The sequence below is a fragment of the Massilia sp. NP310 genome, assembly GCF_019443485.1.
Lineage (GTDB): Bacteria > Pseudomonadota > Gammaproteobacteria > Burkholderiales > Burkholderiaceae_D > Telluria > Telluria timonae.
In genome coordinates, this window is record NZ_CP080379.1 from 3,877,501 (window position 1) to 3,934,586 (window position 57,086).

The following is a 57,086-nucleotide window of genomic DNA, read 5'->3' on the forward strand; positions in this document are numbered from 1 at the left end:
TGATCGCCTTCACGATCGCATATGCGATGACGGGTTCGGTCGTGTTCAGCGGCCTGGCCATCATCATCGAGCCGGTGATCAACGTCCTGCTGCTCCCCTTCCATGAAAAGGCATGGGCCGCCGTCCGTGCCCGGGCAACGTCGGAACGCGACCGTTACATGAAGATCGCTGCGGAGAAGGTCAGCCAGACGCTGATGCACATGGGCGTCGCGTTCGCAGTCATCTACTGCGCCACCGGCTCGCTCGCCTTCGGCGGCCTGGCCGCCATCCTCGAGCCGGTCTGCAATGTGCTGCTGCTACCAATCCACGACCGTTTCTGGGACAAACTCGAGCTGCGCATCAACAGTGGAATGCACGCCGCCTGAACCGATCATCCAGTCGCCAAGCCCGCCAGTCACCAACCGGCGGGCTTTTTTACATGCGCGACGATTCAGGCAACTGGCCGCTCGGCGCCACGCTCGAGCTGGCGGAAGAGATGCCAGGCCATCGCACCCAATGCCAGCACGCCGCCAACCAGCCATGCCCACAACCGCACGCTGGTGCCCTGGTCATTGACCAGCCAGCTCAGCGCGGACTCGGCCAGCTCATGCCAGCTCATGCCAGTTTTGCAGGTCGTCGCTGACGTCGAGTGCCACCCATGCGCCATAGCTCCCCGTTCCCGGCGGCAGGTGCAAGATCAGCCTCCCACCGGCGCTGCGGCCTCGACCTGCGCTGCGCGGGCGGCCGGCCGCAGGTCGAGGACCAGGCCTACCAGCTCGTCGCTGACCGTGCGCGCCGGGGCCGTCACTGAAATGACCGCGCCGTCGTTCCCGGTGCAGATCTGCAGGCTGTCGTGTACACGCCCGGCATCGCGCGCGCGACCGTGCACGGGAAAGACGGCAACCGGCGTGGCCGACCTGCTCACGGTGGCTGGCGGCGCCAGGTCGGCCAATGCGACGGCATCGACATGCCGGAGGCATCGAATACCCGCACGTCGTCCAGCGTCGGCGAGCGCGCGTTGAGGTACACATCGCGCGGCACCTGCAATTGCACGACGGCCTGGCCGGCGTCGACGCTGAGCGGCAGGATGTGGGAATAATCGGCCTGCGCGTCGCCCGGACTGGCGACGGCGGCAAGGGACGTCATCACCAGCGCAGCGGCGATGGCGCGTCGATCGATGAGTGCGCACATGGGTGTCTCCAGTCAGCTCAAGCGGAAGCAGGCGATGGTTCGCCATGCGCCGTTTTCGGGTAGGGCGCAAAGTAGCCGACCAGCAGCAGCAGTCCGACGCCGACGCAGGACACGACGCGCGCGATGCCGCCGCCGCTGGCCAGGTCGACCAGGAACAGCTTCAGTACCTCGATGCCGAGCACGATCGCTCCGCCCCACCAACTGCGCCACATGGCCTGGCGTGCGCAGAAGCGCATGAGCACCAGCGCGCCCACGCTCCAGACCAGGGACAGCATGGCTTGCACGAACTGCGACGCCGCGAGCGCACCGAAACGGTAGTCGATGCCGACATAGCGCCGCGCTGCGCAACAGGATGAGGTTAAACCAGACATAAGCCGCGATTGCGGCGCCGGTCTTCAGCCGATGAAGCAGCGCGTGATGGAGCGCGGCCTGGCCGGCGAGCCGGCGCAGCGCACTGGCCCACAGCATCAACACGAAGCGGTGGTCAGCGCAGTCCGCCCCAGGCCGCGCCGATAATGAAAGTGAAGATGAATCCCAGCAGATTGAGCGGATGCCATGAACGCGTGAAGGCCAGGGCGAACACACCGGTATTGAGCAGCGCGTAATTGACGAAGAGTGCGACATGGCTGCCGCCTTCCCCGCTCGCCAGCAGCACGGGCGATGCGAAGCCACCCGTGATGCCGAATGCCGCGCGCCAGGGCGCTTCCTGCAGGACCGCCGGCAGGCAGGTGAATGTCGTGAGGGGCACCAGCAGTGCGAACGCAAGACCGGAAGGTATCAGCGCGTAGAGTTGGCAGGCACTGAAGATCACCAGCATCAGGATGGCGATCGCCGTGCCTGGATCGGTGGTGCGAGCTCCCTGCGCGTCAGGCGCAGGCGCCATCCCCAGGCCAGCAGCCCGAGATCGGCCAGGACCACGGCGGACAAGCGCAGCGCGATCGGAATGGTGAAGGTCGCGGCGGCATACTTGCAGGAAGCCGATGCCGATGAAGAGGATCACGAGACCGAGCTTGGCCATCAGGTTGCCAGCTGGAATCGGCGGCTCGGGCGCCGACGTGATGGCTGCGGGCAGCGGTGGCAAGGGTGCGATGCTGTTTTCGGCCGAGGGGGCGCGGGGACTGACCTTGACGAGATCCGGCAGTGGCATCGCGACCGGAACCGCGTTGGCGGGACGCCACGCGGGCGCGACGGGCGATGGTGGCGTCGTGACCCGATGTAGCCGCTCGCTCAAGGCCGCGATCCGTTGCTCCAGCTTCTGGCGCCCAAAGCAAAAAACCCCGACCAGATCACTGGACGGGGTTTTTCTTATAACTAGCCTGACGATAACCTACTTTCACACTGGTTGCAGCACTATCATCGGCGCAAAGTCGTTTCACGGTCCTGTTCGGGATGGGAAGGGGTGGGACCGACTTGCTATGGTCATCAGGCTTTGACTTGTCTGGCTACGCTTGAGTTACGCGTGGGCGGCACAGCCGCCCACCCTACGCTTTGTTCAGCGTGGCCATGAATCTGGAAGAAGTAAGTTGGGTTGTAGCTTTTGTATCGAGCAGTTGTACTCGACCTTGGACTACCAAGGTTATAGGGACAAGCCGTACGGGCAATTAGTACTGGTTAGCTTAATGCATTACTGCACTTCCACACCCAGCCTATCAACGTCCTGGTCTCGAACGACCCTTCAAGGAGCTCAAGGCTCCGGGAAATCTCATCTCAAGGCAAGTTTCCCGCTTAGATGCTTTCAGCGGTTATCTCTTCCGAACTTAGCTACCCGGCAATGCCACTGGCGTGACAACCGGTACACCAGAGGTTCGTCCACTCCGGTCCTCTCGTACTAGGAGCAGCCCCCTTCAAATTTCCAACGCCCACGGCAGATAGGGACCAAACTGTCTCACGACGTTTTAAACCCAGCTCACGTACCACTTTAAATGGCGAACAGCCATACCCTTGGGACCGGCTACAGCCCCAGGATGTGATGAGCCGACATCGAGGTGCCAAACTCCCCCGTCGATATGAACTCTTGGGAGGAATCAGCCTGTTATCCCCAGAGTACCTTTTATCCGTTGAGCGATGGCCCTTCCATACAGAACCACCGGATCACTATGTCCTACTTTCGTACCTGCTCGACTTGTCGGTCTCGCAGTTAAGCACGCTTATGCCATTGCACTATTAGCACGATGTCCGACCGTACCTAGCGTACCTTCGAACTCCTCCGTTACACTTTAGGAGGAGACCGCCCCAGTCAAACTGCCTACCATGCACTGTCCCCGATCCGGATAACGGACCAAGGTTAGAACCTCAAATGAACCAGGGTGGTATTTCAAGGATGGCTCCACGAGAACTGGCGTCCCCGCTTCAAAGCCTCCCACCTATCCTACACAGATTGATTCAAAGTCCAATGCAAAGCTACAGTAAAGGTTCATGGGGTCTTTCCGTCTAGCCGCGGGTAGATTGCATCATCACAAACATTTCAACTTCGCTGAGTCTCGGGAGGAGACAGTGTGGCCATCGTTACGCCATTCGTGCAGGTCGGAACTTACCCGACAAGGAATTTCGCTACCTTAGGACCGTTATAGTTACGGCCGCCGTTTACTGGGACTTCAATCAAGAGCTTGCACCCCATCATTTAATCTTCCAGCACCGGGCAGGCGTCACACCCTATACGTCCACTTTCGTGTTTGCAGAGTGCTGTGTTTTTATTAAACAGTCGCAGCCACCATTTTATTGCAACCCGTTCGTCCTTCCACAGTAAAGTGGTCAAACTACTAGGGCGTACCTTATCCCGAAGTTACGGTACCAATTTGCCGAGTTCCTTCTCCCGAGTTCTCTCAAGCGCCTTAGAATACTCATCTCGCCCACCTGTGTCGGTTTGCGGTACGGTCTCGTATGACTGAAGCTTAGAGGCTTTTCTTGGAACCACTTCCGATTGCTTCGTCGCACATGGCGACTCGTCTCGACCCCTTGAATTACGTGCCCGGATTTGCCTAAGCACCTTCTATGAGTCAAAAACTGACTATTCCAACAGTCAGACAACCTTCCGCGATCCGTCCCCCCATCGCATCATACGACGGTGCAGGAATATTAACCTGCTTCCCATCAGCTACGCATCTCTGCCTCGCCTTAGGGGCCGACTCACCCTGCTCCGATGAACGTTGAACAGGAAACCTTGGGCTTACGGCGTGCGGGCTTTTCACCCGCATTATCGCTACTCATGTCAGCATTCGCACTTCTGATACCTCCAGCATCCTTTACAAGACACCTTCGCAGGCTTACAGAACGCTCTCCTACCATATGTGCAAGCACATATCCGCAGCTTCGGTGACTGGCTTAGCCCCGTTACATCTTCCGCGCAGGACGACTCGATCAGTGAGCTATTACGCTTTCTTTAAATGGTGGCTGCTTCTAAGCCAACATCCTGACTGTTTTAGCCTTCCCACTTCGTTTTCCACTTAGCCAATCTTTGGGACCTTAGCTGGCGGTCTGGGTTGTTTCCCTCTTGACACCGGACGTTAGCACCCGATGTCTGTCTCCCAAGCTCGCACTCACCGGTATTCGGAGTTTGCAATGGTTTGGTAAGTCGCAATGACCCCCTAGCCATAACAGTGCTCTACCCCCGGTGGTGATACTTGAGGCACTACCTAAATAGTTTTCGGAGAGAACCAGCTATTTCCAAGTTTGTTTAGCCTTTCACCCCTACCCACAGCTCATCCCCTAATTTTTCAACATTAGTGGGTTCGGACCTCCAGGGCGTGTTACCGCACCTTCATCCTGGCCATGGGTAGATCACTTGGTTTCGGGTCTACACCCAGCGACTGTCGCCCTGTTCGGACTCGATTTCTCTACGGCTCCCCTATTCGGTTAACCTCGCCACTGAATGTAAGTCGCTGACCCATTATACAAAAGGTACGCCGTCACCCCACGAAGAGGCTCCGACTGTTTGTATGCACACGGTTTCAGGATCTATTTCACTCCCCTCCCGGGGTTCTTTTCGCCTTTCCCTCACGGTACTGGTTCACTATCGGTCGATTACGAGTATTTAGCCTTGGAGGATGGTCCCCCCATGTTCAGACAGGATTTCTCGTGTCCCGCCCTACTTGTCGTATGCTTAGTACCACCGTTTGAATTTCGTGTACGGGGCTATCACCCACTATGGCGTCACTTTCCAGAGACTTCCACTATTCAATCGACTATCACATACAGGCTCATCCCATTTCGCTCGCCACTACTTTGGGAATCTCGGTTGATTTCTTTTCCTGCAGCTACTTAGATGTTTCAGTTCGCCGCGTTCGCTTTGCATGCCTATGTATTCAGCATGCAATGACCTAAAAGGCCGGGTTTCCCCATTCGGAAATCTGCGGATCAAAGCTCGTTTGCTAGCTCCCCGCAGCTTATCGCAAGCTACTACGTCCTTCATCGCCTGTAATCGCCAAGGCATCCACCATGTGCACTTATTCACTTGTCCCTATAACGTTGGCCTCTGCATGAGTGTCAGAGATCGTCATAGATCAAGAGTACAACTATGTTTGCTTGATACAAATTACTACTACCCTAAGTGTGCTCACTCATCATTTCTGATTCGCTTACACGCTTAAAAAAACTTTACTTCTTCCAGATTGTTAAAGAACGAAAAAACAGTGATCTCGAAAAGATCAAACCTAAATCTCATCAGCCATTTACTGACGACTTACGTTTGAACTTTATGGTGGAGGATGACGGGATCGAACCGACGACCCCCTGCTTGCAAAGCAGGTGCTCTCCCAGCTGAGCTAATCCCCCATTTGAGGTCATGCTGATATCTTGGTAGGGCTGGTTGGACTCGAACCAACGACCCCCGCGTTATCAACACGGTGCTCTAACCAGCTGAGCTACAGCCCCGATAAAACTGTTCTTTACTCATTCAACAGTCGATAAGCGTGGACGCTTGATGATGGAGCGTTAGCTCCTGGTGCTACTCTAGAAAGGAGGTGATCCAGCCGCACCTTCCGATACGGCTACCTTGTTACGACTTCACCCCAGTCACGAATCCTACCGTGGTAAGCGCCCTCCTTGCGGTTAAGCTACCTACTTCTGGTAAAACCCGCTCCCATGGTGTGACGGGCGGTGTGTACAAGACCCGGGAACGTATTCACCGCGGCATGCTGATCCGCGATTACTAGCGATTCCAACTTCACGTAGTCGAGTTGCAGACTACGATCCGGACTACGATACACTTTCTGGGATTAGCTCCCCCTCGCGGGTTGGCGGCCCTCTGTATGTACCATTGTATGACGTGTGAAGCCCTACCCATAAGGGCCATGAGGACTTGACGTCATCCCCACCTTCCTCCGGTTTGTCACCGGCAGTCTCATTAGAGTGCTCTTGCGTAGCAACTAATGACAAGGGTTGCGCTCGTTGCGGGACTTAACCCAACATCTCACGACACGAGCTGACGACAGCCATGCAGCACCTGTGTTCAGGTTCCCTTTCGGGCACAACCAGATCTCTTCGGTCTTCCTGACATGTCAAGGGTAGGTAAGGTTTTTCGCGTTGCATCGAATTAATCCACATCATCCACCGCTTGTGCGGGTCCCCGTCAATTCCTTTGAGTTTTAATCTTGCGACCGTACTCCCCAGGCGGTCTACTTCACGCGTTAGCTGCGTTACCAAGTTAATTAAAACCCGACAACTAGTAGACATCGTTTAGGGCGTGGACTACCAGGGTATCTAATCCTGTTTGCTCCCCACGCTTTCGTGCATGAGCGTCAATCTTGACCCAGGGGGCTGCCTTCGCCATCGGTGTTCCTCCACATCTCTACGCATTTCACTGCTACACGTGGAATTCTACCCCCCTCTGCCAGATTCTAGCCTTGCAGTCTCCATCGCAATTCCCAGGTTGAGCCCGGGGATTTCACGACAGACTTACAAAACCGCCTGCGCACGCTTTACGCCCAGTAATTCCGATTAACGCTTGCACCCTACGTATTACCGCGGCTGCTGGCACGTAGTTAGCCGGTGCTTATTCTTCAGGTACCGTCATTAGCCGTGGATATTAGCCACAGCCGTTTCTTCCCTGACAAAAGAGCTTTACAACCCGAAGGCCTTCTTCACTCACGCGGCATTGCTGGATCAGGCTTGCGCCCATTGTCCAAAATTCCCCACTGCTGCCTCCCGTAGGAGTCTGGACCGTGTCTCAGTTCCAGTGTGGCTGGTCGTCCTCTCAGACCAGCTACTGATCGTCGCCTTGGTGAGCCTTTACCTCACCAACTAGCTAATCAGATATCGGCCGCTCCAGGAGCACAAGGCCCGAAGGTCCCCTGCTTTCATCCTTGGATCGTATGCGGTATTAGCGTAACTTTCGCTACGTTATCCCCCACTCTTGGGTACGTTCCGATATATTACTCACCCGTTCGCCACTCGTCAGCGGAGCAAGCTCCCTGTTACCGTTCGACTTGCATGTGTAAAGCATGCCGCCAGCGTTCAATCTGAGCCAGGATCAAACTCTTCAGTTCAATCTCTGTTTGTTGACTCTTTCGAGTCACTCGCTATTGCTAGCGAGGTCGCTCACTCAAAATACTGACCGTCATCTCATTGCTGAGACAACGCTTAATACTTTGTGCGAACATTTGATATTTTAAGTATGCAGCTGAACAAGTCAGCTGGCACCTTCATCAAACGCCCACACTTATCGACTGTTAATTTTTAAAGAACTTTATTCGGTACTGCATCATCTGCTGTTTGCTTCGAATCGTTTTGTTCGTCAGCAGCAGAGGAATGAGATTATGCTCGTCCTGCTGAGCTTCGTCAACACCTAATTTTTCAGTTTTGTGACGAAACCGCTTCGTTGCGGATGAAGTCGACGAAGGCCCGCAGCGGCGCTGGCACCAGCCGGCGGCCCGAGTAGTACAGATAGGGACCGGAAAACTGCGGCCACCACGGCTCCAGCACAGGTTGCAGCTCCCCACGCTCGACATACGGCTTCAGCCAATCCTCGAACAGGTAGATCACACCCAGGCCCTGCACCGCCGAATCGATCGCCAGGTCCAGCGCCCCGCCCACCTGCACCAGCAACTGCCCGTTCGGCTCGAGGGTCACCGCCTCCCCGCCCCGCTCGAACGTCCAGTGGATCATCGCACCGCTGGCGAAGCGCGCCCTGATGCATGCGCCCGGCGGGAGTTCGCGCGGATGCCCGGGCATCCCATGCCGGGCTAGCCAGGCGGGAGAGGCCGCCGCCGCCATGCGCTGCGTGCGCGGGCCGATCGGCACGGCGATCATGTCCTGTTCCAGCCGTTCCTCATAGCGAATGCCGGCGTCGCAGCCAGCCGCGAGCACGTCGACGAAGCTCTCCTCGGCCACCACCTCCAGGCGGATCTCCGGATATCTGGCGAGAAACGCCGGCACGATAGACGGTAGCACCAGGCGCGCCGCACTCATCGAGACATTCAGGCGCAAGGTGCCGGTCGGCGTGTCGCGAAAGCCATTGACCACGTCCAGGGCGCTGTCGATCTCGCTCCATACCGGATCCAGGCGCGCCAGCAGGCTGCTGCCGGCCTCGGTGGGCACCACGCTGCGCGTCGTCCGGTTCAGCAGGCGTACGCCCAGGCGCGCTTCGAGGCGCCGGACCGCCTCGCTCAAGCCGGACGCGCTGCCATCGGTCGCGCGTGCCGCCTCCCGAAAGCCGCCGGCGCGTGCGACGGCGACGAAAGCCGACAAATCTCCCAGTTCAATCTTCATTGTTCGTTTTTTCGCACAGCTTGTGTGAATTTAAGCGGATTGTCACACAGATCGGCGCGACTTATCTTGATCGCACCAACTCACTAAGGAGCGACACCATGTCCACCACGATCGATCAAGCCGGCGCCTACACACTCGGCAACCGCACGGTACGGCGCCTCGGCTATGGCGCCATGCAACTGGCCGGCCCGAACGCCTTCGGCCCGCCCAAGGATGCGGTCGTCGCGCGTGCGGTGCTGCGTGAAGCGCTGGAACTCGGCGTCAATCACATCGACACCTCGGATTTCTACGGCCCCCACGACACTAACCAGTTGATTCGTGAAGCGCTTCACCCTTACCGCGACGAGCTGGTCATCGTTACCAAGGTCAGCGCGCGGCGCGGCGCGGATGGCAGCTGGCTGCCCGCCTTCTCGGCGCCCGAACTGGAGCAGGCCGTGCACGACAATCTACGCAACCTGGGGCTGGATACCCTGGAGGTCGTCAATCTGCGCGCCATGTTCGACCCCTACAAACCGGCCGAGGGCTCGCTCGAACCTCAACTCGCCACCCTCGCCGAGCTGCGCCAGCGCGGCCTGATCCGGCACATCGGCCTGAGCAATGTGACGCCGCGCCAGCTCGAGGAGGCGCAGCGCATCATGCCGATCGCGTGCGTCCAGAATATGTATAACCTGGTCCACCGCAATGACGACGCCATGATCGATGCGTTGGCGCGCCGGGGGATTCCGTATGTGCCGTTTTTCCCGCTCGGCGGCTTCTCGCCCTTGCAGTCGGACGCCCTGTCCGCCGTTGCCGCGCAACTCGGCGCGACACCCATGCAGGTGGCGATCGCCTGGCTGCTGCAGCGCTCGCCGAATATCCTGCTGATCCCGGGCACCTCGTCGCCCGTCCATTTGCGCGAAAACCTGGCCGCAGCCCAGCTCGTGCTACCGAAAGACGCCCTGGCGCAGCTGGACGCGATCGCTACTCCCGCAGCGTGACCGTCGTGTAATGCGGATCGGCCCGGATCTTCTCTGGCGTAAAGGGAAGGCTGGGCCACTCCTTGCGCGAATACACCATGGTCTGGTCGGCATACCAGGGCGACCTGGGATCGGTCGACTGGCCATAGGTCAGCATGGCCTGGGCCACCGGGCCCTGCTCGTCGAACGTCACGGTCTGGATATAGCTCTGTCCCCAGTGTGCACCGACATAGCCCTGCGCCGTCAATCCGCTGCGCATGGTCAGCGAGCCATAGGTTCCTTCCTGATTGCCGTTGCCGCCATGCAGAGGAATGCGCACGCCGTTACGCGGCTCGACCTGGTAGTCACCCAGCCGGCCATCGAACGGCACGCCGAGCGACTGCAGCTTGTCCGCCGCCCCTTTGAGCGCCGCCAGCATCGCCGGCAACAGTTCCGGCAACACGAGCTCGGCCGCATACACGCGGTTCGAGAACGCCAGCGCCTGCATGTCTCCCAGGCCCAGTTTGCTGCGCTGGGCCAGCACATCCTCGACCTGGCGGAAACCGATCCGCGTGCGCAAGCTCTGCTCGACATTGATCCGCCCATACAACGGCGAATAGCCCAGCGGCGCAGGTCCCGGCAGCAAAGCCTTGGGATTGGCCAGCCAATAACTGTCGTTTGAATTGCCGACATAGTCGGTGCGCATCATCCACGGCGCAGTGGCCGGAGAATAAATGCCGGGCGGCGCACCCGGGTCCTGCCCCCAGCCGCAACTGCTGCGCGACCCGTCGAACAGCAGCGCCGCCTGCAGCAACAGGCAGCCATTGACGAACTTGTCGGCGTTCATGTGCGGCACGACACTGGCGTCCGCGTACAGCGTATTGCCTTCACGGTCGGCCGCAACCGTATTCACCCACGGCAGGCCCACCACCTTGTCCAGCGAATCCTTGAGCGCGCGCACGCCGCCGGCGGTGCCGATGCCGAGCCACTGCTCGAGCAGGCGCGTATTGCTGCGGTTCGGGTCGGCCAGCACATAGGCGGCCTCCGCCGTCCACGTCATGCCCGCCGCCGGCCGGCTGACGACGGCGCCCTGGTGGCTGAAATAAAAGGTCTTGCTGCGCCGGCCAATCAATCCGTCCGGTAGCAGCGCATCGACGTGGACCGTCTTCGACGTCATCCTGCGCCGCTCGCCGTCATATAAATACGTGGTGCCGCTGGCGTCGGCGGGGTCCAGCGCCAGCCGGAAGGTGGTGAAGTGATAGGCAAACGTCACCGTGTGGCTCCACGCCACATCGCGATTGAAGCCGATCACGACGGCCGGGATGCCGCCGATGATCACGCCCATCGCGTCATAGCGCCCCGGCACGGTCAGGTGAGCCTGGTAGAAACGGTCGGTCGTGGTCCAGGGATAGTGCGGGTTACCCAGCAACAGCCCGCGCCCATTGGCGGACAAGTCCTTGCCCACCGCCAGCGCGTTGCTCCCGAAACCTTGCTTGTTGAGCTGGTCCAGCTGCGCCACCAGCGACGAAGCGTCGAGCTTGCGCGGCGCCTTCATGGCCAGGCGCACGCTGGCCCCGGGCACCCGCCCGGCCGCGACGAAATCCCTGGCGAAGGCCTGGCCCGAGGCATGCAGGGCCTTCTCCGCCACCACCAGAACCATATCGTCGAGCGTCATCGGCCGCACCCATTTGGCGTCGGCGCAGGCGGCCGGCAGCTTGCCGCCGGCATCCTTCAGGTAGCGGTTATAGCCCTCGACAAAGCCTTCGAGCAGATCGCGCGGCTCGCGCGGCCCCGCGGCATAGCCCGCGCGTAATTGACCGATATCGAGGTAGCCCTTGAAGAAGAAGTCGCTCTCTTCATTGTTCAAGTCCATGAAACCGCTGCCGCCGCCATACTCGTCGCCCGTGCGCTGGCGCGGACGCGCATCGGCGCCGAAGAACAGCGAGCGCTCGCCACGCACGGTCAGCAGGGAGTCGGCGAACATGCAGACATTGTCCTGGGCATAGGCATACGCCAGCCCATAGCCAAGGCTATGGAAATCATCGGCGCGCACGTGCGGCACGCCATGCGTCGTGCGTGCAAGCTCGACCTGGACGCGGGCGGCGGGTTCGGAAGGCGGCTGCGGTGGTGGTGGCGCGGGATCGTCGTCGCTGCTGCAACCGCCAAGCGCCAGCGCGAGCATCGAGACAAACAGAAACCGGACCGCAGGGACAGGAGGTTTCATCAGGGCGCTTTCCGCGGCGACGGCCGCATATTGGAAGATGGCGGAACGAAGGGCAAAAGGTGCAACAACTTTAGCTCTAAACTAGTGCCCACGCACCATCACTTATGCGCAAATATTCAAAATAAATAAGTTTTATGCAACACCGTCGTTTCAGTACCGCAGAAAGCAAAAAAGCCCACCAGACATCTGGTGGGCTTTCTCTCTATTGAATAGCCTGACGATAAACTACTTTCACACTGGTTGCAGCACTATCATCGTCGCAATGTCGTTTCACGGTCCTGTTCGGGATGGGAAGGGGTGGTACCGACTTGCTATGGTCATCAGGCATAACTTGCTGGAAAACTGTTCCGCTACGGGGCAACAGGCTTCCTGAATTCCGGCGTGCATTCTAACAAGCAATCCTGCCGAGCACCAGCGTTATTACCCACCAAGCCACAAAAACACACCCGAAAGACGCTTCCATATAAAGGCGAGGGCCGGCAATCACAGTAAAATACCGCCTTTCCCGCCGCCGCCCTCCTTTCCCCGCCATGACGATCCTGCTCTCGACCCTCAATGCCCGCTATACGCACGCCTCGCTCGGCCTGCGGTACCTGCTGGCCAATATGGGTCCGCTGCAAGAGCGGACGACGATCCAGGAATTCGTCATCGGCGCCAAGACCACCGACCTGGTCGAGCGCATCCTGGCGCATGGGCCGCGCATCGTCGGCTTCGGCGTCTATATCTGGAACGTGGAAGAGACCACCCGCCTGGTGGCCATGCTCAAGCGCGTGGCGCCGGATGTGACCATCGTGCTGGGCGGCCCGGAAGTCTCGCACGAGACAGGCGAGCAAGAGATCGTCAAACTGGCCGACTACGTCGTCACCGGCTGGGGCGACGTCACCTTCCCCAAGCTGTGCCGCGAGATCCTGGACGGACCGAAGCCGATCATGAAGGTGCATGCGGGCGTGCAGCCGCCGATGGGCGACATCGCCCTGCCCTACTCCTTATATAGTGAGGAGGACATCGCCCACCGCACCCTGTACGTGGAAGCCTCGCGCGGCTGCCCGTTCAAGTGCGAGTTCTGCCTGTCCTCGCTCGACAAGACGGCCTGGCCCTTCCCTCTTGATACCTTCCTGGCCGAGCTGGAGATGTTGTACGCCCGAGGCGCGCGCCTGTTCAAGTTCGTCGACCGCACCTTCAACCTGAACGTCAAGACCAGCCTGCGCATCATGCAGTTCTTCCTCGACAAGATCGAGGCGGCGCCGAACGACCCGGTCTACGCCCACTTCGAACTGGTGCCCGACCACCTGCCCGAGGCGCTGAAGGAGACCATCGCCAAATTCCCGGCCGGCGCGCTGCAGTTCGAGATCGGCATCCAGAGCTTCAACCCCGAGGTGCAATCCCTGGTCAGCCGGCGCCAGAACAATGAAAAAGCGGCCGAGAACATCCGCTGGCTGACCCGGCACTCCACCGCCCACCTGCACGTGGACCTGATCGCCGGCCTGCCGGGCGAAGACGTGGCCAGCTTCGCGCGCGGCTTCGACCACCTGGTGAGCCTGGGCGCCGAAGAGATCCAGTTCGGCATCCTCAAGCGCCTGCGCGGCACACCGATCATCCGCCATACCCAGGATTTCGGCATGGTCTACGATCCCTACCCGCCCTACACCGTGCTGGCGACGAACAGGATCGATTTCGCCACCATGCAGCGCCTGGTGCGCTTCGCCCGCTACTGGGACCTGGTGGCCAACTCGGGCCGCTTCGCCAACACCATTCCGGTGCTGCTGGGCGAGGCGCCGTTCGACAACTTCATGGCGTTCTCTGACTGGATCTATGCGCACACCGACGCCACCCACCGCATCGCGCTGGACCGCCTGGCCAAGCTGGTGGCCCAGTGGCTGCAGGTGCGCGGCATGGATGCCGGCGAGGCGGCGGCGCTGCTGGCCAGCGACTATGCCGGCAAGGTCGATGCCCCGACCCGCCTGGTAAAGCAGGCAGATGCGCCGAAAGCGGTCGCTCCGGCGCGCCAGGTCCGCCATCTGGCTGCCTGACCAGGCAAACACGCAAGAGGATCGTGGCTGGCAACAGTAACGATTCTCTTTTACACTGGCGCAATGCGGATTGAAAATGCGCCAACATTAACCATTCAACAGTCCGGCCAGGGGGCCGGCCAATCCGTCATTGCCGAGGGAGTCTGGCAAGTCCACGGCCTGTCGCAGCGCGGCGTCCTCAAGGGCATCACGCGCCAACTGGCCGGCCTGAAGGACAAGGGGACGTGCGAATGGGACCTGTCGGGCATCGAAAGCCTCGATCACATCGGCGCCCAGATGTTCTGGAATACCTGGAACAAGGAGCGCCCCAAGCGCCTCAAGCTCGACCCGCGCCAGGAAGACCTGTTCCGCCGCATCGAGGAAGCCAGCCACATCAAGCTGCCGCGCCACCGGACCAGCCCCTTCCACTGGGTGATCGTGCTCGGCGCCGGCATCCTGAACTTCTTCGAGCACCTGCGCAGCTTCATCGGCCTGATCGGAATCGTGATCCAGGACCTGGGCCGCTTCCTGCGCCGTCCCCAGACCGGGCCGTGGCGCGAAATCTCGGCCAATATCTATCACTCCGGCTTCCAGGCGCTGGGCATCACGGCCATGGTCGGCTTCCTGATCGGGATCGTGCTCTCTTACCTGTCGTCGCAGCAACTGCGCATGTTCGGGGGCGACGCCTATCTCGTCAACATCCTGGGCATGGCGGTGATCCGCGAACTGGGTCCGCTGCTGGCCGCGATCCTGGTCGCCGGCCGCTCCGGCTCCTCGATCACCGCCCAGCTGGGCGTGATGCGGGTGACCGAAGAACTCGACGCCATGCTGGTGATGGGCATCTCGCATGGCTACCGCCTGATCATGCCCAAGGTGGTCGCCCTGGCGATCTCGATGCCGCTGCTGGTGGTCTGGACCGACGCCATGGCCCTGTTGGGCGGCATGGTCTCGGCCAAGATCGAGATGGGCATGTCGTTCCGCTACTTTTTGCAAAAGCTGCCGGACGCGGTGCCGTTCGTGAACTACACCATTGGCCTCCTCAAAGGGGCGACCTTCGGCGTGCTGATCGCCCTGATCTCGTGCCACTTCGGCCTGCGCATCAAGCCCAACACCGAGAGCCTGGGCCGCGGCACCACCACCTCGGTGGTCACCGCGATCACGGTGGTGATCCTGGCCGACGCGGTGTACGCCATCATCTTCAGCGGGACGGGCTTCTGATGCCAGACACCAAACGACGCCGCCAGGAGCTGAACCTGCGCCCCGACGAGGAAGTCGGCGCGCCGGTGGTCCAGATCCGCAACCTGTGGACCCGTTTTGGACGCACGGTGGTGCACCAGGACCTGAACCTCGAGATCTACGGCGGCGAAATCCTCACCATCGTCGGTGGCTCGGGCACCGGCAAGACCGTGCTGCTGCGCCAGATGCTGGGCCTCGAGCGGCCGTCGCAGGGCAGCGTGCACGTGTTCGGCGAGGACATCAGCGCGGCCTCGCCCGAACAGCTGCAGCGCATGCGCAACCACTGGGGCATGCTGTTCCAGCAGGGCGCGCTGTACTCGGCGCTGAGCGTGTTCGACAACATCGCCCTGCCGATGCGCGAGCTGCGCTCGCTGCCCGAGGACGTGATCCGCGACGCCGTGCTGCTCAAGATGAATATGGTCGGCCTGGGCCCCGAGCACGCCAACAAGATGCCGGCCGACCTGTCGGGCGGGATGGTCAAGCGCGCCGCCCTGGCGCGCGCGCTGGCGCTCGAGCCGCAGCTGCTGTTCCTGGACGAACCGACCGCCGGACTGGATCCCGACCTGTCGGACGCCTTCGTCACCCTGATCCAGACCCTGCACCGCGAACTGAAGCTCACGGTGGTGATGGTCACGCACGACCTGGACACCCTGTTCGCGCTGTCTTCGCGCATCGCGGTGCTGGCCGAGAAGCACGTGCTGGCGGTGGGACCGTCGTGCGACGTGCTGCAGGTCGAGCATCCCTTCATCACACACTTTTTCCTGGGCCCGCGCGGCCAGCGGGCGCTGGAAGTGCTCGACGAGCGCCACGCCCAGCATGAATCGGAGAATCGATAGTTATGGAAAACAGGTCGCATGCCCTGATGACCGGCATCTTCACGATCGCGCTGCTGGTGGCGACCATCCTGGTCGGCCTCTGGTTCAACCGCGACAAGACCGAGCTGGTGCCTTACGAGATCGTCACCACCCAGTCGATTCCCGGCCTCAACCCGCAGGCCACGGTGCGCTACCGCGGCCTGGAGGTCGGCCGCGTCGACGAGATCGTGTTCGACCCGCGCGTCACCGGCCAGATCCTCATCAAGCTGTCGGTGGACGCCGCCTCGCCGATCACCAGCACCACCTACGCCACCCTCGGCTACCAGGGCGTCACCGGCATCGCCTTCATCCAGCTCGACGACGAGCGCACCGGTTCGCCGCGACTGGCGACGAATGGCGAACGCATTGCCCGCATCCCGCTGCGTCCGGGCCTGCTCGACCAGCTCGAAGACCGCGGCCTGGCGATCCTCGAAAAGGCAGAGAAAGTGACCGCCAGCCTCGACGAGCTGCTGAGCGAAGACAACCGCGCCAGGATGGTCGGCGCCTTCGAGAGCGTCGACCGCGCCGCCGACGCCTACGCCGCCATTCCCGAGCGCCTCGATCCGGTGCTCGACCAGTTGCCCGGCCTGGTGAAGAAGGTCGACCGCAGCATGGATTCGATCGACACCCTGGCCACCAGCGCCACTTCGATGACGCGCAACTACGACCAGCTGGCGACCCGCCTGCAGGCGCCGGACGGCCCGATCGAGCGCCTGAACACCACCATCGGCGCGCTCGGCGCCGCCACCAGCGAACTGGAACTGGAAACCCTGCCGCACGTGGTGCGGATGACCGACGAGGCGCGCGCCTCGCTGCGCGCGGTGCGGCGCACCGCCAACTCGTTCTCCGACCGCCCGCAGAGCATCCTGTTCGGCACCCCGGGCGACGCGCCCGGCCCCGGCGAGCCCGGCTTCGTGCCCCCGACCAAATGAGGACCACCGTGAACCGTCAATCCTTCCGCTTTCCCGCCGCCGTCGCCGCCGCCGTCACCTGTGCTCTGCTGCTGGCCGGCTGCGCCAGCCAGGAACGCGCGCAGAACACCGTCTACGACTTCGGCGCGCCGTCGCTGCGGCCGTTCACCCCGGCCACGCCGCCCGCCGCTCCGCTCGCGATCGTGGTGATGGACGTCACCGGCCCCAGTGGCCTCGACACCGAGCGCATGTTCTACCGCCTGAACTACGCCGATGCCCAGCAGGCGCGCACCTACGCCAGCAGCCGCTGGAGCGCCACCCCGGTCGCCCTGGTCACCACCCGCATCAAGACCCGCCTGTCGCAGGCGCACATGAAGGTGCTGTCGGCCACCGACGCCGCCAATGGCGTGCCGATCCTGCGCATCGAGATCGACGACTTCGTGCACGCGTTTTCTAGCGCGGACCGCAGCGAAGGCCGGATCATGCTGCGCGCCTCGGTGTTTACCGAACACCGCCTGATCGACCAGCGCAGCTTCGAACGCAGCACGCCGGCAGCGAGCCAGGATGCGGCCGGCGGCGCGGCGGCGCTGGCGGCCAGCACCGACGGGCTGGCGGACGACATCGGCGCCTGGCTGGCCACCCTGAACCTGCAAGGCAAATGACCGAAGCGGAAGTCCCGGCAGAGGTGGCGGCAGGCCGCTCGCGCGGCTCGCCCATCGTGCGCGCCGCGCTGCTGGCCTACCTGCTCCTGATCGTCTACGCCAGCTGGTTTCCGTTCACCGGCTGGCGCGACAGCGGCATCTCGCCGCTGGCCTTCCTGAACCTGGTCAAGCAGCGCTACTGGACCGGCTTCGACGCCGGCGTCAATATCGTCGGCTACATCCCGTTCGGCATGCTGCTGGTGCTGTCGATGTATCCGCGCGTGCGCGGCGTGTGGGCGGTGCTGCTGGCCACGCTCGCCGGGCTGCTCACCACCGGCACGATGGAGGCGGTGCAGACCTACCTGCCCAGCCGCGTGCCGTCGAACCTCGACTTCGTCACCAATGCCGGCGGCTGCTTCCTGGGCGCCATCCTCGGCGCGCTGTGGGCCCCCGGCCTGCTCGACCGCAGCCGCCTGTTCAAGCTGCGCCAGCGCTGGTTCGCGCCGCACGCCAGCCAGGGCCTGGTGCTGGTGGCCATGTGGCCGCTGGCCCAGATCTACCCGCAGAGCTACCTGTTCGGCCACGGCCAGGTGCTGCCGATCCTGTCCGGCTGGATGTCGTCCTGGCTCGACACCGAGATCGACCTGGTGGCCATGCTGCGCCCGGGCGACGACATCATGAGCGTGGAGCAGTACTGGCTGTCCGAAACCATCATCACCGCCTGCGGCATGACCGGCGCCGCCCTCACCCTGATGTGCCTGGTGCGCCGCGGCGCCCCGCGCTTCTGGCTCATGCTGGCCCTGCTGGCGGGCGCACTCGTGGTGAAGGCTTTCTCCAGCTCGCTGCTGTTCCGGCCCGATAACGCGCTGGTCTGGGTCACGCCGGGCGCCGAAGGCGGCTTTTTGATCGGCCTGATCATGCTGTCCGGCCTGGTGTTCGCGCCGCAGGTGGCGCAGCGCCGGCTGGCGGTAGTGACCCTGATCCTGGCGCTGGTGGTGGTCAATACGATCCCGGTGAACCCGTATTTCTCGTCCACCCTGCAGGGCTGGGTGCAGGGCAAGTTCCTCAACTTTAATGGCGCGGCCCAGTTCCTGTCGCTGGCCTGGCCCTTTGTTGCCTTATGGTTCTTGCTGCTGCCCTCGCATAAACTCAATCGGCAATAAGAGCGCGTATCATGGCGCTTTGGCGCGACGCCATGCCACTCTTTCCAATGAGAACGACATGAACGACCAAGTGAATGACGAGCAGTTTTACAAGCATCATGTATTTTTCTGCATGAACATCCGCGAGGGTAAGGATGCACGCCCGAGCTGCGGCAAGTGCGGCGCCGAGAAGGCGCAGAAGCATGCCAAGAAACGCATCAAGGAACTGGAACTGAGCGGCCAGGGCAAGGTGCGCATCAACCAGGCCGGCTGCCTCGACCGCTGCGAGGAAGGCCCGGTGCTGGTGGTCTATCCGGAAGGCACCTGGTACACCTACGTCGACAACGACGACATCGACGACATCATCGATACCCACCTGGTCGGCGGCAAGGTCGTCGACCGCCTCAAGATCTGATCCGACAAGACGCTTTATGAACATCCATTCGCACAAGTTCCAACTCGACGGCCCCGCCGGCAAGATGCAATGCCTGCTCGACCTGCCGGAAGGCGCGCCGCGCGGCGTCGCCCTGGTGGCGCACCCGCATCCGCTGTATGGCGGCACCATGGAAAACAAGGTGGCCCAGACCCTGGCGCGCACCTTCGTGACGCTCGGCTATGCGGCGGCGCGCTTCAATTTCCGCGGCGTGGGCGAATCCGAAGGCGTGCACGACGAGGGCCGGGGCGAGGTCGACGACATGGCCGTCATGTATGCCCACATGCGCGAACAATATCCGGACCTGCCGATCACGCTGACCGGCTTCTCGTTCGGCACCTTCGTCCAGGCGCAATTCGCGCTGCGCCTGGCGGCCGAAGGCCGGCCGGCCGAGCGCCTGGTGCTGGTGGGCACGGCGGCCGGCAAGTGGCCGATGCCGGAAGTGCCGCAAGACACGATCCTGATCCACGGCGAACTGGACGATACTATTACCCTGAAGGAAGTTTTCGACTGGGCGCGACCGCTCGACCTGCCTGTCACCGTCATTACAGGCGCCGACCACTTCTTCCATCGCAAGCTCGGCCACATTAAAAATCTCGTGATTCAACTGTGGCGACGTGACATTTAGTCGCAACAACCCCCTATAATAATTCCCTTCTCTTGAGGCAATGCTTCCTTCGGGGCATTGCCTTGCGCTCCACCACCGCTCTACTTTTAATGACGAAATACTCCCCATGAAAAAACTGTTAGCGGCCTTCGCCGCCAGCCTGGTGATGGTCTCGGCCAGTGCGCAAACCGTGCCCGCGCCCGCCATCGCCGCCAAATCGTGGTTGCTGCTCGACGCGACGAGCGGCCAGGTCATCGCCTCGCAAGAACAGAATATGCGCATCGAACCGGCATCGCTGACGAAGGTCATGACGGCCTACGTCGCCTTTGCCGCGATCCGCGACAAACGCATTTCCCTGGACCAGATGGTGAACGTGTCCGAGCGCGCCTGGAAAGTCGACGCCAGCAGCTCGAAGATGTTCATCGATCCACGCGTGCCGGTGTCGATCAACGACCTGCTGCATGGCCTGATGATCCAGTCCGGCAATGACGCCGCGGTCGCCATCGCCGAAGCGGTGGCGGGCGACGAAGCCACCTTCGTCACCCTGATGAACCGCGAAGCGCAGCGCATGGGCCTGAAGAGCACCCGCTTCGCCAACCCGCACGGCCTGCCGGACGCGAACAACTACTCGACCGCGGCCGACCTGGCGCAGCTGGCCGCCCACGTGATCCGCGATTTCCCCGACCTGTACAAGATCGACTCGATCAAGCAGTTCACCTATAACAAGATCACCCAGCAGAACCGCAACCGCCTGCTGTGGCTGGACCCGACCGTGGACGGCATGAAGACCGGCCACACCACCTCCTCGGGCTACAGCATGATCACCTCGGCGCGCCGTCCGAACGGCAGCACCGGCGAACGCCGCCTGATCTCGGTGGTGCTGGGCACCAGCTCGACCGACGTGCGCACGCAGGAAAGCCAGAAGCTCCTGAACTGGGGCTTCCAGAACTTCGACACCGTCAAGCTGTACTCGAAAGGCCAGGCAATCCAGACCCCGTCCATCTGGAAGGGCGCGCAATCGACCGTCAAGATCGGCTTCACGCGCGACATCCTGGTCACCGTGCCGAAGGGCGTGGCGGGCAAGCTCAAGCCGGTGCTGGAACGCCGCGACCCGCTGGTCGCGCCGCTGGCGCTGGGCGGCCAGGTCGGCACGCTCAAGATGACGGTCGACGGCAAGCCGTTGCTGGTGCTGCCGGTGGTGGCGCTGGAAGAAGTGCAGGAAGCGAGCATTTTTGGACGCGCCTGGGATTCGATGCGCCTCTGGATGCAATAAGCCGGATGCGGTAAGCATCCGCCTTCGATCGTCGAAAGCCCGTCCGCGCCTTATGCCGGACGGGCTTTTTTCATGCGCGGCGGCTGACGCGGCGCAGGCTTCCGGCCGCTATAATCATGCCATCCAGTCATCACGAAAGAACCCGATGCCGCAAGCGCCCGCCGAACTTCTCTCCCCCCGCATTCCGACGCGCGAAGGCGGTCTCGAACTGTCGCGCATCGTGGCCGGCATGTGGCGCATGGTCGAATGGGACATGCCGGTGGCGGCGCGCGTCGACTTCATCGAACAGTGCCTGGCGCTGGGCGTGACGTCCTTCGACCACGCCGACATCTACGGCAACTACGGCGTCGAGGAGCTGTTCGGCGAAGCCCTGCGCGCGCAACCGTCGCTGCGCGAGCGCATGGAGCTGGTCAGCAAGTGCGGCATCAAGCTGTTGTCGAACAAGCACCCGGGCCACACCATCCAGCACTACGACACCAGCGCCAGCCACATCATGCGCTCGGCCGAGGAATCGCTGCGCAAGCTGGGCACCGACCGCCTCGACCTGCTGTTGATCCACCGTCCCGATCCGCTGATGGAATTCGACGAGATCGCCGCGGCCTTCGCGCGCCTGAAGCAGGACGGCAAGGTGTTGCACTTCGGCGTGTCGAACTTCACGCGCCACCAGTTCGAGTCGCTCAACCGCCGCATACCGCTGGCCACCAACCAGGTCGAGTTCTCTCCCCTGCACACCGCGCCGATGTTCGACGCGACCTTCGACGGCCTGCAAGACCTGGGCATCGCGCCGATGATCTGGTCGCCGCTGGGCGGCGGGCGCCTGTTCGACACGAACGACGCGCGCGGCGCCGCGCTGCGCCAGGTCATCCAGGAGGTGGCCGAGCGCATCGGCAAGCCGTTCTGCAGCGTGGTGTTCGCGTGGATCATGCGCCTGCCCTGCCGTCCGATTCCGCTCACCGGCAGCGGTCGCATCGCGGCGATCCGCGAGGCGGTGCTGGGCGCCAGCTTCGAGCTCGAACGCGAGGACTGGTTCCGCATCCTGCGCGCCGCGCGCGGACACGAGGTGGCCTGAGATGGTCGAGGGCCCGCTCCGGATCGTCGAGGGCAAGGCCCTCAGCGCGCAGCAGAAGAAGGACTTGCTGAACCGGCTGGCCCGGATCGAGGGCCAGCTGCGCGGCGTGCAGAAACTGATCGCGCTGGCCGACTCGCCGTCGGATTGCGACGCCGTCGCGCAGCAGATGGCGGCGGCGCGCAAGGCGCTCGACCGCTCCTTCGTGCAACTGTTGACCTCATCGATCCTGACCCAGACCGGGGACGCCGAAGACCTCGACGACGCCCGCGCCCGCGCCGCCCACCTGGCGGCGATGCTCGACAAGTTCGCGTGACTTAATCGCGTGACTTAATCGCGTGACTTAATCTTCGAACACCTTGGGCGGCGCCACGCCGCGCCAGCCCAGCTTCCAGCCGATGTTCAGCAGCAGCGTCGCACACACGTAGAGCAGGAAGAACAGCACGAAGAAGCGCTCCTGCAGCAGCGCCAGCAGTACCAGGCACACGCCCAGCAGCGCCAGCATCACCTTGCCTTTCGGGTGCTTGGAGCTGGGGAAGCGGATGGTCGACACCATCAGCGCGCCGACGCAGACCATCAGCGCGCACACCAGGAAGGCCGGCGCCGTCGCGGTGACGGGATCGGGCCAGGCCACCACCACCGAGGCGACGCAGGCCGCGCCGGCGGTGATCGGCATGCCGACGAAGTAGCGCGGGTCGGTGCGGCCATGGCTGATATTGAAACGCGCCAGGCGCAACGCGCCGCAGGTGACGAACACGAAGCAGGCCAGGCCGCCCATGCGTTCGAGGGTCGGGTGCACGTCGCCCAGCTGGGTGAAGCCGTAGCAGTACAGCAGCAGGCCGGGCGCGCAGCCGAAGTTCATCACGTCGGCGATCGAGTCGAGCTGCACGCCAAAGCTGGACTGGGTATTCGTGGCGCGCGCCACGAAACCGTCGAGCGCGTCGAACACGCCGGCCAGCACCAGCAGGATCGCGGCCAGGCGGAAGTCGTCCGGGTCGCCGACGCGCGCGTTGTCGACCGAGATCACGATGCTGGCGAAGCCGCAGGCGATCGACAGCAGCGTCACGGAACTGGGCAGGGCGAACTTGGCGCGCGCGAGGCGTTGCTGGTTAGATAGCTTCAATGGTCGACTCGACATGGGAAATGTTGGCTTATTCTACAGGGTGCCCTGCAAGGGTGCTGCGCGATGGTTGCAGCGGCGGTCACGATCCCTGTTTTTGGCCTAGAATGATGCCCCACGCTTATGTATTGACAGGAGTTGCAAGATGAGCTATACGCCACGCTGGCAGTCGATTGCCGCGATCCTGGGCGCCGCCCTGGCCCTGAGTGCATGCGGCGGCGGTGGCGGCGGCAGTCCGACGGGCGAATCCGGTGGCGGCCTGGCGGTCACGCCAAGCCCCACCGCGCCCGCGCCCACGCCGGCCGCGGATGCCCCCACCCTGACCGGCAATATCGCCGTCGATGGCCGCAACTGGATCAACTACCGGCGCGCCCAGGCCGGCGTGCCGACGGTCAGCCAGAACGCGCAGATCGACAATGCCGCGCTCGGGCACTCCGAATACCTGCGCATCAACAACCTGATGAGCCACGACCAGAAGCCGGGCCTCCAGGGATTCACCGGCGCCAAGCTGGAAGATCGCCTGAACGCGGCCGGCTACACGCTGGATCGGACGCGCGGTTTCGCCTATGGCGAGGTGATTTCCGGCAGCAACAACGGCTCGGGCTTCTTCATGACCGAAGAACTGATCACGGCGATCTATCACCGTTTCGTGATCTTCGAGCCGATGTTCCGCGAGATCGGCACCGGCGCCGCCAGCGCCAGCCGCGGCTACCACTATTTCACCGCCGATTTCGCCAGCCGCAACGGCTACGGCCCCGGCATCGCGCGCGGCGCGATCGTCACCTGGCCCTTCAACGGCCAGACCGGGGTCGCGCCCAACTTCCTGAGCGACACCGAGGAACCGGACCCGGTCCCCGACCGCAACGAGGTGGGGTATCCGATCAGCGTGCACACCAATCTCGATTCGACGCTGGCGGTCGGCAGCTTCACGGTGCGCCCGCGCGGCGGCGCCGACCTGCAGGTGCTGCGCGTCGATCCGCTCGGGCAGCCGACCGCGGCCTCCATCATCCCCGTGCTCCCGCTGCGCGCGGCCACGACCTACGAGGTCAATTTCACCGGTACGGTCAATGGCGCGGCGGTGTCGCGCGCCTGGTCGTTCACGACGCGGTGAGCGGCGCAGCGGCGGCGCCCGGCGCGCCGGCCATCGACTTCGCGGCCGGACTGGAGCGGGTAATGGATGACCGCGCGCTGTTCCTGCGCGTACTGGGACGCTTCGCCGGCGACTACCGCGACCTCGCGGCGCGCCTGCACGCGGCGCTGGATGCCGGCGACGCCGTGCTGGCCCACCGCATCGCCCACACGCTCAAGGGCGCGGCGGGGATGATCGAAGCGAACCGGCTGCGCCGGCTGGCGCTGGACGTCGAACTGGCGCTGAAGGCCGGCGGCGCGGCGCCGCTGGCGCTGATCGCGGCGCTGGACGAGGAGCTGGCGCGGGCGCTGGCGGAAGTCGACGTGCTGCTGGCTGCGCCTGAAACGCCGGCGCAGGTGCAGGCAAACTCGCCGGCCGCGCGCGACGACCTGGCGCGCCTGCGCGACATGCTCGACATCGGCGACGGGCGCGCGCCGGACCTGGCCGCGCAACTGCGTCCGCGCCTGCTGGCGGGCATGGGAAGCGAGAAGGTGGCGGCGTTCGACGCGGCGCTCAGGCGCTTCGATTTCGAAAACGCGCTGGCGCTGCTGGAGCAGGCCGGCCCGCGCTGACCACGCTGACTGCGCAGCGCGCCATCAGCGCGTGAACTCGGCTTCTTCGTCGAATGAATCGGCGCAGGACTTGCCGCAAAAGCGCCGCACGCTGTCGAGCGGCTTTTCGCAGTACCAGCACGAACCCTTGGCCGGAAGACTGGCGCGGGTCGGCATGCTGCCTGTGGAGGCAATTGAGACGGCCACCGGCGGCTCGGCGGGCAGCCCACTGTCCGGAAGACTCTCGTGTGTCGTTTCCAAGATCCACCCCCTGATACGGCAGCCTTTAGTCAGAGAAAGATTACTTCAGCGGAACTCCGTGCGCATGAGAAAGCGCAAGCCGGACCGCGACAGGCGAACCCATCACGACTTTCGTTGCATATCAGTGTGCGCCCAATGCCAGGCGGGTGCAATCCCCTGTCCGGCTGCCGGGGAGCGATTTGACATGCGTGCAACGTTTGTCGCTGCATGAGCCACAATGCACCGCCAAAAATCGTAGTGTAAAGCCAACTGTCGGCGTGCACGCTTGTGTACGCCGGCTTATTTTGCCGGCTCGAGCGTCACGACCAGGCCGCTGCGCGTGGTCTGGATCCGCGTGGGAACGAATTGCACGCCCGCATAGCGCAAGTCTTTCTGCTCGAAGGTGTAGACCGGCATGTCGCGCGCGACGGTGTCGATCAGGCCGTTGGCGACGCGGGTCAGGTGACGCTCCGCCTCGGGGTTGCCGAGCTGCAGGCGATCGACGCGCGGCTCGGCCATCATGACGGCAGCGCGGCCCGGATCGATGTACAGGCGCCCGGAAAACGCGATGTTGCCGGTCCAGGCGCGCGCGAACGGCGGCGCGACCAAGGCCTCGACGGCCAGCGCGACGCGGTCATCCTCGGGCTGGATCGCCAGTTGCGGACGGGTGAGCTGGATGTCGAACAGTTCCAGCAGGCGCTCGTTGACGGGGAAGCGCTTGTCCAGTCCGGCCTGCAGCTTGTGCAGCGGGACCTCGACCTGGCGCGGGCCGATCAGGCTGGAGCAGGACGCCAGCAGGCTGGCGCCGACCGCGATGGCGGCCAGCCTGGCGACCGTGCGCCGCATCGGCGCGGCGGGATGGGGTGGCTTGTATTGATCCATATTCCAAGCCTACCACGAGCCGGCTGGACGCTTGTTGACCGTTACTTGCCGATACAGAAGCGGCTGAAGATCACGCCCAGCAGATCGTCCGGCGTGAATTGCCCGGTGATGCTCGACAGATGGTCTTGCGCCAACCTCAACTCCTCTGCGAACAGGTCGAGCGACTGGTCGTCCTGCATCGCATGCTGGCGCGCCAGCTCCAGGTGTTCGCGCGCGGCGCGCAGCGCGATCAGGTGACGCTCGCGCGCCAGGTACAGCGATTCGCCGGTCTGCTGCCAGCCGGCGATGCGCAGCAGTTCGGCGCGCAGCAGGTCGATGCCGAGCTTTTCGTGCGCCGACAGATACAGGTGAACGGCGTCCGCGCTCTCGTCCTTCGACGGCTTGTGCCCCGACAGGTCGATCTTGTTCCAGATGCGCACCACCGGCACGTTGGGAGGGAAGGCCGCGACGATCGCTTCGTCGGCCGCGCTCGGGCCGAGATTCGCGTCCAGCAGGTGCAGGATCACGTCGGCCTTGCCGACTTCTCCCCAGGTGCGCTCGATGCCGATGCGCTCGACCACGTCGATCTCTTCGCTCACTGCGCGGATGCCTGCGGTGTCGATGATGTTGAGCGGGATGCCCTCGATCTGGATCGTCTCGCTCACCTTGTCGCGCGTGGTGCCGGCGATCGGGGTGACGATCGCCACCTCGGCCCCGGCCAGCGCGTTCAGGAGTGAGGACTTGCCAACATTGGGCTGCCCGACCAGCACCACGTTCAGCCCTTCGCGCAGCAGCGCGCCCTGCGCCGCCTGGCGGAACACGTTCTCCAGCGCTTCGATTATGCCGGCCAGCTGGCCGCGCGCGTTCGACTTTTCGAGGAAGTCGATTTCTTCTTCCGGGAAGTCGAGCGTGGCCTCGACCAGCATGCGCAGATTGATCGTGCCGTCGACCAGCTTGTGCACCACTTGCGAGAAGGCGCCCGACAGCGATTGCGAGGCCGACTTGGCGGCGGCTTCGGTGGAGGCGTCGATCAGGTCGGCCACCGCCTCGGCCTGGGCCAGGTCGAGTTTATCGTTCAGAAAAGCGCGGCGCGTGAACTCGCCCGGCTCGGCCAGGCGCAGGCTTGAAGCCGCGCCGGCTTCCAGCACGCGCGCCAGCAGCATCTGCAGCACCACCGGGCCGCCGTGGCCCTGCAGTTCGAGCACGTCCTCGCCGGTATAGGAATGCGGTCCCTTGAAGTACAGGGCCAGACCCTCGTCGATGATGTCGCCGTTGGCGGCCTTGAACGGGATGTAGGTCGCGTGGCGCGGCGCCAGCGTCACGCCGGGGAACAGGGCGTCGACCAGGAAGGCGAGCGATTTGCCGGAGGCGCGCACGACGCCGATGCCGCCGCGGCCCGGAGCGGTGGCGATGGCGGCGATGGGTGATGTATCGAGTTTCATGGGGGCGATTGTAAGGGATACGGGATCTTCAAAAACAAAAAGCCCGCGCTTTCGAAGCGCGGGCTTTTCACGAGAAGGCTGCGAATTACTTGGCCGCGCCGCTCTCGAACTTGCGGGTGATGACCCATTGCTGGGCGATCGACAGGATGTTGTTGACCACCCAGTACAGCACCAGGCCGGACGGGAAGAAGAAGAACACCACCGAGAACGCGATCGGCATGAACAGCATCATCTTGGCCTGCACCGGATCGGTCGGCTGCGGGTTCAGCTTGGTCGTGATGTACATCGACACCGCGTAGATCACCGGCAGGATGAAGTACGGGTCGGGCTGGGTCAGATCCTGGATCCACAGGACCCATGGCGCGCCGCGCATCTCGACCGATGCCTGCAGCACCCAGTACAGGGCGAAGAACACCGGCATCTGCACCAGGATCGGCAGGCAGCCGCCCAGCGGGTTGATCTTCTCGGTCTTGTACAGCTCCATGGTGGCCTGCTGCATCTTGGCCGGATCGCTCTTGTAGCGTTCGCGGATCGCCTGCATCTTCGGCGTCACGACGCGCATTTTGGCCATGCTGCGGTAGCCGGCGGCCGACAGCGGGAAGAAGGCTAGCTTGATCAGGATGGTCAGGGCGACGATGGTCCAGCCCCAGTTGCCCAGCATCGAATGCAGCTGGGTCATCACCCAGAAGATCGGCTTGGCGATCACGGTCAGCATGCCGTAATCCTTCACCAGCTCCAGGCCCGGGGTGATGGTTTCCAGGATCTGCTCGTCCTGCGGACCCGAATACAGGCGGGTGTCGGTCGACACGGTCGCGCCGGGCGCCACGGTGCCCAGCGATTGCACGGTACCGATCGCGTACAGGTTGTTGGCGATCTTCTTGGTGAAGATGTCGCGCGGCGCCTTGTCGGCCGGGATGAAGGCCGAGACGAAGAAGTGCTGCGAGATCGCGACCCAGCCGTTATCCGCCTTGGTCGAGTGGTCGGCCTTGCCCTTTTCGATTTCCTCGAAGGTCAGCTTCTGGTACTTGTCGGCGTCGGTGTACAGGGTCGGGCCGGTGTAGCTCGGCATGAACCAGGAATCGGTGGCCGGCTTGTTGCCGTCGTGCTGCAGCTGCAGGTACAGCGAAGGCTGGACCGGCGCGGCGCTGATGTTGGTGACGTCATGACGCACGCCGACCAGGTAGTCGCCCTTGCGGAAGGTCAGCGTCTTGGTCAGACGCACGCCGCCCTGCTCGGCTTCCAGCACGACCTGCGCCTGGTTGTTGCCGCCCAGCGTGGTCTGCGCCGACTTGACGGTGAAAGGCGTGGTGTGGTTCGGCAGCACGCCGGCGGCGCTGGTGCCGATCAGGCCGGTCTGGCCCAGGTAGACGTTCGGGCCGTTCACATTGAACAGGACCTGATTCTTGGTCTTGTCGAAGTGATCCGGATAGTGCAGCAGCTCGAGGCGCTTGATGACACCGCCGACCGAGTCGATGTCGACCTTCACCACGTCGGTGGTGACGGTGACGATCTGGCTGACTGGCGCGGCCGGCGCGGCGGGAGCACCGGGCACGGCGGTGGCCGCGGCCGCTGGAGTACCCGGCACGGCGGCGCTGCCCGGCTGCGCGGCAGCCGGCACGTCCGACGGTTTATTCTGCTGAGCGACTTGCGCCGGCGGTTGCGCCGAGAACAGCGACTGCTTGCCGTTAGCCACCATCCAATTGTTCCAGAGAACAATCAGGGAGATGGCGAACACGATCCACAGGACAGTACGTTTATTGAATTCCATTGGAGTCTTCAGGAGTGGTTGCAACCGCAAGCGGCTGAATGGGATTCCTTGGGGCCGCCGTCTTTGGGCGGCACCGGGTCGACGCCACCCGCGTTCCACGGATGGCAGCGGCCCACGCGGCGCGCGGCCAGCCAGGAACCGCGTGCGGCGCCATGGACGCGCAGCGCTTCGATTGCGTAATTGGAACAGCTGGGATAGAACCGGCAACGCGGCCCGAGCATGGGGGACAGCAGCAGCTGGTAGCCGCGAAGCAACCAGACGAGCAGCGTCTTCATGGCGAGCTGGCCCGCGCAGGGCGCGGCTTCTGGGAAGCGAACAGGCGCGCGAGTTCTACCTTCAACTCGGCCTTCAGGGCGCGCGTGGTGGCCGGGCCATCCTTGGCGTTGACGGGACGCGACAGGCGGACGATGCAATCGACCGGCGCCAGGCTGCTCGTACGGAACAGCTCGCGCGTCATGCGCTTGATCGTATTGCGGGTCACCGCGCGCGGCGCGAAACGCTTGGCCGCAACGACGCCCAGCCGCGCATGCGGCAGGTCGTTCGGACGCGTGTAGAGCACGAAATGCGCCGTTCTTTGCGTCGGCCGCAAACGAAAAACGGATGAAAATTCATCCGTTTTAACGATGCGCCGAGCGCGCGCGAAGTCGTGCGAACCTTCGCCTGTCATCACCGACCGCAATCGATCTGCGGTGCGTGACTTAGACAGCCAGACGCTTGCGGCCCTTGGCGCGGCGAGCGTTCAGGACTTGACGGCCACCACGGGTAGCCATACGTGCGCGGAAGCCGTGCGTGCGCTTGCGACGGACGACGGAAGGTTGGTAAGTACGTTTCATGGTGGTCTCGCTTAAAGCAAAATAAGATGCAAAATCGGGTCTGACGTCGTGTCAGATTCGGCGCCGATGACAGTTTCGCTCGAGGTTAAACCAGCGTCACGCCACAGCAAGTCTTTCGTCGCCCAACCACCAGCCGCTGAAAAATCACAGCCTGGCATGGCGCACGGACGGGGAACCCTGAATTAGACTCTACTTCGCCCCCTCATGTCAAGGCAGGTGTTGTTTCGCCAAGCGCCATCGTGCGAGCTTTCCAGCTTGGCAAGAGGTCGCCCCGGCTTGCCGTTTCGGTGGAAAATATGTGCAGCGCCTGTGGATAACTTCGGCCGAGACAGGTAAAATAGCGTGTTACGTATCAAAAGCGAAGTATGGAAAATTTTTGGCAGTCAGCATCCGCGCAGCTTGAGCTCGAGCTCACGCCGCAGCAATTCAGCGCGTGGATCAAACCGCTGGTGGCCCTCGACTACGAAGACGGCAAGCTGCGCATCGCTGCGCCCAACCGCTTCAAGCTCGACTGGGTCAAGACGCAGTTCGCCACTCGCATCACCGAACTGGCGGCCCAGTACTGGGAAGCGCCGGTCGAGGTGCAGTTCGTGCTCGACCCAAAGAACAATCCTGCCCGCAAGGTGGCAGACACGAGCGCGTCCGGCAATTCGGCCACGGTCGATTTCAATGCGCCGCGCCCTGCGCCCGGCGCCGACAACCCGAGCCCGTCCGCCAGCCCGAGCCCGACCCAGAACCTGAACATCGCCAACTCGCCCAAGCGCGAGCAAAGCCGCATCAACACCGAGCTGACGTTCGACAGCTTCGTGACCGGTAAGGCCAACCAGCTGGCGCGCGCCGCCGCGATCCAGGTCGCCAACAATCCGGGCGTGTCGTACAACCCGCTGTTCTTCTACGGCGGCGTCGGCCTCGGCAAGACCCACCTGATCCATGCGATCGGCAACCAGGTCATGGCCGACCAGCCGAACGCGCGCATCCGCTACATCCACGCCGAGCAGTACGTGCGCGACGTCGTCACCGCCTATCAACGCAAGGGCTTCGACGATTTCAAGCACTATTACCACTCGCTCGACATGCTGCTCATCGACGATATTCAATTCTTCGGTGGCAAGAGCCGGACGCAGGAAGAGTTCTTCTATGCGTTCGAGGCGCTGATCGCGGCCAAGAAGCAGATCATCATCACCTCGGATACGTATCCAAAAGAGATCACGGGCATGGACGACCGCCTGATCTCGCGCTTCGATTCCGGCCTGACGGTGGCGATCGAGCCGCCCGAGCTCGAGATGCGGGTGGCGATCCTCTTGAAAAAGGCGCAGTCCGAGGACGTGACCTTGTCGGACGACGTCGCCTTCTTCGTGGCCAAGCACCTGCGCTCCAACGTCCGTGAGCTGGAAGGCGCGCTGCGCAAGATCCTGGCCTACTCGCGCTTCCACGGCAAGGACATCACCATCGACGTGGTCAAGGAAGCGCTCAAGGATCTGCTGTCGGTGCAGAACCGTCAAATTTCTGTGGAAAACATCCAGAAGACGGTGGCCGACTTCTTCAACATCAAGGTCGCGGACATGTATTCGAAGCGCCGGCCGGCGAACATCGCCCGTCCGCGCCAGATCGCAATGTACCTGGCAAAAGAACTCACGCAAAAGAGTCTGCCCGAAATCGGCGAACTGTTCGGCGGCCGCGACCACACGACCGTGTTGCACGCGGTGCGCAAGATTGCCGGCGACCGCCAGAAGAATCCAGAGTGCAACCACGAGCTGCACGTGCTGGAACAGACGCTCAAGGGTTGATTTTCTGCCCTTGAGCGGAATATTTGTGTTTGCCTCAGGCAATGGCACAATATCGCTTTAGTAACACACCACCTTTCAAACGTACTGAGGATAACTATGCAATTGGTCAAAACCACCCGAGATACGCTTCTCCGGCCACTGCAGATCGTGAGTGGTATTGTCGAGCGTCGGCACACTATGCCGATTCTGGCCAATATCCTCATTCGCAAGACCGGCGAGAGCGTGTCCTTCCTGTCGACCGACACCGAAGTGCAGATCACCACGCACGCCAATATCGGCTCGGGCGACGACGTGACCGGCACCACGGTGGCCGCACGTAAGCTGCTCGACATCCTGCGCGCGCTGCCGGAATCGGGCGACGTCACCATGACCCTGCAGAACAAGCGCCTGGCGGTCCAGAGCGGCAAGTCGCGCTTCGCGCTGCAGACCCTGGCGGCCGAGGAATTCCCGACCGTCTCGGTGGCCGACAGCTACAACGCCTCGGTGACCCTGCCGCAGAAAACGCTGAAGCACCTGTTCAATATGGTGTACTTCTCGATGGCCCAGCAAGACATCCGTTACTACCTGAACGGCCTGCTGCTGGTGCTGGACGGCAGCAATATCATTGCCGTGGCAACGGACGGCCACCGCCTCGCGTTCTGCCAGGTGGAGACCGAGCAGCAGTTCGAGCGCCAGGAAGTCATCATCCCGCGCAAGACCATCATCGAGCTGCAGCGCCTGCTGGAAGAAAGCGATGAAACCGTGCGCCTGGACATCGCGGCCTCGCAGGTGAAACTGACCTTCGCCGACATCGAGCTGGTCTCGAAACTGGTCGAGGGCAAGTTCCCTGACTACACCCGCGTGATCCCGAAGGGTTACAAGAACGACTTCACGATCAGCCGCGATGAACTGCTGCGTTCGCTGCAGCGCGCCGCGATCATGACCAGCGATAAATTCAAGGGCGTGCGCTGCATCATCGAGCCGGGCGTCATGAAGATCAGCTCGACCAATGCCGACCAGGAAGAAGCGGTCGAAGAACTCGAGATCGACTACGGCGGCGACGCGATCGACATCGGCTTCAACGTCACCTACCTGCTCGACGTGCTGAACAACCTGAAGTGCGACCAGGTGAACATCGCCCTGGGCGACTCGAATTCGTCGGCCCTGATCTCGATTCCCGACAATGGCGACTTCAAGTATGTCGTCATGCCGATGCGCATCTGACGCGTCGCGCGGGCCGCTCCGGCGGCCCGTATGCATTTGCCTGAACTAGATAGTCTTATAGAAAGCAGTCCATGTCCGAGAATATCCCAGCAGAAAAGCCCGTCGAAGTGGCGGATGAATACGGCGCAGCGTCGATCCAGATCCTGGAAGGCCTCGAAGCGGTGCGCAAGCGCCCGGGCATGTATATCGGCGACACCTCGGACGGCACCGGCCTGCACCATCTGGTGTTCGAAGTCCTCGATAACTCCATCGACGAAGCGCTGGCCGGTTATTGCACCGAAATCCACGTCACCATCCACTCCGACAACTCGATTTCGATCGCCGACAACGGCCGCGGCATCCCGACCGGCGTCAAGATGGACGACAAGCACGAGCCAAAACGCTCGGCCACCGAGATTGCCCTGACCGAGCTGCACGCCGGCGGCAAGTTCAACCAGAACTCCTATAAGGTATCGGGCGGCCTGCACGGCGTCGGCGTGTCTTGCGTGAACGCACTGTCGAAGCTGCTGCGCGTGACCGTGCGCCAGAACGGCAAGGTGCACCAGATGGAATTCACGCGCGGCGTACCGGTCGATCGCCTGATCGAGATGCGCGACGGCTTCGAGGTCTCGCCGATGAAGGTGATCGGCGAGACCGACAAGCGCGGCACCGAGGTGCATTTCTGGGCCGACGAAACGATCTTCACGCTGGTGGAGTTCCACTACGAGATCTTGTCCAAGCGTATCCGCGAACTGTCGTTCCTGAACAATGGCGTCAGCATCAAGCTCTCCGACCAGCGCACCGGCAAGGAAGAGCTGTTCGCCTTCGAGGGCGGCACCCGCGGCTTCGTCGAGTACATCAACAAGGCCAAGACCGTGCTGCACCCGACCGTGTTCCAGGCGACGGGCGACCGCATGTCGGACCAGAGCACGAATATCTCGGTCGACGTCTCGATGCAGTGGAACGATTCGTTCAACGAGCAGGTGCTGTGCTTCACCAACAACATCCCGCAGCGCGACGGCGGCACCCACCTGACCGGCCTGCGCGCGGCGATGACGCGCGTGATCAACAAGTACATCGACGAGAACGACTTCGCCAAGAAGGCCAAGGTCGAGATCTCGGGCGACGACATGCGCGAAGGCCTGACCTGCGTGCTGTCCGTCAAAGTGCCTGAGCCGAAGTTCTCGTCGCAGACCAAGGACAAGCTGGTGTCGTCGGAGGTGCGCGGCCCGGTCGAGGAAATCGTCGCCAAGACGCTCACGGACTTCCTGATGGAAAAGCCGAACGACGCGAAAATCATCTGTGGCAAGATCGTCGAAGCCGCCCGCGCCCGCGAAGCGGCGCGCAAGGCGCGCGACCTGACCCGCCGCAAGGGCGTGATGGACGGCCTGGGCCTGTCCTCGAAGCTGGCCGACTGCCAGGAACGCGACCCGGCGCTGGCCGAGCTGTACATCGTCGAGGGTGACTCGGCAGGTGGTTCGGCCAAGCAGGGCCGCGACCGCAAGTTCCAGGCGATCCTGCCGCTGCGCGGCAAGGTGCTGAACGTGGAAAAGGCGCGCTTCGAGAAGATGCTGTCGTCGGAACAGATCACGACCCTGATCGCGACCCTCGGCACCTCGATCGGCCCGGACGAATTCAACGTCGACAAGCTGCGCTACCACCGCATCATCATCATGACCGATGCGGACGTCGACGGCGCCCACATCCGTACCCTGCTGCTGACCCTGTTCTACCGCCAGATGCCGCAGCTGGTGGAGCGTGGCCACATCTATATCGCACAACCGCCGCTGTACAAGGTCAAGGCCGGCCGCGACGAGCGTTATCTGAAGGATGACATCGAAGAAGCCAGCTACATGATGACCGTGGCGCTGAACACCGCTTCGCTGATTCCGCGCGAAGGCGCCGAAGCGGTGACGGGCGAGGCGCTGGCCGAGCTGGCGCGCAAGTACAACCTGGCCAACGCCATCATGATGCGCCTGGCGCGCGTGATCGACCGCGCTGCCTTGACCGCGATCGTCAGCGGCGGCGTGGTGCTGGACTTGAGCACGCTCGAAGGCGCGGAAGCGTCGGCCAAGGCGATGGAAGCGGCGATCAACGATCCGGCGGTGAAGGTCAAGGTCAAGTCGGACGAGCTGTCCGAGAAGCACGGCCTGCGCATCGAACGCATCTACCACGGCAACGTGCAGGTGACCGCGATCGACGCCGACTTCGTGGCAGGCGCCGACTACACCGTGCTGGCCGATTCGGCCGCCACCTTCCAGGGCCTGATGGGCGAAGGCGCGATCGTGCGCCGTGGCGAAGGCGAGCGCATGAAGGAGTTTGCTGTGCGCGACTTCCACGCGGCGATGGAGTGGTTGCGTGAAGAGGCCGAGCGTGGCGTGAACAAGCAGCGCTACAAGGGTCTGGGCGAGATGAATCCGGAGCAGCTGTGGGAGACCACGATGGATCCGACCGTGCGTCGTTTGCTGAAAGTGCAGATCGAGGATGCCATTGCGGCGGATCAGATCTTTACGACGCTGATGGGGGATGAGGTGGAGCCGCGTCGTAACTTCATCGAGACTAATGCGCTGCGCGCTGGCAATATCGACGTGTAATCGCTAAGCGATACAATCAAACGGCCTCTTTTTGAGGCCGTTTGTATTTGTGCCAATTGAATCAAGCATCTCAAGCTTGGCCGGGTTCACTTACGGTCCATTCGTTGATGCAGAAATCTCGATATTTTCTTCAAACTCGAGCCTGTCAGAATTTCTGTGTGGAACGGGGTCATGAAATAATCCCGAAAGGACTGTTCCATGACCGAAGTGATGACCACCAAGAAGCCCAAAAAACAGAAAGCAGCGTACCCGTTTCCCGTTGAGCTGATCGACCAGTTGCTGGCCCAGGTTGAGAACAAGGACGCCGAGTCGATCCTTGGCGAATCGGGCCTCGCCGGGCAGCTCAAAAAAATGCTGGCCGAGCGTATGTTGTCGGCCGAGTTGAACCACCACCTGGCCAACGAGGAAGACGGCAGCAGAAACCACCGCAACGGTAGCAGCCCGAAGAAGGTCTTGACGCCAGGCGGGGAGCTCCACCTGGACATTCCGCGCGATCGTCTGTCGAGCTTCGAGCCCAAACTGGTGGCCAAACATCAGCGCCGGATGTCGGGCTTCGACGATCACGTTATCAGCATGTACGCTCGTGGTATGAGCGTGCGCGAGATTCAGGCGCATTTGCTGGAGTTGTACGGCACCGAGGTGTCGCCAGACCTGATTTCGACCATCACCGACGAAGTGCTCGAGGAGGTCGCGCAGTGGCAGCAGCGGCCGCTCGAGGCGATGTATCCGATCGTGTATTTCGACGCGTTGCGCCTGAAGATCCGGGACGAAGGCACGGTCAAGAACAAGGCCGTATATCTGGCCTTGGGCATTCGTGCCGACGGCCGCAAGGAAGTGCTGGGTCTGTGGATCGAACAGACCGAAGGCGCCAAATTCTGGCTGAAGGTTTTCAACGAACTCAAGAACCGCGGACTGGACGATATCCTGATCGCCGTCGTCGATGGCCTGCGCGGCTTCCCGGAGGCCATCGAGGCCGTTTATCCGCAAGCGCAGATCCAGACGTGCATCGTGCACCTGATCCGCAATTCGACGACGCTTGCGGCCTGGAAGGACCGGAAGGAACTGGCAGCGGCGCTCAAGCCGATCTACCACGCTGCCAACGCCGAGCTGGCCGAAGCGGCGCTGGATGCCTTTGCAGAAGGCCCATGGGGCACCAAGTTTCCGACCGTGGCCGCGATGTGGCGGCGCCAGTGGCAGCAGGTGATTCCGTTCTTTGCCTACCCACCTGAAGTGCGCACGATCATCTACACGACCAACGCTATTGAAAGCCTGCATATGCGTCTGCGGAAGATCGTCAAGAACCGTGGTCACTTCCCCAGCGACGAAGCCGCGACCAAGTTATTGTTCCTGGCCTTGCGCAATATCGAGAAAGATTGGAAGATGCCACAGCGTACCTGGAAGCAGGCTGCCAACCAGTTCGCCATCATGTTCGGCGAGCGCTTCACGAACGCGATTATCTAACTACGAATTCTGGCCCCGCACACAGAATTTCTGACAGGTCCTCAAACTCATTTAAGCGCGTCATGATCGCCTGGTCTTTCGCGTACTTGCGCTTCAGCTTACTGAGCTTTTTATCGGTGCCTGTGCAGAGCTTGCGAATTTCGCGCTCTATCTCTCTCATCCGCTGTGCATCAGGTGGGTCGGGAACCTCACCTCGGAAGTGGTCACAGCCTTCACGCTGTTCCACGTACTTGGCCACTTCAGTAGGAAACTTTGCTTCTGCAGCATTTGCTGAGCCAAAAATCATGCCAAGCATAACGCCTGCAGCTTTCAACATGATATTCATGGTCATGCCCCTGCGTCCGACCAATGCACATTAAAGATGATCCTTGCAGGCAATGCGTTGTGCTAGAACACGATCTATTAGTCCTGCTCCGGAATCGGTCGAACGACCAGGAACTGATACGACATGGCGCCAAGGAAGGCGATGCCGGCGCCGGTCAGCAAGGCCGGTACGAACGACCAAGCCTGTGCAATATAGCCAGTAAAGATCGGCGCCAGCGCACCACCGATAAAGCCCCCGAAATTCTGGATCGCGCCGAGTGAAGCCACACGGCTGCGCGGCGCCACCGCCGTCACCAGCGACCACGAACAGGCCGAGGCCGCGTTAGCCAGGAAGATCACGACCGAGATGCAGGCAATGGCCGCAGTATTGCTCTCGACCAGCGCGGCGGGAATCGTGAACGCCACCATGCCCAGCATCGACAGCACCACCGCCGTCCGACGACCCGCCACCACTGATTTGGCGCGGCGCGTGATCTGATCCGACGCCCAGCCGGCCGACAGCGCGCCCGCGAAACCGCACAGGAAGGGAATCGTCGCCGCCACACCGACATAGGCCACGTCCATCTGACGTTCCGTGCGCAGATACCCGGGCAGCCAGGTAAGGAACACCCAGTTCAAATAAACCGATCCGAAGAAGCCAAGCAGCATGCCCCAGGTGGCGCGCTGGCGGAACAGCGCGCGCCAGGACGCGAAGCCCGTTGCCGGCGCGGCCTCCAGGGTCTGGCCTTCGTCCAGGTAGGCCCGCTCGGCGTCGGTCAACTCCTCGCGCACCGGGTCGCGATACAGCATGACCCAGACGATGGCCGCGACGATCCCCAGCGCACCCGTGATAAAGAACGCCCAATGCCAGCTGGTGGCGGCGATCAGCGGCGACAGGCACAAAGGCGCCAGCGCAAAGCCCAGCGGCGAGGCCGAGTTATAGATGCCGGTCGGCGTGCCGCGCGCACGCAAGGGGAACCAGTTGCTCACCACCCGCGCCGCGGCCGGGAATTGCGGCGCCTCGCCGATGCCCAGCACGACGCGCGCCAGCACGAACCAGCCGAAGGTGGAGACGAGTCCGCCCGCCGCCTGTGCCAGCGACCAGATCACCAGTCCCGCACCGAGCAGCCAGCGTGGCCCGATCTTGTCGACCAGGGCGCCCACCGGCAACTGGCACAGCGCATAGCTCCACGAGAAGGCCGACAGCAGCACGCCCATCTCGCCGAGCGAGAGGCCGAGGTCGGCGCGGATGAATTCATTGGCGACAGCGAGCGTGGCGCGGTCCAGGTAGTTGATGACGCCGGTGACGACCAGCAGGACCAATGCCAGATTCTGGCGATAGCGGATGCGCGAAGTCGCAACCAGGTGAGTAGGGGTAACGTTCATTTCGGGATGGTATCAAACACGATCACCCACCGGTTGCGCCTTTTTTGCCATGGCATGTTTGCAACACAGCGGCTATACCGCGCAAAACTCGTGCTACCATCCGCTCCGGGCTGTGCAGGACGCCCACTCTCGCGAAAGCCAGCGCACCTGCCAACGTCCACGACGTGACCGTTTTTCAGGAGTTCAATCCCTGTTCATTCACTGATGCCGTAGCGAGAGCGGCCGACACCATGTGAAAGGACTGGCATGCGCCTCCATCGAAACACCCCTCCAGACACCAATACCGATTTCCTACGCCGCTACGCCCGTGGCATGCTGCGCAGCGCCCATTCGGACCAGCCAAGCAAGGCCCTGCCCATCGTGCGCCGTGTGCACGCGGCTGGAACGACAGCGGATGCGCGCGTAACGCAGATCTATCACGCACGCGCGACGCTGCAACTCAAGCACATGTTCCGCACCTTGGCCGCAGAGCTGGGTTACGCGACCTGGGATGCCTGCAAGCGCGATATCGATCGCCGTCCGCCGGAAGTGCTGGACCGCTTCCGGCTCGATCTCGGCGCGTTCGGCGACCATGAACACATCTGGTTTGCGGACCAGCCGACCGCCGCCGCCTGGCAGCGTGAGCACGGCGGACGCATGGTCGAGTATGGGAAGCAGGCTGTCGTGATGCCAGCCTGAACGCAACCTGTTCATATTGTTGTCAAGATATTGAACAATAGATAGACTGGGCGAACTGCATTGTTCGCCCAGATCATGTCCGAACTTTTTCAAGCGCCATCTATTGTCAACAATACTCCGTGGACGGACGAAGAACTCACGAGCGCCATCCAATCTTATCTTGATATGCTGCGCGCTGAACTCAATGGTCAGCCATATAGCAAAGCAGAAGTAAATCGGCAGCTCCGAATGGGACCACTATCCACTCGGACTAAAGGCTCGATCGAGTTCCGGATGCAGAACATCTCTGCGGCGCTCTATGAACTTAGAATGCCGTGGATCGCGGGGTATCTGCCGGCCAGGAATATCGGGAGTACCGTCAAAGAAAAAATGGTTGCGCTGCTGCGCGACTGCGGAGTGGAATTCTTAGAAGCGTACATCCCAACATCGGACCACCTGACGCTAACGGCCAAGGTGAGCGCGTTAAGGAAGCAAACGCTAGGTATGCGGCCGCTCGGAAGCTTTCAGCCTGCCATGGTGTCGACGATTACGACATCGTATGTTCGCGATCCGGCCGTCAAAGCTTGGGTACTTCAAGCTGCACAAGGTCGATGCGAGGCCTGTGATAGCCCTGCGCCTTTCGTCGGTATGGACGGCCTGCCTTACCTCGAGGTTCACCATGTCATGCCGCTAGCGAGCCACGGCTCCGATACGACAACCAATGCCGTGGCTCTTTGCCCAAATTGCCATCGTCGCTGTCATTCATCGATCGACCGCGATAACTTTAAACTCCACCTGTATCAGAAGATACCGCGCCTGATCGTTGAAGCGCCGACAGCGGATTAACTGCGAACGACGTTCGCTACTGATGCTTCAGCGATTAGAGTCCGCCAGAACAGTCATTGCGAGGCCGGCACGCGCCGCAACACGTCGTCATACGGCGCCAGATCCAGATAGGCCGTCACCTCAATCGCGCGGCCGCCTTGCATGCGGAAGATCCACAGATAGCTGTTGCGATAAGGCTTGCCGTCCTTCGCCACCGCTTCGCCATCCCATTCGATGATGACGTGATCGCCATCGGCCCACAGGTTGCGGATCGTGGGCCGAATCTGGCGCTGCAGACGGGTCGACAGCGGCGTGACCGCACCGTCGATCAATTCCTGCTTGCCGCGAAGAACGCGCGCGGTCGGGCTGCTGCCCTTGATGGTCCAGACCACATTCGGCGCCAGCATGTCGTCGAAGAACGTCCGTCCGCCGGCGGCCCAGGCAGCGAATGCTTTATTAACCGCTTCCTTGTTGGCCTGCGCTTGCGCCGAGCCGCTGTCGGCACGCGCCGAAGACGCAGACCAGACCAGCGCAGCCATCAACACCCAGGCAGCCGCCCAACGTGACGAACCACCCGAATCGGATCGAAAGAATTTCATAGCGCACTCCTTGATGATCGTTGAATGGGAAGGCCATCCCGGCTCTTCCGCTTCCGGCTAGTATGCAGCGCACGCGCTGGCGCGCGGTAGCTCGATCATCCGGGAAGCTTGCACGATCATCCGAAGATGCGGGTCAGCGCCTACGGCAGCCTGATCTTGACCACCGCATTGCCGGACGTGACATACAGATTGCCCTTGCCATCCGTGACGATGCCGCGCACGTCGGCCAGGCTGCCCGGCAGGTCGCCGGTGCGCAGGGTGGTCGACCGTGTCGAGCCCGCCACCGTCGTGACCACGCCTTCCGGCGTGATCCTGCGCACCAGGTTGTTGATCGCATCGGCTGCATACACATTGCCGCGCGGGTCGACCGTCAGCGCCACCACCTGCTCGAAGCGCGCGGCGGTGCCGACGCCGTTGTTCGATCCCCGGGCATTCGCCGCGCCGGCCAGGAAAATCATATTGTTGACGCCAATCACGCCGTTCGGGTTCCAGCGACTGATCTCGCGATCCAGGTCGAACACGAACACGTTGTTGTTGTTGTCCACCGCCACGCCGCGCGGCTCGAACAGGCTCCCCCCCGTCAGGTTGTTGACGACGGATTGGCCTTCCAGCATCAGTGTATTGTCCCCCGCAATCCTGCGCGTACTGTAGCTGTTGGTGATGAACAGGTTATAGTTAGCATCGACCGCGATCGCGCCAGGCACCACGGAGGCCAGCCGGCCCTCGCTGACGTTGTTCCCGATGGGGATCGTGGCCGTCGTGCTGACGCGTCCAGCGGAGGTAATGCTCCGGATGCGCAGATTATCGGCGACATAAATTGTTCCGCGCCTGTTCACCGCCACGGCCACCGGATTACCGAAGCGGGCATTGCCCGCGTCGCCATCGACAAAGCCGCTGGTGCCGGCCGCCCCAGCCACCGTCGTGACAACGCCTGCCGGCGTGATCTTGCGAATGACGAAGTTGCCGGTGTCCGCGACATACAGATTGTCATCGGCATCGATCGCAATACCCTGCGGCCATTTGAAGCGCGCAGCCGTGCCGGCGCCGTCCATCGTGCCCTCGATCGTCGGATCGCCCGCCAGGATCGACAGCGCGGCCTGCGGCGGGGGAGATTCGCCGCCATCCTCGTCGTCCTCGTCCTTCGGTATGCCGTCGCCACAGGCGGAGCACAGCAGCATCAGGGCGGCGGCGCCACACAGCTTGAGGCGAAGTCGGGCAGTGTCGGTCACGGAACGGCGAGTCATGAATCTCTCCAAAAAGGTCCGTCTTCGATGCTACCACGCAGCAAACTACCGGCCGCTGTTCTCAGCCATGGTAGCTGCATAAACTGCATCGCCAGTGCGCCCCACGGCGTCGAAGTGACACTTTCGCCAAACAACCCACGTAATCAACGCGGCGAATTTCCCGTACTTTCTTTTCCACAACCGGCACTTTCCCGCTTGACATACGGCCAAGAGTTCCTTAAAGTCGAAATTATGTCTTTCACCCTGCATCTGTCGACCTCCCTACCAGCCGCCGGCGCGCTATCGCTGGCTGCCCTGCTACTACGCGCGTAACGCTCCGCCGTACGTCCCGGCTCCGCCGGCCCCAACAGCAGTAGGATTCGCACCGATGTCTACCACGCCATTTTTCGCACCATCGCATTTTCCCACCGGGCTCGTCCTGGCGGCAGGCTCGCGCGCAGGCATTCGCCTGCTGCTAAAGCTACCGATCGGTTGCCGGGCCTAGCGTTTTCGTGGCCCGTCCGGCAGCCTCCGCCACCTCGCAGACCCACAAGGTCGCCCAGTGACCACCCCATCAGGAGCCCCGATCATGCTGAACAATCCCGCCACCAAATACCGTCCCTTCCCCGCCGTCCCGTTGGCCGACCGCCAGTGGCCGAGCCGCACCATCACCACGCCGCCGATCTGGATGAGCACCGACCTGCGCGACGGTAACCAGGCCTTGATCGAGCCGATGAGCGTCGAGAAGAAGCTGCGCTTCTTCAAGATGCTGGTCAAGATCGGCATCAAGGAGATCGAGGTCGGCTTCCCGTCCGCCTCGCAGACCGACTTCGACTTCGTGCGCATGCTGGTGGAAGACAAGCACATTCCGGACGACGTCACCATCATCGTGCTGACCCAGTCGCGCGATGAGCTGATCCGCCGCACGGTGGAATCGGCGGTCGGCGCCAAGCGCGCCATCGTCCACGTCTACAATTCGGTGGCGCCGGTGTTCCGCCGCGTGGTGTTCGGCATGGAGCGCGACGAGATCGTGCAGATCGCGGTCAAGGGCGTCCAGCTGATCAAGGAACTGGTGGCCCAGCATCCGCAGACCCAATGGGGCCTGGAGTATTCGCCGGAATCGTTCTCGACCACCGAACTCGATTTCTCCAAGCAGATCACCGACGCGGTCAGCGCCGTATGGCAGCCGACGCCGGATAACAAGATGATCGTCAACCTGCCGTCGACCGTCGAGGCGGCGACGCCGAACGTCTATGCCGACCAGATTGAATGGATGTGCCGCCACCTGAACAACCGCGAATCGCTGGTCATCAGCGTCCACCCGCACAATGACCGCGGCACCGCTGTCGCCGCCGCCGAGCTGGCGGTGATGGCCGGCGCCGACCGCGTCGAGGGCTGCCTGTTCGGCAACGGCGAACGCACCGGCAACGTCGACCTGGTCACCCTGGCGATGAACCTGTACACGCAGGGCGTCAACCCCGGCCTGGACTTCTCGGACATCGACGCCGTGCGCCAACTGGTCGAGGACTGCAACCAGCTGCCGGTGCATCCGCGCCATCCGTATGCGGGCGACCTGGTGTTCACCGCCTTCTCGGGCTCGCACCAGGACGCGATCAAGAAGGGCTTCGCCAAGCAGCAGCCCGACGCCATCTGGGAAGTGCCGTATCTGCCGATCGACCCGGCCGACCTGGGCCGCAGCTACGACGCCGTCATCCGCGTCAACAGCCAGTCGGGCAAGGGCGGCATGGCCTATCTGCTGGAACAGGAATACGGCCTGCAGCTGCCACGGCGCCTGCAGATCGAATTCTCGCGCGCCGTGCAGCGCGTGGCCGACGAGAGCGGCCGCGAGATCAACGCGGGCGACCTGCACGCCCTGTTCGCGCGCGAATACCTGGAGCAGGACGAGCCGTATCACTACATCTCGCACCGCATGGTCGAAGACAGCGAGCACGAGGTCCAGCTCGACGTGAACGTGGCGCGCCACCATGCGCAGCAAGCCTTCGCCGGCACCGGCAATGGTCCGATCGACGCCTTCGTGAACGCGCTGGGCTTGGAGATCCGCCTGATGGACTACCACGAGCATGCGATCGGCTCGGGCGCCGATGCGCGCGCGGCCTGCTACGTCGAACTGCGCGTGGGGAATGGCCCGACGCTGTTCGGCGTGGGCATCGACAGCAATATCGTGACCGCCTCGTTCAAGTCGGTGCTGTCGGCGGTGAACCGTCACATGGCGGCGAGCGCAGAGAATCCGGCCGCGCTGGCGGCCTGAAGTTCCAGGCGGGGCGGCGCACGCCCTGCCTGCGCCGATCGATCAGCGGCGGCGCTGCGGGGCGCGGCGCGGGCCGGCCGGTCCGCGCGACTCGAGATGGCGGAACACGATGCGACCCTTGGTCAGGTCGTAGGGCGAGAGCTCCAGCGTGACGCGGTCGCCCATCAGGATGCGGATGTGGTTCTTCTTCATACGGCCGGCCGTGTAGGCGATCATCTTGTGGCCGTTTTCCAGCTCGACGCGAAAACGCAGTTCGGGCAGCACTTCCGACACGAGGCCGTTCATTTCGATCAGTTCTTCTTTTGCCATGCGGGTTCTCCTGGAGGTGCGGCGCCGGCAGGCGCCGGGCGTCGTTGATGCGGGGGGATCGTGGGGCCCGGCATCGAGCGCCAGGAGAGGGATGAAAAAAAAGCCCGCATCCTGCGGGCTTCGTTTCAAAGCATTACCGATTTATCGCCGCTCCTGCCCATGCTATCTGCGTGGTGCCGGAGCTATGGGCGCCCGCGCTATCTGCGCGGTGCGTCCGCTGTACAGGCTGACTGACATACCGAAAACACGTCCTCCGGAAAGTCGCGCACTGCACAGGCGCGGTCACGGATCGGAGGACTTTCGACCAGGCGTGGCCTGATCGAGCAGCCGAGTATAACAGCTTTTTTGTGCGGCGCACAAAATAATGTTCGTACTGTCTCAATGCGGCATCGGCTCTTCGCCGTCGTCGCGGCCGGCCGTGAAGCGTTCGGCCGCGGTCGACGCATCGTCGTCGGCTCGCGAATGGACGGCCGCCTCGGGCGGATCGAGCATGTCGGCCAGCATGGCCTGCAGTTCCGGCGTGTCCCAGTCTTCGCCGGCGCGCTGCCGGCGGTGGATGTAATGCTGGATCTCGCTATGCTGTTCGGCGGTCAATGGCAGGCCGTGGAACGTGGTGCCCGGGGTCGCTTCGCGCATGCTGCCTCCTGTGCCCTGCCGATGTGGCCGGATGCACCGACTATACGCCGGCGCGGGCCCGGTGGCGCGCGCTTCACGCCGTGGCGCCCGGGCCGCTCATCCGGTCCAGCATCTGCAGCGAGGCGCGCTCGCTCATCACCAGCACCAGCTTCAGGCGCGCGCGCGTCATTCCCACGAAGAGTTTACGCAGCGCGCGTTCGTCCAGTTCCTCGAAATCGATCTCGGTGAAGATCAGCGCCGGGGCCGATTGCCCCTTGAAGCGGTACACCGACTCCGCCAACAAGCCTCCTTCGCGAAATACCGGGTTGCCGAACAAGTCATAGGCCCCGGTGAACGAGCGCAGCGTGTGCGAATCGCTCAACCGGTCGAGCTTCAGGATGGCCGATTTTTCGCGTCCGCGAAACGCGCAGATCGCGATGTCCTGGCGCCCGAAGCCCGCAGCCAGGCATGAGGTCACGGCGCGCCGCGTCTGCGCCAGCATCGCTTCCTCGTCCCCTTCCGGATACGTCAGCTCCTCGATGTCGGCGCCCTTGAACGGGCTGCCCGCCTCCACCGGCTGGCGCGCGGCGCCGAGCGCCGTCAGCATGTCGACGATCTGGCGCGGGCTGCGGTAGTTGGTGTGCGAATGCAGGGTGACCCAGCCCGGCAGCGGCACCATCGCGCGGCCGTACAGGTTCTGGTCCGGGTCTTCCATCCAGATCGCGCGCCCGTCAGGCTTGAGCATGCGCAGCACGATGTCGCGCCAGGCCACCGAGAAATCCTGGCCCTCGTCGACGATCACCACGTCGAACTGCCAAGTCTCGGGCAGTTCGGCTCCCGTCATCGACGTTTCGATCTTGTCCCAGACGTCCGCCGCGCCGTAGTCGGGCGTGACGTCCTGCGCGCGCAGCCAGGCGTCGGACAGCATGTGGAAGGTGGCCACCCGCCCGCCCGCCGGCACCAGGCGTTCGATGTGGTCGGCCAGCGGCCGGTTGAAGCAGACGTAGAGCGGACGCAGGCCGGCGTCGAGCGCAGCCGTGTATTCGGCCAGCGCCAGCTGGGTCTTGCCGCTGCCGGCGGTGCCGATCACGTGCAGGCGGAACGGAGAAAATTCCAGCCGCCGGGCCCATGTCGCCAGGCCGCCCGACAGCCGCGTCACCATCTTTACCGCGTTGCCGATCATGGCGCTGGGATCGGGCCGCAGGTTCAGCGTGTCGCCTAAAAAGCGCGTGACCTTGTCGAATTCGTCGGTGCGGTCGGTGATGGGCAGCGACTCGCGGATCACCCGCGCCAGCTTGGGCTTGTTGGTGGCGTCGATGATGTGGTCCGGGTCGATCCCGGCCAGCTGCTGGTCGCGCACGATGTAGTCGGGGCAGTACAGCAGATAGTCGACCGACAGCGTGCCGTGGTAGCGCTTGGTCAGCCCCTCGATGGTCGCCAGGATCTGGCTGCGGATCTTGCGCGGCTTGCCCTGGTAGCTTTTCACCAGGCCTTCCGGCGTCTCGTTCAGGAAGCCGGCGACCTGCTCGATCACCAGGATGCGGCCGTTCGGGGCGAGCACGATGAAGTCGACGTCGCCATAGACCGAGTACCCCTGCTCGACGTTGGTCCAGTGCACGCCGTGGTAGATGACGTACGGCGTGTCGGCCAGGCGCTGCTCGAGGTAGGCCAGGGTTTCGATCTCGCGCGCGGCGGCGCCGGTGACGGCCATCTCGCGCCAGCCGGCTGGTTGAATATGGGCCATGGTGTCCGCAAGCGTTAGTAAGGTGGAAACTATTGTAAGTCTGTTTCCATGATAGTCACACACCGTTGTCCGGGGAACGCATTCTTGGGCGGGAATGCGACCAGATCGTTGCCGAAGTGAAAAACTTATTGTCGCCTGGCGGCAATCCGGTGCACACTTTCGGGAATTACGCTTAGCGTCAGGGTCTTCGTGCATTTTCCTTTCGTTCTTACAGCAATTCCAGCGCTGCGCCTGTGGACGTGGATGCTGCTGTGCGTGCTGTGCCTGACGCAGGCGCCGGCGCAAGCTGGCGAGGTGCATGCCTTCAATGGAAGCAGGGTGAAAGGTTGCCAACTCGACGGCAAGGCATACACCTGCGGCAACCTGCCCTCGAGCGCATGGGACGACTCGATGGCGATCGCCAACGGCTACAGCGTCCATATCAGATCCAGTATCAGTCCGGGCTGGGACTATGGCGTGTCGATGTCCGGCAGCGCGCGCCTGAGCAGCGGGGGTTCCATCAACCTCAACGGGATCAACCCGGAAAAGATCAGAATCTCCGGGGGTTCGTTCGACGCGGCCGGCGAGTTCTCCCTGACCAGGCCGGTCCGCGTGACCGCCAACGTGACGGCCGGCTCCATGACGCTCGGGGGCGAAGCGGGCTTCCAGATCACCGGCAATATGGTCTCGAAAGGCGCGGTGTCGGTCGCCACCAGCGCCATCGTCAACGGCTCGGTCAGCGGCGGCCAGGTCACCGTCGGCTCGTCGGTGAAGATCAGCGGCGGCCTGGCCGGGACGGGAGCCGTGTCGATCGGCTCCAGCACTACCATCGGCGCGGGAGTCAGCGGTTCGTCCATCACGGCCGACTCCTCGGTGACCGTGACCGGCAACGTGGCGTCGGCCGGCGAGGTGTCGATCGGCTCCAGCGGCATCGTCAACGGCTCGGTCAGCGGCGCCCAGGTCACCACCAACTCATCGGTCAAGATCAGCGGCAGCGTGACCGCGACGGGGAAGGTGTCGATCGGCTCCAGCAGCACCGTCGGCGCGGATGTCACCGGCACCTCCATCACCACCGACGCTTCGGTCACGATCACCGGCACGGTCAAGGCCAGCGACGTCCTGACGGTCGGCTCCCATTCGACGATCCGCGGGCCGGTCAGCGGCACGAACTCGATCACGCTCAACTCCCCGTCGACCATCGTCGGCACGGTGAGCTCGAAAGGGCCGATCACGATCGGCTCGCACGCGAACATCGATGGCGCGATCAGCGGCACCGTCGTCACCACCGGCTCGCCGGTGACCCTGAAAGGCGATATCGTCGCCACCAGCCGCTTCACGCTGGCGTCGGGAAGCACGGTCAACGGCAATATCACCTCGCCTGAAATCGAGATGTATGCGGCCAGCAGCATCGTCACCGGCAAGGTCACGGCGTCGACATACCTCACCATGGGACACGCGGTGCGCATCAACGGCGACGTCGACACCGGCCAGCTCAAGCTGGAAGCCTCTGATGCGCTCATCAACGGCAATGCGGCGGTCGACTTCGCGACCCTGTACTGGCATGGCCGCGTCAGCGAAAAGATCTTCTGCAAGAAGGGCACGCGGCCGGGTTACTGCGATTGCGTCGACAACCAGAGCGACTATCCGGTCAATACCGCCAACGGGCCACGCTGCGAGGCACCCAAGCCGGCAGCCGGGGCGCTCGACCACTTCCTGATTTCGCACGATGGCAGCGGCTCGGTGTGCGCGCCGGAATCGGTGACGGTCGCCGCCTGCGCCAATGCCGATTGCAGCAGCAAGTTCACCGGCGGCGCGCAGGTCAAGCTATTCCCCGGCAACGTGAGCGCGGACACCGGCAGCACCGGCACGGTCAAGGCGACCGTCTCGCGCAACACGGTGGGCTCCGAAACGCTGCGCCTGACGTCCGGCGGCACCACGCCGGTACGCTGCATCCGCAGTGCTCCCGACGAGAACAGCGTGAATAGCTGCGACATGAGCTTTGCCGGCGCCGGCTTCGAGATCGAGGTCCAGCCTTTCAGGGCGGGCGAGAGCATCCAGGCGATCATCAAGGCCCGGGAGAAAAGCGACAACACCGACTCCTGCGTCGCCAAGTTCAAGGAACAGACGATCGACGTCGAATACAGCTGCGCCTATGTCCGGCCGGGCACCGGCGGCGAAACCCTGAACGTGACCGGCGGCAGCGGCATCGCCCTCGCCTGCGCTGCCGGCAAGGCGCAAACCCTGGCGACCTCGTTCGACAGGTATGGCGACGCCAAGGTAACGCTGGCCTACGAGGATGCCGGTGAGTTGGGCCTGAAAGCGAAGTCCGGCGAAGTGGAAGGCGAGGCCACCTTTGGCGTCGCACCATACAAGTTCGGTCTCACAGCGCCGGCAGGGCCGATCCACGCGGGCGATACGTTCGATGTGGCAGTGTCGGCGCTCAGCAAGAACAACAAGGTCACGGCGAACTTCGACAAGGCGAAGCTGCCGCCTAGCGCGACCATGACGAATATTTCCCTGAACTGCGTGCGTCCGGTCGGCGCCATAGCCGGTCAACTCACGAAGAAAGCATTCGAGTTCGGCGAAGGAAAGGCCACCGCGGCGGTGTCGTGGAACGAAGCCGGCAGCCTTCAGCTGACGGCAAAGACGGAGACGACATTCCTGAACACCGGCTTGGACACCGTGGGGAGCACGCAGGCCACCAACGGAACCGACCATTGCACCAGCGTCGGGCCGGTCATTCCAAAGTATTTCCTGGTCGAGCAGTTCAACGAGCCACGCAAGCCGCTCGACTTCTTCTATGCGGGCGAGCCGATTCCCGTCAAGGTCACGGCAATGAACGCCGCGGGCCAGGCGACCGAAAACTATTCGGACGGCATCGTCAGCCAGACTGTCACGCTCACTGCCTACGACAAGGAAGGCAAGACAGCGAACCCGAACAGCGGTGTCCTGGGATCCGCGACGATCGCGGCGAGCGCCTTTGCCAAGGGCGTGGCGCGCGCCAATCCCACCTATTCCTCGCCGGCCGACGCCAATGGCAAGCGACTGCCGCTCGCGCCCGGCGTGATGCGCCTGCGCGCGCAGAACGCCGACAATACGGTCGGCTCGGGCGGCGACGATAGTCATGAAAAAGCTCAGCCGGAAATTCGCAGCGGGCGTCTGCGCATCGCCACGCTGTTCGGCCGCGCTGGCTCCACGCTCGATCTACCGGTCACGGTGGAATACTGGAGCGGCGCCAGCTGGCTCCTCAACAACAGGGATGACTTCACCATCGTGCCTGCGGCAGCCATCGCCCAGACCTCGCATGCCCACGCCAACGGCAGCGGCGCCAAGCCCAAGACCCAGGTCTTTTCCGATCTGAAGCTCGATGGCGGCAAGGCCAAATTGCCAGTCCAGGGCGATGCGGCGGGCTGGATCAACATTGCCTTCAACCTCGGCATCGACACCACGCACGACCAGTCCTGCCTGAAGGCCGACCCGATCCGCACCAGTGCTGGCGCCAAGCTGCCCTGGCTGCAATCGCTCGGCGGCTGCGCCGATCCATCCGGCCGCGCCACCTTCGGCATCTTCGCGCCCGAGAGCAAACGCATCATCCACATGCGCGAGGTGTTCAATTGAAGCGCGCATGGCGGCGCCAGGACGGCTTCTCGATGGTCGAACTGATCACGGTGATGGTGCTGATCAGCGTGCTGGCCGCGATCGGCATTCCGCGGCTGATGGGCGGGAACAGCATCAATGCCGTCGTCTTCGGCGACCAGGTGGCCAGCGCCTTGCGCACCGCCCAGAAGAGCGCGGTGGCCAAGCGCCGCATCGCGTGCGTGACGACCTTCGAGCGGCGTCTCGAGCTGCGCATCAGCACGGCTGCCGGCATGGCCGGTTGCAACCTGCAGCTCGACGGCGCCGGAGACGGCACCTTCGACAGCAACGATGGCAAGGTCAGCATGAACAACCCGCAGCCCGCCCTGTTCTTCCGTCCGGACGGCACGGTCGCCGCCGCGGCGGATGGTGCGCCGCTGGCGGGCTTCGACATCACGGTCAGCGATTCCAGTGGCGTGCGGCGCACGATCCACGTCGACGGGAGGACCGGTCTTGTCAATTAAGCGCATGGCCGGGATGACCCTGGTCGAGCTGATCATCGCCATCGCGATCGTGGGTACGGCGCTGGCCGGCCTGGTCGCGGTCTACAACCGCGCCAACGTTGCCAGCGCCGACCCCTTGATCACCCAGCAGATGCTGGCCATTGCCGAAACCATGATGGAAGAGGTCATGCTCAAGCCCTACGTCACAGAGGGCGGCAGCGCCGCACAGCCTGAAAACCGCGCCGACTATACCGAGGTCACTCACTACAACGGATATGCGACCAGCGGCGGCATCGTCGACGTGGCCGGCGCTCCGATCGCAGGCCTCGACCGCTACGACGTCGCGGTCAGCGTCACACCGGCAACGCTGACGGACATCGCCGATGCAGACAATGTCCGGCGCATCCAGGTGGTGGTGACGGAACGCGGCGGCCAGCAATTGCAGCTCACCGGCTGGAGGACCAGGCCATGACAGCCATGAAGCGCCCCCTCGCGCGCGGCTTCACGCTGGTCGAGCTGATCGTCGTCATCGTCCTGATCGGCATCATCGGCGGCGTGCTCGTCCTGCAGCTGCTGCCGGCGATCCGCAGCTACCTGCTGGTCGGGCAACGCGCGGCGCTGACCAACCAGGCCGACACGGCCCTGCGCAAGATCGTCGGCGAAGTGCGCAGCGCGGTGCCCAATTCGCTGCGGCTCGGATCGTCAACGTGCATGGAACTGGTGCCGACCAAAGACGGCGGCCGCTACCGCATGGGTCCCCACATCGAAGGCAACACTGTGGCCGGCGACTTCCTCGACGATACCGAAACCAGGGACCGCTTCGACGTGCTGACCGACTACGTCAATGCGCCCGTGCCGGGCGATGCCATCGTGATCGGCAACCAGAACACGAGCGACGTTTATGACCAGGTGAACGTCGGCATCGTCAATGCATCGGGCGCTCCCACCAACGCCGCCACCGGGGTGTCCAGCATCACCCTCGACGCCCCCATCCGGGTCCCGCCGGGCTATGACGGCGGACGTTTCGTCATCGTGCCGAAGGACGAAAAAGTCGTCACCTACCTGTGCCTCGGCGCGGAGCTGGCCGGAGGCACCGGCGCGGGCAAGCTGTACCGCCTCGCCGACGCAAGCTTCCACTTCAACGAAACCTGCCCGGCAGCGGCGCCGGCCGGCGCCGCGCTGGTGGCGGACAAGGTATCGCATTGCGCCTTCATCTATTCTCCCAACCAGGGCGCGACCCAGGAAAGCGGCTTCATCCAGCTGCAGCTGACCCTGAGCGACAAGGGCGAGTCGGTCCCGCTCACCATCGGCGCCCACGTGGACAACGTGCCATGAGCCAAGCGCGCCCCCAATCCGGCTTCGCCTATATCGCGGCGATCGTGTTCCTGGTGGTGGTCGCCGGGATCGCGGTGGCCCTGCTGCAGCTGACCAATACCCAGCAGGCCACCGTCAACCAGTCCCTGCTCGGCGCCCGCGCCGGCCTGGCGGCGCGCGCCGGCATCGAATGGGTCTACCAGGGCCTCGGCAGCCGTTGCACGCAAACGGGCGCCGCCACGGACCTCGGCGATTTCGTCGACGACAGCGGTTTCCGGGTCACGGTCACCTGCTCCTACCGCGTCTTCCGCGAAGGCCAACACCCCGGCGCCAACGGCGAGCCGGAAGCGACCGTCAAGCACATCTACACGATCCAGTCGGTCGCCTGCAACCGCAATGGCCCCGGCGCTTGCCCGGACGACGGCAGCGTCCCACGGCCGGACTACGTGGAACGCAAACGGGTCGCCACCGTCTGCATGACTGCCAATAATAATCCCTGCTACTAAATATTATCCGCAACGAAACAATGATGGTGGTTTCGCAGGAATGATCTTTTTCCGATAGCAGCGCATCATGGAGTCCTCAACCAACCCGAGGAGCATCCATGACCCCATCCAAAGTTGCCATCGTCACCGGCGCCTCGCGCGGCATCGGCGCCGCCGTCGCCCGCCGCCTGGCCGAAGACGGCTACCGCGTCGCCATCAACTACGCCAGCAATACCCAGGAAGCCGAGAAAACCGTCGCCGCCCTGCGCGCCGCCGGCCATACGGCCATCGCGATCCAGGCCGACGTCGCCCAGCCCGACCAGGTGCGCGCCTTGTTCGACACCACCGAGCGCGAGCTGGGCAAGGTCGACGTCCTGGTCAACAATGCCGGCATCCTCAAGACGGTGCCGCTGGCCGATACCAGCGACGAACTGTTCGCGCGCACCTTCGCCATCAATGTGCAGGGCAGCTTCAACACCATGCGCGAAGCGGCCACGCGCCTGAACGACGACGGCAGCATCGTCAACTTTTCCACCAGCGTGGTCGGCCTCAAGCCGCCCGGCTACGCGATCTACGGCGCCACCAAGGCCGCCGTCGAGACGATGAGCCAGATCTTCGCCAAGGAGCTGCGCGGCCGCCGTATCCGCGTCAACGTGGTGGCGCCGGGCCCGGTGGCGACCGAGCTGTTCTTCGACGGCAAGACGCCCGAGCAGATCGCCCATTTCGCCGGGTTGCCGCCGCTGGAGCGCCTGGGCGAGCCGGAGGATATCGCCCGTGTCGTGTCCTTCCTGGCCGGCCCTGAGGCCGGCTGGGTCAACGGCCAGGTGTTGCGCGCCAACGGCGGCGTGGTGTAGCCGGAGGATTGGGCAATCCTTGCGGAGCATTTCACGCGCGTTATAGGGTGTAATAGGCGCATGAACCGCCACCGCCACGAGGAGAACGACGATGCAAGCGATCCGTGAACTCGCCGACCTGATTGCCCGCCATGCGCCCATCGAAGGCATGCACCAGAGCCCCGTTTCCGGCATGTGGCTGATCCGCAGCGACCGCACCACCGAACCGCTGCACGTGGTGCATGCGCCGGCGGTCTGCATCATCGCGCAAGGCGCCAAGCTGGTGTCGCTGGCCGGCAACGATTTCCATTACGACCCGGCCAAGTTCCTGGTGGTGTCGGTCGACCTGCCGGTGACCGGCTGCGTCACCCAGGCCAGCAAGGAAGAACCCTATCTGTGCCTGCGGGTCGACCTCGATCCCCAGGTGCTGGCCGCGCTCGACCTCGAACTGCCGGGGCGCCCCATGCCACGCGCACGCGGCGCGGCGTCGGCGCGCGGCCTGTTCCTGAGCGAGACCACGCCTGGCCTGGCCGACGTCGCGGCGCGCCTGGTGCGCCTGCTCGAGGCGCCGCAAGACATTCCGGTGCTGGCCCCGCTGCTGTTGAAGGAGCTGCACTATCGCCTGCTCACCGGCGAACACGCCGACGTGGTGCGCCACATCGCGCGCGGCGAAGGCCGCATGGCCCAGGTCACGCGCGCGATCTGCTGGATCAAGGACAACTTCAACCGCCCGCTGAGCGTCGAGCGCCTGGCCGGCGACGTGGGCATGAGTTCGTCGACCCTGCACGAACACTTCAAGTCGGTGACGTCGATGAGCCCCCTCCAATACCAGAAGCAGCTGCGCCTGCAGGAAGCGCGGCGCCTGATGCTCACCGGCGCCAAGGACGCGGCGCGCGCCGGCCATGCGGTCGGCTACGAGAGCAGCTCGCAGTTCTCGCGCGAGTACGCGCGCTTCTTCGGCCTGTCGCCGGGGCGCGACTCGACGCGGCTGCGCCAGTCACTCGATGGCGCCAGCCTGCTGCAGGCGATGCGCTAGGCGGCCACCGGCGCGCCGCGGACCCGCTCCAGGATGCGCTGCGCACTGAGCTCCTGGATCAGCAGCGCGCGGCGCCCGCGGGCGATTGGAAACCAGGCGTCACCCCATGGCCGCCGTCTCCTATAATCGCGCCATGACCACTCCTTCCCGGCTCCCCGCATGAGCTACCGCCTGGCGATCTTCGACTTCGACGGCACGCTGGCCGATTCCTGGCCCTTCTTTTTGAGCGTGTTCAACGATATCGCCGACCAGCACGGCTTCCGGCGGGTCGACGCCGAGCAGGCCGAGCGGCTGCGCCACTACGGGCCGCGCGACGTGATGCGCCACGTCGGCATGCCGGCCTGGAAGCTGCCGTTCGCCTCGCGCTCCTTCATCGACCGCATGCGCGCCGTCACCGGCGCCGGCCGCATCCCGCTGTTCGACGGCATCGGCCCGATCCTACGCGAGCTCGACCGCGCCGGCGTGCGGCTGGCGGTGGTGTCCTCGAATGCCGAGGAGAACGTGCGCGCCGTGCTCGGGCCCGAGCTGGCGGCCCTGATGCGGCAGTACGAATGCGGCATGTCGATCTTCGGCAAGGCCGCGCGCATCCGCAAGGTGGTGCGGCTGGCGAGCACGCCACCGTCGCAGGCGCTGTACGTGGGCGACCAGACCACGGACGCCGACGCCGCGCGCCGCGCCGGCATCGGCTTCGGCGCGGTCAGCTGGGGCTATGCGCCGATCGAGACGCTGCGCCGGGTGGCGCCGGAGCGCGAGTTCGGCGCGCCGGCCGACCTGCTGTCGCTGGCGCGGCGCTAGTATCCCCGGCAGATTCAGCTGCCGAAGTCGGCGTTGCGCTCGAGCGCCTTGCGTACCGCCGTGACCAGGCCGGCATAGCTGCCGGCGCGGCACAGGTTGTCGGGCGGCGTCGATGGCGCCGGATTGCGCTGCGGATCGTGCACCTCGGAGGGTGGCGCAACCGGCGCGTTGCCGCGACGGGCAGTCAGGCTCTGGTCTTCAGTCATGGACAGGCTCGCTTGGTGGAAGATGGGGCGCTCATCCCTTCACGCACACCACCTGCTTGAGGGTGTGGACCACGTCGACCAGCTCGCGCTGGGCGTGCATGACGGCGTCGATGTCCTTGTAGGCCATCGGAATTTCATCGATCACGCCTTCGTCCTTGCGGCATTCGACCCCGCGCGTGGCGCGCTCCTGGTCGGCCACCGTGAAGCGGCGCTTGGCTTCGGTGCGGCTCATCACGCGACCCGCGCCATGGCTGCAGCTATTGAAGCTTTCTGGATTACCCTTGCCGCGCACGATGAAACTGCGCGCGCCCATCGAACCGGGGATGATGCCCAGCTCGCCTTCGCGCGCCGACACCGCGCCCTTGCGCGTGATCAGGACGTCCTTGCCGAAGTGGCGCTCGCGCTGCACATAGTTATGGTGGCAATTGACTGCTTCCACATGCGTCTCGAAAGGCTTCCTGATCACGCTGCGTACGGCGTGGATCAGGTTCTGCATCATGACTTCGCGGTTGATGCGCGCGAACTTCTGGGCCCAGCCGACCGCCTCGACGTAGTCATCGTAGTGCTGGGTGCCTTCTTCGAGGTAGGCCAGGTCCTGGTCCGGCAGGTTGACCATGTGGCGCCGCATGTCCTGCCGCGCCAGCTCGATGAAATGGGTGCCGATCGCATTGCCCACGCCGCGCGAGCCGGAATGCAGCATCAGCCAGACGAAGTTTTCCTCGTCCAGGCAAACCTCGACGAAATGGTTGCCGCTGCCCAGGGTGCCCAGGTGCTTGTAGTGGTTCGCATGCCGCAGCTTCGGATACTTGCGGCAGATCTCGTCGAACTCGTTCCTGAGCCTGGCCCAGCCGGCATCGACGGTCGGCGGCGGATTGTTCCAGGAACCGACGTCGCGGCCCCTGGCGTGCCGTGTCTTGGGCGACATGCCATGCGGCACCGCCTGCTCGATAGCGCTGCGCAGCCTGCCCAGGTTGTCGGGCAAGTCGTCGGCGCGCAGGGTGGTCTTGGCGGCCATCATGCCGCAGCCGCTCTTACGACATGGTAACTGTTACCACGACACTGTCTATAGAGAGGAAGGCGAGTGGATACAGGTAACAGATACGCCCTCCAGAACTTGGCGGCAGGGGTAACAGATCAGGCAAGGAAATCAGACTTGGTCCGCCACTTTGGTCCAAAAAACGCCTAACAGAACCTCTTACTTGCTCGGATAGCAACAACCTCTTGGACTAGCTGACGTTTGCCATCGGCCGAATACG

At 63.3% G+C, this 57,086-nt stretch carries 53 protein-coding genes, 2 tRNA genes, 4 rRNA genes and 1 pseudogene (1 of these 60 running past the window's edge); 31 read left to right on the forward strand and 29 right to left on the reverse strand.

Annotation, left to right across the window (positions count from 1 at the left end; all coding sequences use genetic code 11):
* Positions 1–365, forward strand: the 3' portion of a protein-coding gene (locus KY496_RS17010) for a DUF2061 domain-containing protein (RefSeq protein WP_184240577.1). It extends 46 nt beyond the left edge of the window; the window shows 365 of its 411 coding nt (coding positions 47–411); its start codon lies off the left edge, out of view; the stop codon is at positions 363–365.
* Positions 366–430: 65 nt separating this feature from the next.
* On the opposite strand, the gene KY496_RS17015 is transcribed toward KY496_RS17010, so the two are convergent.
* Entirely contained in the window at positions 431–598 is a 168-nt protein-coding gene (locus KY496_RS17015; RefSeq protein ID WP_184240579.1) for a hypothetical protein, read from the reverse strand.
* A gap of 39 nt (positions 599–637) precedes the next feature.
* Between KY496_RS17015 and KY496_RS17020 the strand changes: the two genes are divergently transcribed.
* Positions 638–790, forward strand: a complete 153-nt coding sequence (locus KY496_RS17020; protein ID WP_184240581.1) for a hypothetical protein — start codon at positions 638–640, stop codon at positions 788–790.
* Positions 791–900: 110 nt separating this feature from the next.
* Here KY496_RS17020 and KY496_RS17025 read toward each other — a convergent pair whose 3' ends face one another.
* The 9 genes from KY496_RS17025 to KY496_RS17065 form a co-directional block, all read right to left on the reverse strand.
* Positions 901–1,170: a DUF3999 family protein gene (locus tag KY496_RS17025; protein WP_184240582.1), complete on the reverse strand. Its 270-nt coding sequence runs from the start codon at positions 1,168–1,170 to the stop codon at positions 901–903.
* 17 nt (positions 1,171–1,187) lie between these two features.
* The gene (locus KY496_RS17030; protein ID WP_184240584.1) at positions 1,188–1,541 is read right to left on the reverse strand and encodes a DUF2339 domain-containing protein; all 354 of its coding nucleotides are present in this window, start codon (positions 1,539–1,541) and stop codon (positions 1,188–1,190) included.
* A 113-nt stretch (positions 1,542–1,654) separates the two neighbouring features.
* On the reverse strand, positions 1,655–2,401 hold the full coding sequence (locus KY496_RS17035; RefSeq protein WP_229520302.1) for a DUF2339 domain-containing protein: 747 nt from the start codon (positions 2,399–2,401) through the stop codon (positions 1,655–1,657).
* 83 nt (positions 2,402–2,484) lie between these two features.
* Positions 2,485–2,597: ribosomal RNA gene (gene rrf / locus KY496_RS17040) — 5S ribosomal RNA — on the reverse strand.
* 153 nt (positions 2,598–2,750) lie between these two features.
* Positions 2,751–5,626 (reverse strand): 23S ribosomal RNA (locus tag KY496_RS17045).
* A 238-nt stretch (positions 5,627–5,864) separates the two neighbouring features.
* Positions 5,865–5,940: transfer RNA gene (locus KY496_RS17050), tRNA-Ala, on the reverse strand.
* Between the two features lie 22 nt (positions 5,941–5,962).
* Positions 5,963–6,039 (reverse strand) — tRNA-Ile (locus KY496_RS17055).
* Between the two features lie 82 nt (positions 6,040–6,121).
* Positions 6,122–7,652: ribosomal RNA gene (locus KY496_RS17060) — 16S ribosomal RNA — on the reverse strand.
* Together the 16S, 23S and 5S rRNA genes with 2 tRNA genes alongside form the textbook arrangement of a ribosomal RNA operon.
* A gap of 307 nt (positions 7,653–7,959) precedes the next feature.
* Positions 7,960–8,874 carry a LysR family transcriptional regulator gene (locus tag KY496_RS17065; RefSeq protein WP_005664613.1) on the reverse strand — a complete coding sequence of 305 codons (915 nt, stop codon included), beginning with the start codon at positions 8,872–8,874 and terminating at the stop codon, positions 7,960–7,962.
* A 98-nt stretch (positions 8,875–8,972) separates the two neighbouring features.
* Here KY496_RS17065 and KY496_RS17070 point away from each other — a divergent pair, with 98 nt between their 5' ends.
* Positions 8,973–9,851 (forward strand): aldo/keto reductase family oxidoreductase, encoded by an 879-nt coding sequence (locus tag KY496_RS17070; protein WP_005664612.1) that lies wholly within the window; start codon positions 8,973–8,975, stop codon positions 9,849–9,851.
* Here KY496_RS17070 and KY496_RS17075 read toward each other — a convergent pair.
* Positions 9,835–12,033 (reverse strand): penicillin acylase family protein, encoded by a 2,199-nt coding sequence (locus KY496_RS17075; protein WP_229520303.1) that lies wholly within the window; start codon positions 12,031–12,033, stop codon positions 9,835–9,837. The two genes, KY496_RS17070 and KY496_RS17075, sit on opposite strands and share 17 nt — an antisense overlap.
* A gap of 212 nt (positions 12,034–12,245) precedes the next feature.
* Positions 12,246–12,358: ribosomal RNA gene (rrf, locus tag KY496_RS17080) — 5S ribosomal RNA — on the reverse strand.
* Positions 12,359–12,563: 205 nt separating this feature from the next.
* Here rrf (KY496_RS17080) and KY496_RS17085 point away from each other — a divergent pair.
* From KY496_RS17085 to KY496_RS17135, 11 genes are all read left to right on the forward strand, one after another.
* Entirely contained in the window at positions 12,564–14,063 is a 1,500-nt protein-coding gene (locus KY496_RS17085; RefSeq protein WP_219861679.1) for a B12-binding domain-containing radical SAM protein, read from the forward strand.
* Between the two features lie 63 nt (positions 14,064–14,126).
* The gene (locus KY496_RS17090; protein ID WP_219861681.1) at positions 14,127–15,260 is read left to right on the forward strand and encodes an ABC transporter permease; all 1,134 of its coding nucleotides are present in this window, start codon (positions 14,127–14,129) and stop codon (positions 15,258–15,260) included.
* Entirely contained in the window at positions 15,260–16,114 is an 855-nt protein-coding gene (locus KY496_RS17095) for an ABC transporter ATP-binding protein (protein ID WP_005664603.1), read from the forward strand. The genes KY496_RS17090 and KY496_RS17095 overlap by 1 nt, the downstream gene beginning before the upstream one ends.
* 2 nt (positions 16,115–16,116) lie before the next feature.
* Positions 16,117–17,064: an MlaD family protein gene (locus tag KY496_RS17100; protein WP_184240432.1), complete on the forward strand. Its 948-nt coding sequence runs from the start codon at positions 16,117–16,119 to the stop codon at positions 17,062–17,064.
* A gap of 8 nt (positions 17,065–17,072) precedes the next feature.
* Positions 17,073–17,705, forward strand: a complete 633-nt coding sequence (locus KY496_RS17105) for an ABC-type transport auxiliary lipoprotein family protein (protein ID WP_307729054.1) — start codon at positions 17,073–17,075, stop codon at positions 17,703–17,705.
* On the forward strand, positions 17,702–18,847 hold the full coding sequence (locus KY496_RS17110) for a VanZ family protein (protein ID WP_071361122.1): 1,146 nt from the start codon (positions 17,702–17,704) through the stop codon (positions 18,845–18,847). The genes KY496_RS17105 and KY496_RS17110 overlap by 4 nt, the downstream gene beginning before the upstream one ends.
* A 58-nt stretch (positions 18,848–18,905) precedes the next feature.
* Positions 18,906–19,241: a ferredoxin gene (locus tag KY496_RS17115; RefSeq protein WP_005664596.1), complete on the forward strand. Its 336-nt coding sequence runs from the start codon at positions 18,906–18,908 to the stop codon at positions 19,239–19,241.
* A gap of 16 nt (positions 19,242–19,257) precedes the next feature.
* Complete coding sequence (locus tag KY496_RS17120) at positions 19,258–19,887, forward strand: alpha/beta hydrolase (RefSeq protein WP_005664594.1); 630 nt, start codon at positions 19,258–19,260, stop codon at positions 19,885–19,887.
* A 106-nt stretch (positions 19,888–19,993) separates the two neighbouring features.
* Positions 19,994–21,139 (forward strand): D-alanyl-D-alanine carboxypeptidase family protein, encoded by a 1,146-nt coding sequence (locus KY496_RS17125; protein WP_005664592.1) that lies wholly within the window; start codon positions 19,994–19,996, stop codon positions 21,137–21,139.
* Positions 21,140–21,284: 145 nt separating this feature from the next.
* The gene (locus tag KY496_RS17130; RefSeq protein ID WP_219861685.1) at positions 21,285–22,208 is read left to right on the forward strand and encodes an aldo/keto reductase family oxidoreductase; all 924 of its coding nucleotides are present in this window, start codon (positions 21,285–21,287) and stop codon (positions 22,206–22,208) included.
* 1 nt (position 22,209) lies between these two features.
* Positions 22,210–22,521: a metal-sensitive transcriptional regulator gene (locus tag KY496_RS17135; protein ID WP_005664589.1), complete on the forward strand. Its 312-nt coding sequence runs from the start codon at positions 22,210–22,212 to the stop codon at positions 22,519–22,521.
* A gap of 27 nt (positions 22,522–22,548) precedes the next feature.
* On the opposite strand, the gene pssA is transcribed toward KY496_RS17135, so the two are convergent.
* Entirely contained in the window at positions 22,549–23,328 is a 780-nt protein-coding gene (gene pssA, locus KY496_RS17140; protein ID WP_219861687.1) for a CDP-diacylglycerol--serine O-phosphatidyltransferase, read from the reverse strand.
* A 142-nt stretch (positions 23,329–23,470) separates the two neighbouring features.
* Between pssA and KY496_RS17145 the strand changes: the two genes are divergently transcribed.
* Entirely contained in the window at positions 23,471–24,436 is a 966-nt protein-coding gene (locus KY496_RS17145) for a CAP domain-containing protein (RefSeq protein WP_219861689.1), read from the forward strand.
* Positions 24,433–25,026: an Hpt domain-containing protein gene (locus tag KY496_RS17150; protein ID WP_229520304.1), complete on the forward strand. Its 594-nt coding sequence runs from the start codon at positions 24,433–24,435 to the stop codon at positions 25,024–25,026. The genes KY496_RS17145 and KY496_RS17150 overlap by 4 nt, the downstream gene beginning before the upstream one ends.
* Before the next feature lie 24 nt (positions 25,027–25,050).
* Here the strand turns inward: KY496_RS17150 and KY496_RS17155 are convergent, their stop codons facing one another.
* The 7 genes from KY496_RS17155 to rpmH all read right to left on the reverse strand — a co-directional run bounded on the left by KY496_RS17155 (position 25,051) and on the right by rpmH (position 30,149).
* Positions 25,051–25,266, reverse strand: a complete 216-nt coding sequence (locus tag KY496_RS17155) for a hypothetical protein (protein WP_040775060.1) — start codon at positions 25,264–25,266, stop codon at positions 25,051–25,053.
* Between the two features lie 279 nt (positions 25,267–25,545).
* Positions 25,546–26,127, reverse strand: a complete 582-nt coding sequence (locus tag KY496_RS17160) for a DUF1439 domain-containing protein (RefSeq protein WP_005664581.1) — start codon at positions 26,125–26,127, stop codon at positions 25,546–25,548.
* A gap of 41 nt (positions 26,128–26,168) precedes the next feature.
* Positions 26,169–27,548, reverse strand: a complete 1,380-nt coding sequence (gene mnmE, locus KY496_RS17165) for a tRNA uridine-5-carboxymethylaminomethyl(34) synthesis GTPase MnmE (RefSeq protein ID WP_219861691.1) — start codon at positions 27,546–27,548, stop codon at positions 26,169–26,171.
* 85 nt (positions 27,549–27,633) lie between these two features.
* On the reverse strand, positions 27,634–29,316 hold the full coding sequence (gene yidC / locus KY496_RS17170) for a membrane protein insertase YidC (protein WP_219861693.1): 1,683 nt from the start codon (positions 29,314–29,316) through the stop codon (positions 27,634–27,636).
* 8 nt (positions 29,317–29,324) lie between these two features.
* Entirely contained in the window at positions 29,325–29,591 is a 267-nt protein-coding gene (gene yidD / locus KY496_RS17175) for a membrane protein insertion efficiency factor YidD (protein WP_005664577.1), read from the reverse strand.
* Entirely contained in the window at positions 29,588–29,983 is a 396-nt protein-coding gene (gene rnpA, locus KY496_RS17180; protein ID WP_184240438.1) for a ribonuclease P protein component, read from the reverse strand. Before rnpA ends, yidD begins: the two co-directional genes overlap by 4 nt.
* A 31-nt stretch (positions 29,984–30,014) precedes the next feature.
* Positions 30,015–30,149, reverse strand: a complete 135-nt coding sequence (rpmH, locus tag KY496_RS17185; RefSeq protein ID WP_040378179.1) for a 50S ribosomal protein L34 — start codon at positions 30,147–30,149, stop codon at positions 30,015–30,017.
* A gap of 365 nt (positions 30,150–30,514) precedes the next feature.
* Between rpmH and dnaA the strand changes: the two genes are divergently transcribed.
* The 4 genes from dnaA to KY496_RS17205 all read left to right on the forward strand — a co-directional run bounded on the left by dnaA (position 30,515) and on the right by KY496_RS17205 (position 37,173).
* On the forward strand, positions 30,515–31,936 hold the full coding sequence (gene dnaA, locus KY496_RS17190; protein WP_005664573.1) for a chromosomal replication initiator protein DnaA: 1,422 nt from the start codon (positions 30,515–30,517) through the stop codon (positions 31,934–31,936).
* Between the two features lie 96 nt (positions 31,937–32,032).
* Positions 32,033–33,139: a DNA polymerase III subunit beta gene (gene dnaN / locus KY496_RS17195; RefSeq protein ID WP_005664571.1), complete on the forward strand. Its 1,107-nt coding sequence runs from the start codon at positions 32,033–32,035 to the stop codon at positions 33,137–33,139.
* Between the two features lie 71 nt (positions 33,140–33,210).
* Positions 33,211–35,712, forward strand: a complete 2,502-nt coding sequence (gyrB, locus tag KY496_RS17200) for a DNA topoisomerase (ATP-hydrolyzing) subunit B (protein ID WP_219861695.1) — start codon at positions 33,211–33,213, stop codon at positions 35,710–35,712.
* 210 nt (positions 35,713–35,922) lie between these two features.
* On the forward strand, positions 35,923–37,173 hold the full coding sequence (locus tag KY496_RS17205; RefSeq protein ID WP_157225494.1) for an IS256 family transposase: 1,251 nt from the start codon (positions 35,923–35,925) through the stop codon (positions 37,171–37,173).
* On the opposite strand, the gene KY496_RS17210 is transcribed toward KY496_RS17205, so the two are convergent.
* Both KY496_RS17210 and KY496_RS17215 read right to left on the reverse strand, forming a co-directional pair.
* On the reverse strand, positions 37,166–37,504 hold the full coding sequence (locus KY496_RS17210; RefSeq protein WP_219861697.1) for a hypothetical protein: 339 nt from the start codon (positions 37,502–37,504) through the stop codon (positions 37,166–37,168). The two genes, KY496_RS17205 and KY496_RS17210, sit on opposite strands and share 8 nt — an antisense overlap.
* A 71-nt stretch (positions 37,505–37,575) precedes the next feature.
* Positions 37,576–38,862 (reverse strand): MFS transporter, encoded by a 1,287-nt coding sequence (locus tag KY496_RS17215; protein WP_219861699.1) that lies wholly within the window; start codon positions 38,860–38,862, stop codon positions 37,576–37,578.
* Positions 38,863–39,108: 246 nt separating this feature from the next.
* Here KY496_RS17215 and KY496_RS17220 point away from each other — a divergent pair, with 246 nt between their 5' ends.
* Both KY496_RS17220 and KY496_RS27370 read left to right on the forward strand, forming a co-directional pair.
* Positions 39,109–39,540, forward strand: a complete 432-nt coding sequence (locus tag KY496_RS17220) for a hypothetical protein (protein WP_184240248.1) — start codon at positions 39,109–39,111, stop codon at positions 39,538–39,540.
* 60 nt (positions 39,541–39,600) lie between these two features.
* On the forward strand, positions 39,601–40,365 hold the full coding sequence (locus KY496_RS27370) for an HNH endonuclease signature motif containing protein (RefSeq protein WP_273162201.1): 765 nt from the start codon (positions 39,601–39,603) through the stop codon (positions 40,363–40,365).
* Positions 40,366–40,418: 53 nt separating this feature from the next.
* On the opposite strand, the gene KY496_RS17230 is transcribed toward KY496_RS27370, so the two are convergent.
* Entirely contained in the window at positions 40,419–40,943 is a 525-nt protein-coding gene (locus KY496_RS17230) for a nuclear transport factor 2 family protein (RefSeq protein ID WP_219861701.1), read from the reverse strand.
* 140 nt (positions 40,944–41,083) lie between these two features.
* Positions 41,084–42,187, reverse strand: coding sequence for a hypothetical protein (locus tag KY496_RS17235; RefSeq protein WP_219861703.1), 1,104 nt, complete (start codon positions 42,185–42,187; stop codon positions 41,084–41,086).
* Positions 42,188–42,752: 565 nt separating this feature from the next.
* On the opposite strand from KY496_RS17235, the gene leuA reads away from it, so the two are divergent.
* The gene (leuA, locus tag KY496_RS17240) at positions 42,753–44,435 is read left to right on the forward strand and encodes a 2-isopropylmalate synthase (RefSeq protein WP_040775737.1); all 1,683 of its coding nucleotides are present in this window, start codon (positions 42,753–42,755) and stop codon (positions 44,433–44,435) included.
* A 42-nt stretch (positions 44,436–44,477) separates the two neighbouring features.
* On the opposite strand, the gene infA is transcribed toward leuA, so the two are convergent.
* The 3 genes from infA to KY496_RS17255 all read right to left on the reverse strand — a co-directional run bounded on the left by infA (position 44,478) and on the right by KY496_RS17255 (position 47,103).
* Positions 44,478–44,744, reverse strand: a complete 267-nt coding sequence (infA, locus tag KY496_RS17245; RefSeq protein ID WP_005664553.1) for a translation initiation factor IF-1 — start codon at positions 44,742–44,744, stop codon at positions 44,478–44,480.
* Between the two features lie 378 nt (positions 44,745–45,122).
* Positions 45,123–45,380: a hypothetical protein gene (locus KY496_RS17250; RefSeq protein ID WP_005664552.1), complete on the reverse strand. Its 258-nt coding sequence runs from the start codon at positions 45,378–45,380 to the stop codon at positions 45,123–45,125.
* 73 nt (positions 45,381–45,453) lie between these two features.
* On the reverse strand, positions 45,454–47,103 hold the full coding sequence (locus tag KY496_RS17255; RefSeq protein ID WP_219861704.1) for an ATP-binding domain-containing protein: 1,650 nt from the start codon (positions 47,101–47,103) through the stop codon (positions 45,454–45,456).
* Positions 47,104–47,346: 243 nt separating this feature from the next.
* On the opposite strand from KY496_RS17255, the gene KY496_RS17260 reads away from it, so the two are divergent.
* The 8 genes from KY496_RS17260 to KY496_RS17295 all read left to right on the forward strand — a co-directional run bounded on the left by KY496_RS17260 (position 47,347) and on the right by KY496_RS17295 (position 55,624).
* Entirely contained in the window at positions 47,347–50,700 is a 3,354-nt protein-coding gene (locus KY496_RS17260; RefSeq protein WP_219861706.1) for a DUF6701 domain-containing protein, read from the forward strand.
* Positions 50,697–51,182, forward strand: a complete 486-nt coding sequence (locus KY496_RS17265) for a Tfp pilus assembly protein FimT/FimU (RefSeq protein ID WP_219861708.1) — start codon at positions 50,697–50,699, stop codon at positions 51,180–51,182. Before KY496_RS17260 ends, KY496_RS17265 begins: the two co-directional genes overlap by 4 nt.
* Positions 51,172–51,633 carry a type II secretion system protein gene (locus tag KY496_RS17270; RefSeq protein ID WP_184240233.1) on the forward strand — a complete coding sequence of 154 codons (462 nt, stop codon included), beginning with the start codon at positions 51,172–51,174 and terminating at the stop codon, positions 51,631–51,633. The genes KY496_RS17265 and KY496_RS17270 overlap by 11 nt, the downstream gene beginning before the upstream one ends.
* Positions 51,634–51,638: 5 nt before the next feature.
* Complete coding sequence (locus KY496_RS17275; RefSeq protein WP_051205024.1) at positions 51,639–52,496, forward strand: prepilin-type N-terminal cleavage/methylation domain-containing protein; 858 nt, start codon at positions 51,639–51,641, stop codon at positions 52,494–52,496.
* On the forward strand, positions 52,493–52,981 hold the full coding sequence (locus tag KY496_RS17280) for an MSHA biogenesis protein MshP (RefSeq protein WP_219861710.1): 489 nt from the start codon (positions 52,493–52,495) through the stop codon (positions 52,979–52,981). Before KY496_RS17275 ends, KY496_RS17280 begins: the two co-directional genes overlap by 4 nt.
* Positions 52,982–53,079: 98 nt before the next feature.
* Positions 53,080–53,814 (forward strand): SDR family oxidoreductase, encoded by a 735-nt coding sequence (locus tag KY496_RS17285; RefSeq protein WP_005664545.1) that lies wholly within the window; start codon positions 53,080–53,082, stop codon positions 53,812–53,814.
* Positions 53,815–53,905: 91 nt separating this feature from the next.
* Positions 53,906–54,829, forward strand: a complete 924-nt coding sequence (locus KY496_RS17290) for an AraC family transcriptional regulator (RefSeq protein ID WP_219861712.1) — start codon at positions 53,906–53,908, stop codon at positions 54,827–54,829.
* A gap of 159 nt (positions 54,830–54,988) precedes the next feature.
* Entirely contained in the window at positions 54,989–55,624 is a 636-nt protein-coding gene (locus KY496_RS17295) for an HAD hydrolase-like protein (protein ID WP_005664543.1), read from the forward strand.
* A 14-nt stretch (positions 55,625–55,638) separates the two neighbouring features.
* Here KY496_RS17295 and KY496_RS17300 read toward each other — a convergent pair whose 3' ends face one another.
* Positions 55,639–55,830, reverse strand: coding sequence for a hypothetical protein (locus KY496_RS17300; RefSeq protein WP_005664542.1), 192 nt, complete (start codon positions 55,828–55,830; stop codon positions 55,639–55,641).
* 31 nt (positions 55,831–55,861) lie between these two features.
* Positions 55,862–56,857, reverse strand: a pseudogene (locus KY496_RS17305) (RtcB family protein); the annotation flags it as partial.
* Positions 56,858–57,086 lie beyond the last annotated feature (229 nt).

Bases quoted from the DNA above. Each gene is read 5' to 3' on its own strand.
- KY496_RS17015 (WP_184240579.1), bottom strand. From the start codon at position 598: ATGAGCTGGCATGAGCTGGCCGAGTCCGCGCTGAGCTGGCTGGTCAAT.
- KY496_RS17020 (WP_184240581.1), top strand. From the start codon at position 638: ATGCGCCATAGCTCCCCGTTCCCGGCGGCAGGTGCAAGATCAGCCTCC.
- KY496_RS17025 (WP_184240582.1), bottom strand. From the start codon at position 1,170: ATGTGCGCACTCATCGATCGACGCGCCATCGCCGCTGCGCTGGTGATG.
- KY496_RS17030 (WP_184240584.1), bottom strand. From the start codon at position 1,541: ATGTCTGGTTTAACCTCATCCTGTTGCGCAGCGCGGCGCTATGTCGGC.
- KY496_RS17065 (WP_005664613.1), bottom strand. From the start codon at position 8,874: ATGAAGATTGAACTGGGAGATTTGTCGGCTTTCGTCGCCGTCGCACGC.
- KY496_RS17070 (WP_005664612.1), top strand. From the start codon at position 8,973: ATGTCCACCACGATCGATCAAGCCGGCGCCTACACACTCGGCAACCGC.
- KY496_RS17075 (WP_229520303.1), bottom strand. From the start codon at position 12,033: ATGAAACCTCCTGTCCCTGCGGTCCGGTTTCTGTTTGTCTCGATGCTC.
- KY496_RS17085 (WP_219861679.1), top strand. From the start codon at position 12,564: ATGACGATCCTGCTCTCGACCCTCAATGCCCGCTATACGCACGCCTCG.
- KY496_RS17090 (WP_219861681.1), top strand. From the start codon at position 14,127: ATGCGGATTGAAAATGCGCCAACATTAACCATTCAACAGTCCGGCCAG.
- KY496_RS17095 (WP_005664603.1), top strand. From the start codon at position 15,260: ATGCCAGACACCAAACGACGCCGCCAGGAGCTGAACCTGCGCCCCGAC.
- KY496_RS17100 (WP_184240432.1), top strand. From the start codon at position 16,117: ATGGAAAACAGGTCGCATGCCCTGATGACCGGCATCTTCACGATCGCG.
- KY496_RS17110 (WP_071361122.1), top strand. From the start codon at position 17,702: ATGACCGAAGCGGAAGTCCCGGCAGAGGTGGCGGCAGGCCGCTCGCGC.
- KY496_RS17115 (WP_005664596.1), top strand. From the start codon at position 18,906: ATGAACGACCAAGTGAATGACGAGCAGTTTTACAAGCATCATGTATTT.
- KY496_RS17120 (WP_005664594.1), top strand. From the start codon at position 19,258: ATGAACATCCATTCGCACAAGTTCCAACTCGACGGCCCCGCCGGCAAG.
- KY496_RS17125 (WP_005664592.1), top strand. From the start codon at position 19,994: ATGAAAAAACTGTTAGCGGCCTTCGCCGCCAGCCTGGTGATGGTCTCG.
- KY496_RS17130 (WP_219861685.1), top strand. From the start codon at position 21,285: ATGCCGCAAGCGCCCGCCGAACTTCTCTCCCCCCGCATTCCGACGCGC.
- KY496_RS17135 (WP_005664589.1), top strand. From the start codon at position 22,210: ATGGTCGAGGGCCCGCTCCGGATCGTCGAGGGCAAGGCCCTCAGCGCG.
- KY496_RS17145 (WP_219861689.1), top strand. From the start codon at position 23,471: ATGAGCTATACGCCACGCTGGCAGTCGATTGCCGCGATCCTGGGCGCC.
- KY496_RS17160 (WP_005664581.1), bottom strand. From the start codon at position 26,127: ATGGATCAATACAAGCCACCCCATCCCGCCGCGCCGATGCGGCGCACG.
- mnmE (WP_219861691.1), bottom strand. From the start codon at position 27,548: ATGAAACTCGATACATCACCCATCGCCGCCATCGCCACCGCTCCGGGC.
- yidC (WP_219861693.1), bottom strand. From the start codon at position 29,316: ATGGAATTCAATAAACGTACTGTCCTGTGGATCGTGTTCGCCATCTCC.
- yidD (WP_005664577.1), bottom strand. From the start codon at position 29,591: ATGAAGACGCTGCTCGTCTGGTTGCTTCGCGGCTACCAGCTGCTGCTG.
- rnpA (WP_184240438.1), bottom strand. From the start codon at position 29,983: ATGACAGGCGAAGGTTCGCACGACTTCGCGCGCGCTCGGCGCATCGTT.
- rpmH (WP_040378179.1), bottom strand. From the start codon at position 30,149: ATGAAACGTACTTACCAACCTTCCGTCGTCCGTCGCAAGCGCACGCAC.
- dnaA (WP_005664573.1), top strand. From the start codon at position 30,515: ATGGAAAATTTTTGGCAGTCAGCATCCGCGCAGCTTGAGCTCGAGCTC.
- dnaN (WP_005664571.1), top strand. From the start codon at position 32,033: ATGCAATTGGTCAAAACCACCCGAGATACGCTTCTCCGGCCACTGCAG.
- gyrB (WP_219861695.1), top strand. From the start codon at position 33,211: ATGTCCGAGAATATCCCAGCAGAAAAGCCCGTCGAAGTGGCGGATGAA.
- KY496_RS17205 (WP_157225494.1), top strand. From the start codon at position 35,923: ATGACCACCAAGAAGCCCAAAAAACAGAAAGCAGCGTACCCGTTTCCC.
- KY496_RS17210 (WP_219861697.1), bottom strand. From the start codon at position 37,504: ATGACCATGAATATCATGTTGAAAGCTGCAGGCGTTATGCTTGGCATG.
- KY496_RS17215 (WP_219861699.1), bottom strand. From the start codon at position 38,862: ATGAACGTTACCCCTACTCACCTGGTTGCGACTTCGCGCATCCGCTAT.
- KY496_RS17220 (WP_184240248.1), top strand. From the start codon at position 39,109: ATGCGCCTCCATCGAAACACCCCTCCAGACACCAATACCGATTTCCTA.
- KY496_RS17230 (WP_219861701.1), bottom strand. From the start codon at position 40,943: ATGAAATTCTTTCGATCCGATTCGGGTGGTTCGTCACGTTGGGCGGCT.
- KY496_RS17235 (WP_219861703.1), bottom strand. From the start codon at position 42,187: ATGACTCGCCGTTCCGTGACCGACACTGCCCGACTTCGCCTCAAGCTG.
- infA (WP_005664553.1), bottom strand. From the start codon at position 44,744: ATGGCAAAAGAAGAACTGATCGAAATGAACGGCCTCGTGTCGGAAGTG.
- KY496_RS17250 (WP_005664552.1), bottom strand. From the start codon at position 45,380: ATGCGCGAAGCGACCCCGGGCACCACGTTCCACGGCCTGCCATTGACC.
- KY496_RS17255 (WP_219861704.1), bottom strand. From the start codon at position 47,103: ATGGCCCATATTCAACCAGCCGGCTGGCGCGAGATGGCCGTCACCGGC.
- KY496_RS17260 (WP_219861706.1), top strand. From the start codon at position 47,347: ATGCTGCTGTGCGTGCTGTGCCTGACGCAGGCGCCGGCGCAAGCTGGC.
- KY496_RS17275 (WP_051205024.1), top strand. From the start codon at position 51,639: ATGAAGCGCCCCCTCGCGCGCGGCTTCACGCTGGTCGAGCTGATCGTC.
- KY496_RS17280 (WP_219861710.1), top strand. From the start codon at position 52,493: ATGAGCCAAGCGCGCCCCCAATCCGGCTTCGCCTATATCGCGGCGATC.
- KY496_RS17285 (WP_005664545.1), top strand. From the start codon at position 53,080: ATGACCCCATCCAAAGTTGCCATCGTCACCGGCGCCTCGCGCGGCATC.
- KY496_RS17290 (WP_219861712.1), top strand. From the start codon at position 53,906: ATGCAAGCGATCCGTGAACTCGCCGACCTGATTGCCCGCCATGCGCCC.
- KY496_RS17295 (WP_005664543.1), top strand. From the start codon at position 54,989: ATGAGCTACCGCCTGGCGATCTTCGACTTCGACGGCACGCTGGCCGAT.
- KY496_RS17300 (WP_005664542.1), bottom strand. From the start codon at position 55,830: ATGACTGAAGACCAGAGCCTGACTGCCCGTCGCGGCAACGCGCCGGTT.